71 protein-coding genes (1 of these 71 cut by a window edge) are annotated in these 55,168 nt (G+C 39.4%); 4 read left to right on the forward strand and 67 right to left on the reverse strand.

All coding sequences use genetic code 11. The annotated features are described in order from the left end of the window. Positions 1–365: 365 nt before the first annotated feature. The 9 genes from A3G9_RS0104925 to A3G9_RS0104965 form a co-directional block, all read right to left on the reverse strand. Positions 366–2,600, reverse strand: a complete 2,235-nt coding sequence (locus tag A3G9_RS0104925; protein ID WP_002821402.1) for an LTA synthase family protein — start codon at positions 2,598–2,600, stop codon at positions 366–368. Further along, positions 2,600–2,857, reverse strand: coding sequence for a YkuJ family protein (locus tag A3G9_RS0104930; protein ID WP_002818513.1), 258 nt, complete (start codon positions 2,855–2,857; stop codon positions 2,600–2,602). The genes A3G9_RS0104925 and A3G9_RS0104930 overlap by 1 nt, the downstream gene beginning before the upstream one ends. Next, positions 2,844–3,872 (reverse strand): lysylphosphatidylglycerol synthase transmembrane domain-containing protein, encoded by a 1,029-nt coding sequence (locus A3G9_RS0104935; RefSeq protein ID WP_002818512.1) that lies wholly within the window; start codon positions 3,870–3,872, stop codon positions 2,844–2,846. The genes A3G9_RS0104930 and A3G9_RS0104935 overlap by 14 nt, the downstream gene beginning before the upstream one ends. Further along, positions 3,869–4,900: an LTA glycolipid anchor biosynthesis glycosyltransferase, IagA/BgsA family gene (locus tag A3G9_RS0104940; RefSeq protein WP_002816498.1), complete on the reverse strand. Its 1,032-nt coding sequence runs from the start codon at positions 4,898–4,900 to the stop codon at positions 3,869–3,871. The genes A3G9_RS0104935 and A3G9_RS0104940 overlap by 4 nt, the downstream gene beginning before the upstream one ends. A 13-nt stretch (positions 4,901–4,913) precedes the next feature. Further along, positions 4,914–6,209, reverse strand: a complete 1,296-nt coding sequence (locus A3G9_RS0104945; RefSeq protein WP_002818511.1) for a glycosyltransferase family 4 protein — start codon at positions 6,207–6,209, stop codon at positions 4,914–4,916. A 43-nt stretch (positions 6,210–6,252) separates the two neighbouring features. Then, positions 6,253–7,980 carry a phosphoenolpyruvate--protein phosphotransferase gene (gene ptsP, locus A3G9_RS0104950; protein WP_002818510.1) on the reverse strand — a complete coding sequence of 576 codons (1,728 nt, stop codon included), beginning with the start codon at positions 7,978–7,980 and terminating at the stop codon, positions 6,253–6,255. A gap of 257 nt (positions 7,981–8,237) precedes the next feature. Continuing rightward, a complete protein-coding gene (locus A3G9_RS0104955; RefSeq protein WP_002821403.1) occupies positions 8,238–9,041 on the reverse strand; it encodes a Cof-type HAD-IIB family hydrolase in 804 nt (267 codons plus the stop codon). Between the two features lie 66 nt (positions 9,042–9,107). Continuing rightward, on the reverse strand, positions 9,108–9,254 hold the full coding sequence (locus A3G9_RS1000000109845) for a hypothetical protein (protein WP_189311648.1): 147 nt from the start codon (positions 9,252–9,254) through the stop codon (positions 9,108–9,110). Further along, positions 9,224–9,427: a PTS sugar transporter subunit IIB gene (locus A3G9_RS0104965; protein ID WP_002818507.1), complete on the reverse strand. Its 204-nt coding sequence runs from the start codon at positions 9,425–9,427 to the stop codon at positions 9,224–9,226. Before A3G9_RS0104965 ends, A3G9_RS1000000109845 begins: the two co-directional genes overlap by 31 nt. A gap of 235 nt (positions 9,428–9,662) precedes the next feature. Here A3G9_RS0104965 and nagB point away from each other — a divergent pair, with 235 nt between their 5' ends. Beyond that, positions 9,663–10,373: a glucosamine-6-phosphate deaminase gene (gene nagB, locus A3G9_RS0104970; RefSeq protein WP_002818506.1), complete on the forward strand. Its 711-nt coding sequence runs from the start codon at positions 9,663–9,665 to the stop codon at positions 10,371–10,373. 168 nt (positions 10,374–10,541) lie between these two features. On the opposite strand, the gene A3G9_RS0104975 is transcribed toward nagB, so the two are convergent. The 3 genes from A3G9_RS0104975 to A3G9_RS0104985 form a co-directional block, all read right to left on the reverse strand. Next, complete coding sequence (locus A3G9_RS0104975; RefSeq protein WP_002816503.1) at positions 10,542–10,805, reverse strand: phosphocarrier protein HPr; 264 nt, start codon at positions 10,803–10,805, stop codon at positions 10,542–10,544. Between the two features lie 112 nt (positions 10,806–10,917). Continuing rightward, entirely contained in the window at positions 10,918–11,106 is a 189-nt protein-coding gene (locus A3G9_RS0104980; protein ID WP_002818505.1) for a hypothetical protein, read from the reverse strand. Then, positions 11,106–11,798, reverse strand: coding sequence for a hypothetical protein (locus tag A3G9_RS0104985; RefSeq protein WP_002818504.1), 693 nt, complete (start codon positions 11,796–11,798; stop codon positions 11,106–11,108). The genes A3G9_RS0104980 and A3G9_RS0104985 overlap by 1 nt, the downstream gene beginning before the upstream one ends. Before the next feature lie 132 nt (positions 11,799–11,930). On the opposite strand from A3G9_RS0104985, the gene A3G9_RS0104990 reads away from it, so the two are divergent. Together A3G9_RS0104990 and A3G9_RS0104995 are read left to right on the forward strand one after the other, a co-directional pair. Beyond that, the gene (locus A3G9_RS0104990; protein ID WP_002821404.1) at positions 11,931–14,111 is read left to right on the forward strand and encodes an ATP-dependent Clp protease ATP-binding subunit; all 2,181 of its coding nucleotides are present in this window, start codon (positions 11,931–11,933) and stop codon (positions 14,109–14,111) included. A gap of 79 nt (positions 14,112–14,190) precedes the next feature. Further along, a complete protein-coding gene (locus tag A3G9_RS0104995) occupies positions 14,191–14,544 on the forward strand; it encodes a DUF1516 family protein (protein ID WP_002818500.1) in 354 nt (117 codons plus the stop codon). Between the two features lie 58 nt (positions 14,545–14,602). Here the strand turns inward: A3G9_RS0104995 and A3G9_RS0105000 are convergent, their stop codons facing one another. From A3G9_RS0105000 to hisS, 50 genes are all read right to left on the reverse strand, one after another. After that, positions 14,603–15,817, reverse strand: coding sequence for a phosphoglycerate kinase (locus A3G9_RS0105000; protein ID WP_002818499.1), 1,215 nt, complete (start codon positions 15,815–15,817; stop codon positions 14,603–14,605). 51 nt (positions 15,818–15,868) lie between these two features. Next, the gene (locus A3G9_RS0105005) at positions 15,869–16,186 is read right to left on the reverse strand and encodes a heavy metal-binding domain-containing protein (protein ID WP_002816510.1); all 318 of its coding nucleotides are present in this window, start codon (positions 16,184–16,186) and stop codon (positions 15,869–15,871) included. A gap of 42 nt (positions 16,187–16,228) precedes the next feature. Next, positions 16,229–17,545 carry a glucose-6-phosphate isomerase gene (locus A3G9_RS0105010; protein WP_002821405.1) on the reverse strand — a complete coding sequence of 439 codons (1,317 nt, stop codon included), beginning with the start codon at positions 17,543–17,545 and terminating at the stop codon, positions 16,229–16,231. A 13-nt stretch (positions 17,546–17,558) separates the two neighbouring features. Further along, on the reverse strand, positions 17,559–19,364 hold the full coding sequence (glmS, locus tag A3G9_RS0105015; RefSeq protein ID WP_002818495.1) for a glutamine--fructose-6-phosphate transaminase (isomerizing): 1,806 nt from the start codon (positions 19,362–19,364) through the stop codon (positions 17,559–17,561). Between the two features lie 109 nt (positions 19,365–19,473). Then, positions 19,474–19,731, reverse strand: a complete 258-nt coding sequence (locus A3G9_RS1000000110415; RefSeq protein ID WP_002818494.1) for an EamA family transporter — start codon at positions 19,729–19,731, stop codon at positions 19,474–19,476. Further along, positions 19,718–20,374 carry a DMT family transporter gene (locus A3G9_RS01000000109505; RefSeq protein WP_018025254.1) on the reverse strand — a complete coding sequence of 219 codons (657 nt, stop codon included), beginning with the start codon at positions 20,372–20,374 and terminating at the stop codon, positions 19,718–19,720. Before A3G9_RS01000000109505 ends, A3G9_RS1000000110415 begins: the two co-directional genes overlap by 14 nt. Beyond that, positions 20,374–21,465: an ABC transporter substrate-binding protein gene (locus tag A3G9_RS0105025; RefSeq protein ID WP_002816514.1), complete on the reverse strand. Its 1,092-nt coding sequence runs from the start codon at positions 21,463–21,465 to the stop codon at positions 20,374–20,376. Before A3G9_RS0105025 ends, A3G9_RS01000000109505 begins: the two co-directional genes overlap by 1 nt. Then, positions 21,462–22,268, reverse strand: coding sequence for an ABC transporter permease (locus A3G9_RS0105030; protein WP_002818492.1), 807 nt, complete (start codon positions 22,266–22,268; stop codon positions 21,462–21,464). The genes A3G9_RS0105025 and A3G9_RS0105030 overlap by 4 nt, the downstream gene beginning before the upstream one ends. Next, positions 22,268–23,086 (reverse strand): ABC transporter permease, encoded by an 819-nt coding sequence (locus A3G9_RS0105035; RefSeq protein WP_002818491.1) that lies wholly within the window; start codon positions 23,084–23,086, stop codon positions 22,268–22,270. Before A3G9_RS0105035 ends, A3G9_RS0105030 begins: the two co-directional genes overlap by 1 nt. Continuing rightward, positions 23,086–24,189: an ABC transporter ATP-binding protein gene (locus tag A3G9_RS0105040; RefSeq protein WP_032804491.1), complete on the reverse strand. Its 1,104-nt coding sequence runs from the start codon at positions 24,187–24,189 to the stop codon at positions 23,086–23,088. The genes A3G9_RS0105035 and A3G9_RS0105040 overlap by 1 nt, the downstream gene beginning before the upstream one ends. A gap of 114 nt (positions 24,190–24,303) precedes the next feature. After that, positions 24,304–24,696 carry a 30S ribosomal protein S9 gene (gene rpsI, locus A3G9_RS0105045; RefSeq protein ID WP_002818490.1) on the reverse strand — a complete coding sequence of 131 codons (393 nt, stop codon included), beginning with the start codon at positions 24,694–24,696 and terminating at the stop codon, positions 24,304–24,306. An 18-nt stretch (positions 24,697–24,714) separates the two neighbouring features. Then, complete coding sequence (gene rplM / locus A3G9_RS0105050; RefSeq protein ID WP_002818489.1) at positions 24,715–25,161, reverse strand: 50S ribosomal protein L13; 447 nt, start codon at positions 25,159–25,161, stop codon at positions 24,715–24,717. Positions 25,162–25,255: 94 nt separating this feature from the next. Further along, positions 25,256–26,104, reverse strand: a complete 849-nt coding sequence (locus A3G9_RS0105055) for an SseB family protein (RefSeq protein WP_002818488.1) — start codon at positions 26,102–26,104, stop codon at positions 25,256–25,258. Further along, positions 26,088–26,846, reverse strand: coding sequence for a tRNA pseudouridine(38-40) synthase TruA (gene truA / locus A3G9_RS0105060; protein ID WP_002818487.1), 759 nt, complete (start codon positions 26,844–26,846; stop codon positions 26,088–26,090). Before truA ends, A3G9_RS0105055 begins: the two co-directional genes overlap by 17 nt. Continuing rightward, complete coding sequence (locus A3G9_RS0105065; RefSeq protein WP_002818486.1) at positions 26,833–27,642, reverse strand: energy-coupling factor transporter transmembrane component T family protein; 810 nt, start codon at positions 27,640–27,642, stop codon at positions 26,833–26,835. The genes truA and A3G9_RS0105065 overlap by 14 nt, the downstream gene beginning before the upstream one ends. Beyond that, entirely contained in the window at positions 27,635–28,459 is an 825-nt protein-coding gene (locus A3G9_RS0105070) for an ATP-binding cassette domain-containing protein (RefSeq protein WP_002818484.1), read from the reverse strand. Before A3G9_RS0105070 ends, A3G9_RS0105065 begins: the two co-directional genes overlap by 8 nt. Continuing rightward, complete coding sequence (locus A3G9_RS0105075; RefSeq protein ID WP_002818482.1) at positions 28,435–29,235, reverse strand: ATP-binding cassette domain-containing protein; 801 nt, start codon at positions 29,233–29,235, stop codon at positions 28,435–28,437. The genes A3G9_RS0105070 and A3G9_RS0105075 overlap by 25 nt, the downstream gene beginning before the upstream one ends. A 123-nt stretch (positions 29,236–29,358) precedes the next feature. Beyond that, positions 29,359–29,754 carry a 50S ribosomal protein L17 gene (gene rplQ, locus A3G9_RS0105085; protein WP_002818480.1) on the reverse strand — a complete coding sequence of 132 codons (396 nt, stop codon included), beginning with the start codon at positions 29,752–29,754 and terminating at the stop codon, positions 29,359–29,361. Between the two features lie 30 nt (positions 29,755–29,784). Next, positions 29,785–30,729: a DNA-directed RNA polymerase subunit alpha gene (locus A3G9_RS0105090; RefSeq protein WP_002821406.1), complete on the reverse strand. Its 945-nt coding sequence runs from the start codon at positions 30,727–30,729 to the stop codon at positions 29,785–29,787. 24 nt (positions 30,730–30,753) lie between these two features. Beyond that, positions 30,754–31,152, reverse strand: a complete 399-nt coding sequence (gene rpsK / locus A3G9_RS0105095) for a 30S ribosomal protein S11 (RefSeq protein ID WP_002820374.1) — start codon at positions 31,150–31,152, stop codon at positions 30,754–30,756. 21 nt (positions 31,153–31,173) lie between these two features. Beyond that, positions 31,174–31,545, reverse strand: a complete 372-nt coding sequence (rpsM, locus tag A3G9_RS0105100; protein ID WP_002816335.1) for a 30S ribosomal protein S13 — start codon at positions 31,543–31,545, stop codon at positions 31,174–31,176. A gap of 57 nt (positions 31,546–31,602) precedes the next feature. Continuing rightward, entirely contained in the window at positions 31,603–31,722 is a 120-nt protein-coding gene (gene rpmJ, locus A3G9_RS1000000109850; protein ID WP_011677525.1) for a 50S ribosomal protein L36, read from the reverse strand. Positions 31,723–31,763: 41 nt separating this feature from the next. Continuing rightward, the gene (gene infA / locus A3G9_RS0105105; protein ID WP_002818476.1) at positions 31,764–31,982 is read right to left on the reverse strand and encodes a translation initiation factor IF-1; all 219 of its coding nucleotides are present in this window, start codon (positions 31,980–31,982) and stop codon (positions 31,764–31,766) included. 67 nt (positions 31,983–32,049) lie between these two features. Further along, positions 32,050–32,616, reverse strand: coding sequence for an adenylate kinase (locus A3G9_RS0105110; protein ID WP_002818474.1), 567 nt, complete (start codon positions 32,614–32,616; stop codon positions 32,050–32,052). Position 32,617: 1 nt separating this feature from the next. Continuing rightward, complete coding sequence (gene secY / locus A3G9_RS0105115) at positions 32,618–33,964, reverse strand: preprotein translocase subunit SecY (protein ID WP_002818472.1); 1,347 nt, start codon at positions 33,962–33,964, stop codon at positions 32,618–32,620. A 5-nt stretch (positions 33,965–33,969) separates the two neighbouring features. Next, positions 33,970–34,434 carry a 50S ribosomal protein L15 gene (rplO, locus tag A3G9_RS0105120; protein WP_002818469.1) on the reverse strand — a complete coding sequence of 155 codons (465 nt, stop codon included), beginning with the start codon at positions 34,432–34,434 and terminating at the stop codon, positions 33,970–33,972. After that, on the reverse strand, positions 34,434–34,619 hold the full coding sequence (rpmD, locus tag A3G9_RS0105125; protein ID WP_002816353.1) for a 50S ribosomal protein L30: 186 nt from the start codon (positions 34,617–34,619) through the stop codon (positions 34,434–34,436). Before rpmD ends, rplO begins: the two co-directional genes overlap by 1 nt. Positions 34,620–34,628: 9 nt before the next feature. Continuing rightward, the gene (gene rpsE, locus A3G9_RS0105130; protein WP_002818468.1) at positions 34,629–35,126 is read right to left on the reverse strand and encodes a 30S ribosomal protein S5; all 498 of its coding nucleotides are present in this window, start codon (positions 35,124–35,126) and stop codon (positions 34,629–34,631) included. Positions 35,127–35,143: 17 nt separating this feature from the next. After that, positions 35,144–35,500, reverse strand: coding sequence for a 50S ribosomal protein L18 (gene rplR / locus A3G9_RS0105135; protein ID WP_002818467.1), 357 nt, complete (start codon positions 35,498–35,500; stop codon positions 35,144–35,146). Between the two features lie 31 nt (positions 35,501–35,531). Then, entirely contained in the window at positions 35,532–36,068 is a 537-nt protein-coding gene (gene rplF, locus A3G9_RS0105140) for a 50S ribosomal protein L6 (protein WP_002816351.1), read from the reverse strand. Between the two features lie 39 nt (positions 36,069–36,107). Next, positions 36,108–36,509 carry a 30S ribosomal protein S8 gene (gene rpsH / locus A3G9_RS0105145; RefSeq protein ID WP_002818466.1) on the reverse strand — a complete coding sequence of 134 codons (402 nt, stop codon included), beginning with the start codon at positions 36,507–36,509 and terminating at the stop codon, positions 36,108–36,110. 121 nt (positions 36,510–36,630) lie between these two features. After that, positions 36,631–37,173 carry a 50S ribosomal protein L5 gene (gene rplE, locus A3G9_RS0105150; protein ID WP_002816349.1) on the reverse strand — a complete coding sequence of 181 codons (543 nt, stop codon included), beginning with the start codon at positions 37,171–37,173 and terminating at the stop codon, positions 36,631–36,633. An 18-nt stretch (positions 37,174–37,191) separates the two neighbouring features. Continuing rightward, positions 37,192–37,461 carry a 50S ribosomal protein L24 gene (gene rplX / locus A3G9_RS0105155; RefSeq protein ID WP_002816348.1) on the reverse strand — a complete coding sequence of 90 codons (270 nt, stop codon included), beginning with the start codon at positions 37,459–37,461 and terminating at the stop codon, positions 37,192–37,194. Positions 37,462–37,471: 10 nt separating this feature from the next. Continuing rightward, positions 37,472–37,840 carry a 50S ribosomal protein L14 gene (gene rplN, locus A3G9_RS0105160; protein ID WP_002818465.1) on the reverse strand — a complete coding sequence of 123 codons (369 nt, stop codon included), beginning with the start codon at positions 37,838–37,840 and terminating at the stop codon, positions 37,472–37,474. A 21-nt stretch (positions 37,841–37,861) separates the two neighbouring features. Beyond that, positions 37,862–38,128 (reverse strand): 30S ribosomal protein S17, encoded by a 267-nt coding sequence (gene rpsQ / locus A3G9_RS0105165; RefSeq protein WP_002818464.1) that lies wholly within the window; start codon positions 38,126–38,128, stop codon positions 37,862–37,864. 10 nt (positions 38,129–38,138) lie between these two features. After that, positions 38,139–38,348, reverse strand: a complete 210-nt coding sequence (gene rpmC, locus A3G9_RS0105170) for a 50S ribosomal protein L29 (RefSeq protein ID WP_002818463.1) — start codon at positions 38,346–38,348, stop codon at positions 38,139–38,141. Further along, complete coding sequence (rplP, locus tag A3G9_RS0105175) at positions 38,348–38,779, reverse strand: 50S ribosomal protein L16 (RefSeq protein WP_002818461.1); 432 nt, start codon at positions 38,777–38,779, stop codon at positions 38,348–38,350. Before rplP ends, rpmC begins: the two co-directional genes overlap by 1 nt. Beyond that, positions 38,779–39,582 carry a 30S ribosomal protein S3 gene (rpsC, locus tag A3G9_RS0105180; RefSeq protein WP_002818460.1) on the reverse strand — a complete coding sequence of 268 codons (804 nt, stop codon included), beginning with the start codon at positions 39,580–39,582 and terminating at the stop codon, positions 38,779–38,781. Before rpsC ends, rplP begins: the two co-directional genes overlap by 1 nt. A 2-nt stretch (positions 39,583–39,584) precedes the next feature. Beyond that, entirely contained in the window at positions 39,585–39,947 is a 363-nt protein-coding gene (gene rplV, locus A3G9_RS0105185) for a 50S ribosomal protein L22 (RefSeq protein WP_002818459.1), read from the reverse strand. Between the two features lie 10 nt (positions 39,948–39,957). Further along, a complete protein-coding gene (gene rpsS / locus A3G9_RS0105190) occupies positions 39,958–40,239 on the reverse strand; it encodes a 30S ribosomal protein S19 (RefSeq protein ID WP_002818458.1) in 282 nt (93 codons plus the stop codon). Positions 40,240–40,251: 12 nt separating this feature from the next. After that, the gene (gene rplB / locus A3G9_RS0105195; protein WP_002818457.1) at positions 40,252–41,091 is read right to left on the reverse strand and encodes a 50S ribosomal protein L2; all 840 of its coding nucleotides are present in this window, start codon (positions 41,089–41,091) and stop codon (positions 40,252–40,254) included. Between the two features lie 21 nt (positions 41,092–41,112). Then, positions 41,113–41,412: a 50S ribosomal protein L23 gene (gene rplW, locus A3G9_RS0105200; protein ID WP_002817273.1), complete on the reverse strand. Its 300-nt coding sequence runs from the start codon at positions 41,410–41,412 to the stop codon at positions 41,113–41,115. Beyond that, the gene (gene rplD, locus A3G9_RS0105205) at positions 41,412–42,035 is read right to left on the reverse strand and encodes a 50S ribosomal protein L4 (protein WP_002818456.1); all 624 of its coding nucleotides are present in this window, start codon (positions 42,033–42,035) and stop codon (positions 41,412–41,414) included. The genes rplW and rplD overlap by 1 nt, the downstream gene beginning before the upstream one ends. A 14-nt stretch (positions 42,036–42,049) precedes the next feature. Next, positions 42,050–42,793, reverse strand: a complete 744-nt coding sequence (rplC, locus tag A3G9_RS0105210) for a 50S ribosomal protein L3 (RefSeq protein ID WP_002818455.1) — start codon at positions 42,791–42,793, stop codon at positions 42,050–42,052. A gap of 25 nt (positions 42,794–42,818) precedes the next feature. Further along, entirely contained in the window at positions 42,819–43,127 is a 309-nt protein-coding gene (gene rpsJ / locus A3G9_RS0105215; protein ID WP_002817271.1) for a 30S ribosomal protein S10, read from the reverse strand. 226 nt (positions 43,128–43,353) lie between these two features. Further along, positions 43,354–44,025: an aggregation-promoting factor C-terminal-like domain-containing protein gene (locus tag A3G9_RS0105220; RefSeq protein ID WP_002820377.1), complete on the reverse strand. Its 672-nt coding sequence runs from the start codon at positions 44,023–44,025 to the stop codon at positions 43,354–43,356. A gap of 306 nt (positions 44,026–44,331) precedes the next feature. Then, a complete protein-coding gene (locus A3G9_RS1000000110420) occupies positions 44,332–45,465 on the reverse strand; it encodes an acyltransferase family protein (RefSeq protein WP_002818451.1) in 1,134 nt (377 codons plus the stop codon). Positions 45,466–45,476: 11 nt separating this feature from the next. Then, positions 45,477–46,217, reverse strand: coding sequence for an acyltransferase family protein (locus tag A3G9_RS1000000110425; RefSeq protein ID WP_002818449.1), 741 nt, complete (start codon positions 46,215–46,217; stop codon positions 45,477–45,479). Between the two features lie 67 nt (positions 46,218–46,284). Then, a complete protein-coding gene (gene aspS, locus A3G9_RS0105235; protein ID WP_002818448.1) occupies positions 46,285–48,060 on the reverse strand; it encodes an aspartate--tRNA ligase in 1,776 nt (591 codons plus the stop codon). Further along, positions 48,057–49,325: a histidine--tRNA ligase gene (gene hisS, locus A3G9_RS0105240; RefSeq protein WP_002818447.1), complete on the reverse strand. Its 1,269-nt coding sequence runs from the start codon at positions 49,323–49,325 to the stop codon at positions 48,057–48,059. Before hisS ends, aspS begins: the two co-directional genes overlap by 4 nt. A gap of 61 nt (positions 49,326–49,386) precedes the next feature. Here hisS and A3G9_RS0105245 point away from each other — a divergent pair, with 61 nt between their 5' ends. Further along, complete coding sequence (locus tag A3G9_RS0105245) at positions 49,387–50,316, forward strand: N-acetylmuramoyl-L-alanine amidase family protein (RefSeq protein ID WP_002820998.1); 930 nt, start codon at positions 49,387–49,389, stop codon at positions 50,314–50,316. Positions 50,317–50,364: 48 nt separating this feature from the next. Here A3G9_RS0105245 and A3G9_RS0105250 read toward each other — a convergent pair whose 3' ends face one another. The 5 genes in view from A3G9_RS0105250 to A3G9_RS0105270 are tightly spaced (at most 6 nt apart) and all read right to left on the reverse strand, a layout consistent with a single transcriptional unit that may run on beyond the window. Then, entirely contained in the window at positions 50,365–52,611 is a 2,247-nt protein-coding gene (locus A3G9_RS0105250) for a RelA/SpoT family protein (RefSeq protein WP_002818445.1), read from the reverse strand. Continuing rightward, positions 52,598–53,014 carry a hypothetical protein gene (locus A3G9_RS0105255; protein WP_002818444.1) on the reverse strand — a complete coding sequence of 139 codons (417 nt, stop codon included), beginning with the start codon at positions 53,012–53,014 and terminating at the stop codon, positions 52,598–52,600. Before A3G9_RS0105255 ends, A3G9_RS0105250 begins: the two co-directional genes overlap by 14 nt. A 6-nt stretch (positions 53,015–53,020) precedes the next feature. After that, positions 53,021–53,782 (reverse strand): RsmE family RNA methyltransferase, encoded by a 762-nt coding sequence (locus tag A3G9_RS0105260; RefSeq protein WP_002818443.1) that lies wholly within the window; start codon positions 53,780–53,782, stop codon positions 53,021–53,023. Next, complete coding sequence (locus A3G9_RS0105265; protein WP_002818442.1) at positions 53,779–54,858, reverse strand: zinc-binding alcohol dehydrogenase family protein; 1,080 nt, start codon at positions 54,856–54,858, stop codon at positions 53,779–53,781. The genes A3G9_RS0105260 and A3G9_RS0105265 overlap by 4 nt, the downstream gene beginning before the upstream one ends. Beyond that, positions 54,848–55,168: the 3' portion of a hypothetical protein gene (locus A3G9_RS0105270; protein WP_002818441.1), read on the reverse strand. 120 nt of this gene lie beyond the right edge of the window; the window shows 321 of its 441 coding nt (coding positions 121–441); its start codon lies off the right edge, out of view; its stop codon occupies positions 54,848–54,850. The genes A3G9_RS0105265 and A3G9_RS0105270 overlap by 11 nt, the downstream gene beginning before the upstream one ends.

Consider the following 55,168-nt stretch of genomic DNA (forward strand, 5'->3'; position numbering starts at 1 on the left):
CTGACTGTTTGTTTTACCAAACGTTGTTACGTAATTTATTGTTTTTGTATTACGAATTGACTTCGCAAATTAATTAATTTGTTCATATCTATTTGCATAAATATGAATCCCTACACAATTTGTTTGTCTTTGTTCTGTTCAGTTTTCAAAGTGCTGCGTCACTTCAAAAGCAACCTTTATATCGTGCCAGAGAAGCAAGCGAATGTCAAGACTTTTTCAACAATTTCTTGAGAAAAGAAATCTTTTAAGTCCGCCGCGCTCCCTGAGCTGACTTAAATATATTACAGCCATTTAAACCGAAGGTCAATAGGAAAATGAAAAAAAATATAAAAAACCCGCTGAAGATTCAGCGGGTAGGGAAAAAGTTATTTAGAAGAAGATGCACTAGATGATGAAGAACTGCTGGAAGCCGGTTCAACCGAAGCAGAAGAACTATCAGAAGACGACTTCTCCTTAGCTTTCTCTTCTTTAACTTTTTCATAGTATTTTTTTATTTTAGATTGGGACTTCAGCATAAGTTCACTGGTTTTATAGAGCGATGTCAAAGACTTGCCCTTATTTTTGGCATCCAAAGAACTTGGATTCGAAGTTAAGGCCTTCTTTAAACGAGCAAGTGTGCTGCTCGTTGTATAACTATAGTTTTTCTTAATTACGGTCTTAAAATTCGTTCGATGGTAAAAACGCAGTAAATCTCCGGTAACAACTTCATCGGAATACTTAAGCTGATCGTCGACATATTCTTGAGTCTTATCGATAAATTTTTTCATTGATTTGGAGGCGGTTTTATATTTTATCGATTTTCCAGTCTGTGTGTTCCAATACGTACCATTCATTTTGATTACGGTCGGCGTAACAAAATCTCCATTCCTGAAACTGACAATCTGGCGACGCTTAGTTGAAAGAAGGTCGCTCCCGAATTGAACAGAGTTGGTGTTCTGGACTCCCAACAGATCAAGCAAAGTTGGCAGAACATCGATTTCTCCGCCATAAGTGTGGTCTATTCCCCCTTTTAAATTACTGGCGTGAATCATAAAAGGAACTTTTTGAAATTGAGCTAGATCATAATTGGTGATTTTTTTCTTTTTTAATAATTGAGCAATCGCTGCTTCGTGATTTTCCGAAATTCCATAATGATCCCCATAAACATAAATTACACTGTTGTCATAAAGGCCACTGGCCTTAAGCCAAGCGATAAATTCGCCAAAAGCTGAATCCAAATAATGAGCAGTCTGGACATAATGGTCAACGGTCTTATCGCCTGTCGTTGTAGCCGGAAATTGGCTAGATATCTCCTTATTAGTCTCGTAGGGGTAATGGTTGGTAACAGTTATAACTTTTGCGTAGAAAGGTTGCGGCAATTCAGCGATATATTTCGATGCATCTTTCAAGAAAATTTTATCCAGCATTCCGTAACCGACATTGTAAGTCGACTTAGAAGCATTCGAATAAAAATTCTTACTGAAAAAATAATCATAACCCCATGATTTATATGTATTATCACGATTCCAAAAAGACGGTACATCCCCGTGGAATGCTGCTGTCGTATATCCTAATTGATTTAAGATCGCTGGAGCCGACTGGAAAGTATTGCTTGTCCCATATTCAACCATCGCCGAACCAGAGGACAAACCAAATAGAGAGTTATCCAACATCATCTCGGCATCAGAAGTTTTCCCTTGGCCTACTTGATTATAAAAATTATCGAAAGACAAGGTATGCGAATCGTGATAGAACTTATTAAGATTCGGCGTGACTTCTTTTCCATCGACTTTATAATCTATTAAAAACTGCTGAAAAGATTCCAAATGGAAAACAAAGACATTTTTCCCTTTATCGACGCCATAATATTTCACATTTACCGGCGCACGATTAGAATTGATCCACTTTAGAATCGGCTTCAATTCAGCTGCACTGGCTTTTTTTCGGCTAACAGCCTGGTTACGGGTCTGTACAGCATTAAAAGCCGCATATTCATTCAATCCTAAATATTTAACAATATAGTTAGTATCAAAAGAACGAGTCAACAAACCTGAACGATTGGAATTTGCCAGACCAAAAACAACAAAAATAAGTACAAAACCGAGTGTTGAAGTCAAAACAGCATATCTTCTTTGCAAGCCTTTTTTATCAGAGGTAATTTGCCGGAAAAGAAGAAGAAGGATTAGAACAATAATATCCAAAAAAACAAGAAAATCGCTCAAACGAATGATACCGGCAATCGATTTTCCTAGATTTTCGCTAACTGAAGAACCGGAAGACATAATTGAAAAAGACAAAAAATCACTGAATTCGCGGTAATAAAGCATATTGGCAAATAACCACAAAGTCTGAATGAGATTCATCAAAATCATCAGCCAATAGGCCAAATAACCGCGAAAATATAAAGCAATACTCAAAAATAAAATCGCCGTTGGCAAAGGATTAAGAACGGAAATCAAAACCTGCATCATTCCTTTAATGCCAAGATTAAAATTAATGTAATATTCTATAACCGTTTTCAATTCAATAAAAAACAGGTTGATCAAAAAAAACGCGACGATTGGTCGAACCTGGTGGTTACTTAAAAAATTCTTTATTTGTTCAAATTTATGTCTAATCATTAAAAAGTCAACTTCAAATCACGGAGAATTTCGTAGATATCAATAGCAACTAAATCGATATTATCAAATTTAAAAACATGATTATCTCGAAACTCCTTAATAGTAAAAATATTCGTTCGACGATCAAAACTCACTCTAGCTAGATTTAACCCATAAAGATCAAAATTTCGAACTTGCACTTCTTGTCCGCTCTGATCCTTAACCATTGCTTCAAGACGGTTAATAATTGGAGTAATTTCCGATTCAGTTTTCGACATGATCTTTTTCATCAAGCTGATTCGGTATTACATTATACGCTATCAAACCAGTGAAGATGCCAAAATAATAAGTTATTATTCGCCAAACCAGCATTGCAAAAATGGTGACTGTATGGTTTGGCAGGAAACTGGAAAAAAGTAGCGAGAAGCCTATTTCCGCGCCACCAGTGCCACCAGGAACGGGAAAAATAGAAATTGCCAAAGTCAGGATAACGTTTAAAACAACAATGAACATCGGATCGGCATTATCGGCTCCAACGGCTAGGAGAATAAAGTAGGGAATCAAATAATAGACGAAGAGCTGTATTAAAGTAACAAGCGAAACCTTAATCAATTTTTTCGGATCGTTCGCCAACTTTTTGGAAACATCATGAAACTCGATAATTTTTTGGTTAAGTTTCCTATCAATTCCATCAACTTGCTGATCGGTCAGAAACCAGTGAAATGGTATCAAAACAATATTTGCAATTTTCTCCGTAATTGGCGGAAAAAACATAATAAATATGAGAACCAGCAAAACAAGTGCGTGAATAACGATGCCAAAGACAACCAGACTTGTCATTGCCAACATATGATTAGCAACATACTGGTATCCAAACAACAAGCAGATAAAAAATGCTATCACAATCATCGATTGATAAATAACGAATTTCATCAAGGAGACTGAGCTGCCCTCCCCAAGAGAAACACCAGCCTGGCGCAGACCAAGAATTTGCATCGGCTGCCCGCCAACCGAAAAAGGAGTAATTCCATTGCCAAACTGTTCCATAAAAGGAGTTCGTAAAATTCCCCAAAAACTGACTTTAGTTGGTTCCAAAAGAATTTTTAAGATCCAAGCCATTGAAAGATAATAAAAAATAATCAATACAAAAGCGACCAGAAGCCAACCGTAATTAGTTTGAGAAATTTGTTCTCTAAACTCCCTAATATTCACTTTATGGAAACTATAAATAAAAGCCAAAGCGCCGATAAAAAGCGTAAAAAACATCCAAAAAACCCGTTGTTTAGTATTCATCTACTCTCCTGACTTGGCAAAGACAAAGCTTCTTCATAAGCTTTTTTTAATTGCGGCCCAATCAACGAAACATCCCGCTTTAAAGCAACTTCGTGCCCTGCTTTTGATACATTCTTAACTTTCCCAGCCAAAATTTCGTTTAAGCGTTTATCAAATTCATCCAGATTAGACGCTTTATAACAATCAAATCCATCATGAAGCCAGTCGTTATAAACAGGAATATCGCGAACGAGGACCTTTTGTGAGCTGGCCAAAGCCTCAAGAACAACAATCCCTTCGGTTTCTTCATAGCTGGGATATAAAAACAGGTCGGCGCCGGAATAAGCTCCCTGCAAAACATCTCCAGTAATATATCCAGCAAAAACACAATTATCAGGATGGTCTTTTTTTACGGTTTCCCTGATTTTTTTTGGAATAATCCGTAAATCGGTATAACCAAACCATACAAAAAGATGCTCGGGATTTCTCCTTGCCAATTCAACAAAATCCATAATCCCTTTTCTTTGAAAATAAAGGCCAACAGAAATAATTATTTTTCTTTTATCATTTTCCTTTAAATTCAAAAACTGACGGAACTTAATAATTTTAGACTTGTTTCGACGATAAGAGGAAACCCGTACGCCATTCGATATTGGAACAATCGGCTGTTTTAATCCATAAGACCGTAATAGAGATTTAGCATAAGGCGTTGGCGTAATAATTAAATCAGCCTGCCGATAAGCTTTAATCAGATGCTTTTTAAAGGGTTTGGAAAGAAAATTCGATCCAATAAAAGAATTGCGAAAATCTTCATAAGTCGAATGAGCGTGATAAACAACCTTTCGATTCTGTAAACGAGCCTTGGCCACCATTGCCAAGGATTTAGGCCCATAAGTGTTAACGTCAATCAGGTCGTAATCTTTAGAAAAAGGGCTAGTGTCAAGAACTATATCCGTATAAGAGAGTTCCTCCTGCTGCAAACGTTGAGCGTGTCCAATCCCGGAACGACTGATTAAACCCGGGTTTTCAAAATACTGCAATACTTTCATTCAATTTATTCTACTATTTATTATCACGTGCTTCCTTTTTAACTTTCAAAATCTTTCGTTTTGCGACTTTCGGCAGAGGCAAACGACCTAATAATTGACGGGCATAGCCAATTTCCTCATCAGTTGGTTCGTCAGAAGACTTGGAGCCATTCGGATCAAAGCTATTAATAATTTGTTGATAGAATTTTAAAACGTCGGCTCCAAATTTTTCAGCACTAATCTCTTTTAAAACCCTATCACGTTCAGGATTTTCCTTTTTAAAACTTGGATCAGAAAGATAGTTTTCAATCGCTTCAGTCATCTCTGCATTGTCATGGACAATTGTGCCAATAAATTTGGATTTCGTAATTTGGGTTAAATAAGGATTCGACATTGCGACAAAAGGACGATTGGCATTAACTGCCTCGATAAAGGTTAAGCCTTGTGATTCGGAAGTCGAAGGACTGGCAAAAACATCGGCCATCCGGTAATAGGAATAGACATCGGCATGGTCGACCATGCCGACAAACTTGACGTGTTTGTTCAGGCCAAGAGCCTTAGCATGGTCTTCCAACTCTTCTCTTGCCGGACCATCCCCGGCAATAACGAGAATTGCATTGTGAAAATCGTTAATAATATAAGACATCACATTAATAAGCTCTTCGATATTCTTTTCAAAAGCGACTCTGCCCAGTGACAAAATAACCGGTTGTCTTGGCCTTATTTTTAAGGTTTTTCTTAATTCAGCTGAATTATCAGGCATATTTTTTGAAAAACTGACACCGGTCGGAATTATCGGCATCGGGGCATCCACTCCATAACCGCGTAAAGTATCATAAACTCTTTGGCTCGGGGCAATCACTCCATTAACCGACTTCAAATAAGCGCGGACAATTACTTCAACACCACCTGCTTTGATTAATCTCCCGTTCATTACATAATGCGTATAATCTTGGTACATCGTGTGATATGTGTGCACAATCGGAATCTTCAGCTGGCGGGCAATTATTTTCCCCATCAATCCAAGACTGAATTCTGTCTGAGTATGAATAATATCGAGACGTAAGGTTCGTGCAATTTCGATCGCCTCAAAAAAACCACGAAAAGTAATCCGGCGGTCCTTAAACCCTGTATATGGAATCGAAGAAAAACGATAAATATTTTTTTCTGATCCATGCCCATAATGCGAACGTTTTACTTTTGGATCGGTTGTCGTAAAAATATAAACGTTGTGACCCAAGTTTTCCAATTGTTGGGCCAAAATTTGCGTGCTTGTGCTGACACCGGATATTTGTGGAAAATAGGTGTCGGTAAAAAGTCCAATATTCATGCTTTTATTATACTTTTAAGTAAAAAAAAAGACCCGTAGGCCCTCATTTAATTGAATTTTTGACTAAATCGATTACTTCTTGATTCGTGTCTTTATCCAAACTCTCTATTGCTAATTTTTTCATGTCCGAGAATTTTAAGTGTTTTATCAGCGAACGAGTCGGCAAAACCGATGAAGCCGACATCGAAAACTCGTCAAGGCCCAATCCCACCAGGACAGGTACGGCAACTGGATCTCCTGCCATTTCTCCACACATCGCGACAACTTTATTTTCTTTATGTGCAGCATCGATAACATTATGAACCAATCGCAAAATTGCCGGATTATATGGCTGATATAAATAAGAAACACTATCGTTCCCTCGATCAGCTGCCATCGTATATTGAATCAAATCATTAGTACCGATTGAAAAGAAATCAACCTCTTTGGCGAATTTATCAGCTAAAACAGCCGAGGCAGGAATTTCAACCATGATTCCAAGCTTTATATCGTCAGCAATCTTAGTGCCCTTAGAAAGCAATTTATCTTTTTCTTCTTCATAGATTTTCTTCGCTTGACGGAACTCAGGCAAAGTAGCGATCATAGGAAACATAATCCATAAATTCCCGTAAACCGAGGCGCGTAAAAGTGCCCTAAGTTGTGTACGGAAGATATCATCCTGTTTTAGAGAAATACGAATCGCACGATAGCCCAAAAACGGGTTATCTTCCTTCGGCAATTTCCAATAACTCAACTGTTTATCACCGCCAATATCCATCGTACGGATCGTAACTGGTTTTCCATCTACTGCCTGCAATGCGGCCTTATAAGCAGAAAATTGCTCATCTTCAGTTGGAAGATGATCTGAATCAATAAACAAAAATTCTGTCCGGAATAAACCAATTCCCTCTGCCCCACTTTCAATCACTGAATCCAAGTCTTTCGGAGAACCAATATTCGCGTTGATATCAAAGTGCTTACCATCGGCCGATTCAGTCGTTTGATTTTTAAGCTTGGCTTGTTCGCGTTTCCGAGCAAAGTATTCACCAACTTTACGAGCATATACGACTTCTTCTTCTTCGTTCGGATCGATTAAGACCTGGCCGGCTCCGCCGTCAACGATTATGTTTACGTGATTCTTGATTTCACTGATTGCATTCCCAATACCAACAACTGCCGGAATTTCCAAAGAACGAGCCATGATCGAAGCATGAGCTGTTCGTCCACCGATATCAGTAACAATTCCCTTAACAAAAGTCGGATCGAGCTGTGCGGTATCGGACGGGGTCAAATCATGAGCAACGATAATTACCTCTTCATCGATTAAAGCCGGATTTGGCAAATCAATTCCCAACAAATGGCTGGTAACTCGTTTTGCAATATCACGAATATCGGCTGCACGTTCCTGCATATAAGCGTTATCAGTCATCGTTTCGAAAGTCGCTATATAATTATCGGTCACATTTTTAAGTGCTGATTCGGCATTAATTTGTTTGTGCTCAATCTGTGCTTTAATTCCTGAAACCAATTCCGGATCGGAAAGAATCGTAATATGTGCCTGAAAAACTTCTGCTTCTTCTTTGCCAAGATTTTTTTCGGCTTTGGCTTCGATTTTCTTCAAATCGTCTTTAGAAGCGGAAAGTGCTTTGTCTAAACGACTCTCCTCTGCAGCAACATCTTTGATTTTTTCGTTATAAGGAAAAGCTAAACTTGGGTCAACCAATAAATAACTTTTAGCGATCCCAACACCATCCGATGCCGCAATTCCAGTTAATTTCTTCGTTTCAGCCATTGTATACCCCACTTGAATTTATTGATAATGAAAATTTCGACCCTTGTTTATAAAAACAAGTAACCAAAAAAATCGTTTTCAATAATCTTCGGCTTTTTAAGTCAATTAAGATTCAAATACCTAAATGCCGTCGTATCTATCATAGACTTTGAAACTGTTTTCAACAATTCCTTAGGATATTTTATCCAAAATTCAGATCAAAAGTGAACAAAGTACAAAAGAATTCCATCAGCAACAATTAACTCCGACCCACGATTCTATAGATCGAAATATTTCACCAGGTAAGCAGCCACGCCATCTTCGGTATTAAGTTTTGTCACAGCTTGGGCTGCCTCCTTAACCTCTTTGATCGCATTTCCCATTGCAACACCAATACCCGCCGATTTAATCATTGGCAAATCATTTTCCTCGTCGCCAAAAGCCATGACGTTATCAAATGTCCAACCAAAATGTTTGATTAATTGGCCAAGACCGAAACTTTTATTGACCCCCTTAGGCAAAAATTCCAACAGATTGGGCCGACTTTTAACGATTGTAAAAGTTGGGTAATCAGCGGCTTTTTCTTGAATTTTGGCAACTTGCTCAGGATCTGTTTGACTAATAAATTTGTAATAATGCTCATCGGCAGGTAAATCATGAAAACTAAGATCGGTAAAATCCATTAATTTACCTATAAAAGATTGATAACCGGATTTTCTTATATCGATAATTGAATAAGCACGGTCAATTGCGACACCATCCAATGGGAAACGCATCTGGTTGGCCAAATCGTTAATTGGTGCAATATCTTCTTTCGTTAAAAATTTGCTGAAAATAATTTTCTTACTCAAATTATTTTGAATGACGCCGCCATTAAAGTTAATTGAATAATCTTCCGGCTGCTTTAATTCCAATTGATCTATAAAAGGTAGAATCCCTTTAATGGGACGGCCGGTTGTTAAAACAACTTTTAGTCCTTTATTATGTAAAAGCTTCAATACTTCCCGATTGCGACTGCTTATTTCACTATTAGCATTCAACAAAGTGTTGTCTAAATCCAATGCGATTAATTTTATTTCCAATTCCTACCTCCATTTTTTTGATAAAACAAAAGACCGTTCGCCAACCAAAACGGTCTAATTTTATATTCACTTATCCAATGCTTCGACTTGCTTTAAAACTCTTCCGGCATCCATCATTCCATAGGCAACCATATCGATTAAACCGACGGGAATTTTATTGTCGTAGGCTTTTTGGTACTTGTTTACCAAATAACGTACCTGTGGTGCAACCAAAATAACCCTTGGCTCGCTTTTAGAAGCTTTATCAAGTCCAACTGAATCAGCAGCGCACCTTCGACCGAATATGGAAGCTTGTTCATTTCAGCGTAGTCATCCATTTTTTTGGCCAGCAACGAAATAGACATTCCAGCTGCATCAACAAGTAGAACATTTTTCTTTTCTACCATGATTATCTCCCCATTTAAATTATATAACGATTAAAAGGACAAAAATAACCATAAATATTTTTTGGTCTACCCTGTTGTTTCAAAGATTGGCAGCCAAAATTGCCGATATTTTTAGTTTTACAAAATTTATTCCAATATGGTTAAAAAACCACAAAAAAACTATACCAATTTATATACCAATTTAATATTGTTCTTGACTTTTTAAAAAGATATACTTTTATTGAGGACATAAAATATGAAACTTGAAATTATTAATTCGCAAATCGAAGCTGGCCAAAAGGGCCTCCAGATTTTTAAACAAGCAATTCAACAAGGAGCACAAGTATTTGGTTTGGCAACCGGTTCTACGCCGATATCGATTTATGATGCAATCACACAATCGGATTTGGACTTCACAAAATTCATATCAATTAATCTTGACGAGTACAAAGGTCTTGCTAATAACCATCCGGAAAGTTACCACTACTTCATGAACAAATACTTTTTCTCAAAAAAGCCCTTCGCTCATTCTTACATGCCTAATGGCTTAGCTGATGATTTAAAAAGCGAAACCAAACATTATGATCAAATAATCGAAGAAAATCCGATCGACCTGCAAATTCTTGGTATTGGTCGCAACGGCCATATTGGATTCAACGAGCCGGGAACATCTTTTAATTCCCAAACACACATCGTCAATTTAACAGATAATACGATTCAAGCGAATTCGCGTTTCTTCGACTCGATTGATCAAGTACCAAAACAAGCAGTTTCAATGGGAATTGCCTCAATTATGAAAAGCAAAGAAATTTTAATTGCCGCTTACGGGAAAGAAAAGGCACAAGCAGTTAAAGAATTTATCGAAGGACCAGTCACCGAAGATGTGCCAGCTTCTATTTTGCAAAAACATCCAAAAGTCACGGTTATTCTCGATCAGGCTGCTGCTGCTCTTTTAAGCAAAAAATAAATAAAGTAAAAATAAATAAAGTCATTTTTCGCCTCGTAATTGAAAAGACCAATTATGAGGTGTTTTTAATTCAACTACCAAAAATCAACAATTTTTTAAAAAATATTTTAAAACAAGCAAATTTTTGTATAAAAAAACAACGCTGAACGTTGCTAAAATATTACAAGATTAAACTAGAGACTCGCTCTTAAGCGTACCTTCAACACCGTCAAGGGCTGCTTGTGCGTCGCCACCGTCGGCAACGATCTCGATCTTAGCACCTTTACCCGCGCCAAGACTCATTACACCCATAATCGACTTTAGATTGACTTCTTTGCCATCATACTTCAAAGTCAACTTTGAATCGAACTCTGAGGCTTTTTGAACAAGCATCGTCGCAGGACGAGCGTGTAAGCCAGAGTCAGCAGTAATCGTAAATTCTTTAGAAACCATAATTCCTCCATAACCTCTAATCTAATTTTATCAATAAACTTATATTACACAAGCGCTTACACGAAAAGCTTTCTAAACAAATTTTAGATTAAAGCTTCAAAACGCTCACTAATTATTCTACCTTTTCTTTTCGACGATAAATGATTTTTCCGCCTTTTTGTGCAAAACCTTTGATACTGGATTGAAAACTAAAATCGCTCCATGCCTTGTAGAAATCAGGAAAAGTTTCGCTCGTCACTTCGAATTGGTCAATTTCTCCGTTTCTTAATGCTTCTAGTTGTTCTTTAAAATCTTTATCCATTAGTTGCTATATCCATTCTCCTTTGCATAGGTAACTATATTTTCCTGCAATTTTCCAGCAGCAACAATCATCTCTCTAATTTTCAGATCAGAAATGGCGTCCGTATTAACACCCGCATCTTGAAGATTTTTACGACCCTGATCAACAACCTCTTGAGGAATGCTGGATGTTGTCTGATAAATTTTAGTCCATTCGCTGGCAATCGAACTGCTGGATTTGGCTGCCTCGCTGGAAGATGCCGATGCCGAATCAGCTTGTCCGGCAGTTTCAGTCTCTTCAGAGCTTTCCTTGGCAGCTTGATTCTTCTGCTCTTCGATTGCTTGACGTGCCTTTTCAATCGAGTCATTAGCACGTGACAATAGTATGTTGTAGCCATTTTTATATGATTGAATTTTTTTAAATGCGGTAATTGCGTCAGAATAATTTTTGACTTTCAAAAACTTCGACGCTTCCTGAAAACTGGAAATTTGGTTAATTTTACTTTCGATTGCTCCTTGGTTTATAACAAAGTCCAATGAATTTGTTAACGTTTTTTTTGCCTGCTTATATTTGTTTTCTTCAACCTGTTTTTTTGCAAGCGTTTTCAATTGTTGATATTTATCCGAACTATCTCTTTCTATATGCCAGGCATAAAATCCTACCCCAATAAGAAGCAAGAGGAAAATCCCAAGAAATAGTAAAAACTTTTTCATCTTATAAGAATTATAACTGAATCTTCCAGAGAAGGCCCAACAGGACGATTTGAGAATCTCTGACCATTATTGACTATTAATAAGAATGGTGTATAATTTTCTGCAAAGGTCAATAAAGGTCAAACATTGCTAATGACTCCAATGTTTGAAATTTTTCTTTATTTGACGGAGGAAAAAATGGCTGATTATAATGACGATCCCTTCGTTTTTGGTAATTTTAATGTTGATGATATTTTTCGTCAATTGAACGGCCAAATGGCAAATATGCAACAAGCAAATAACGGTTCAGCTCAGGCTCGTCCGGGAAACACCGGCGGAAATAATAATAAAAAGAAAAATGGTTTGCTCGAGCAGTTCGGCATAAACATCACGGAACAAGCACGTAAAGGCAAATTAGACCCGGTTATTGGACGCGGAAAAGAAGTTGAGCGTGTAATTGAGATTCTCAACAGACGGACAAAAAATAATCCTGTCTTGATTGGCGAACCCGGTGTTGGAAAAACGGCTGTTGTCGAAGGGCTGGCACAAGCAATCGTCGCAAAGAAAGTTCCCGATAAATTAATGAATAAGGAAGTTATCCGTTTGGATATGGTTTCCTTAGTTCAAGGGACCAGTATGCGAGGACAATTTGAAGCTAGAATGCAGCAACTAATGAAAGAAGTTGAATCACGCGACGAAGTTATCCTGTTTATTGATGAAATTCACGAAATCATGGGAGCAGGAAATGCCGAAGGCGGAATGGATGCCGGAAATATTTTAAAACCGGCCCTCGCCCGTGGCGAATTTCAGTTGATTGGCGCGACTACTTTAAAAGAATATCGAAATATTGAAAAAGACGGAGCCGTTTCTCGACGTTTTCAAGAAGTAATGGTTGAAGAACCGTCGAGAATCGAAGCAGTCGAGATTCTCAAAGGTCTCCGTCCGAAATATGAAGACTTCCACCATGTAAAGTACCCCGATGATGTATTGGAAACAGCGGTCGATCTATCAGATCGCTACATTCCAGAGCGCTTTTTGCCCGACAAAGCAATTGATTTGATCGATGAAGCGGGTTCAAGGAAAAATCTTCATCTGGAATTCGTAAGTTCTGAAGAAATTCAGCAAAAAATCAATAATGCTGAAGCAATGAAACAACAAGCAATTGAAAAAGAAGACTATGAAAAAGCCAGTTACTGGCGCGATCAGGTAGATAATCTTCAGAAGCAAAAAAAAATTGCCGAAGAAAATCCAGAAAATGTGGCTAATGCAGCAACGGTCACTGTTTCGGATATTGCCAAAATTATTGAAGAAAAGACGAAAATTCCTGTCGGCGATTTGAAGAAAAACGAGGCCTCTCAGTTAAAAGATTTGGATACTCACTTACGTGCACACGTAATTGGCCAAAACGAAGCTGTTGAACGTGTTTCCCGTGCTGTTCGTCGCAATCGGATCGGATTAACAAAGTCCGGTCGTCCAATCGGTTCTTTCCTGTTTGTCGGACCAACCGGGGTCGGAAAAACCGAAACAGCCAAACAACTTTCTAAAGAAATGTTTGGTTCTGAAGAATCCATGATTCGCTTTGATATGTCTGAATATATGGAACCACAAAGCATTTCAAAATTGATCGGTGCTCCTGCTGGATACGTCGGCTATGAAGAAGCTGGTCAATTAACCGAGCAGGTTCGTCGCCACCCATATTCACTGATTTTGCTTGATGAAATCGAGAAGGCACATCGTGATGTTATGAATATGTTCCTGCAAATTCTCGATGATGGCCGTTTAACTGATTCACAGGGCCATGTAGTTAGTTTCAAAGATACAATTGTAATCGCGACCTCCAATGCTGGAAGTGGAGATGTTGGAAATAATCCGGTTGGTTTTGCGGCTGAAACAGCCGAAGATTCGGCTGAACATCGCTTGGTTGAAAAGTTGAAGAACTACTTCAAACCAGAATTTTTGAACCGTTTTGATGCAATTGTCGAGTTTAAAGAACTTGGTAAGAGTGAATTGAGCAAAATCACCGATCTGATGCTTAATCAAATGAACTCAATGCTGGCTGATAATAATTTGCATGTCGATGTTGATAAAGCAGCCAAAGATAAACTGGTTGAATTAGGATTTAATCCGGAAATGGGCGCTCGACCACTGCGTCGTGTCGTTCAGGAACAAATTGAAGACAAGGTTGCTGATTTCTATCTTGACAATCCAAATGCTCATCAACTCAGAGCGACTCTTAATAGAGATGGCAAGATAGTATTAGTTCCGAAAAAGATAAACGCACCTGCCAAGACAGTCCCGTCTGACGTTCCTGCCACGAATCAAAAAGATAACTAAATGTTTTAAAAACACTGGCTTTAGATTAAAAAGTCAGTGTTTTTTATTTAGCTGTCCGGTGCGTTAAAATAAAGGCATCATGCAGATTATTATTGCTATCCACGTAATGTCGGTTATCGCAATTGCAGTCTCAGCAACAGCTGCTTTGATTTTGCAACCCGAAAAAGATAAAAATCTTGTTTTAACTACAAGAATTATTTATCTTCCACTTTTTGTCAGCGGACTATTGTTGGCTCTTAAAACAGCTCACAGCCAACCAATCTTAACAATTCTCAAAATAGCGGTCGCTTTAGCCTTCGTTGCTCTTCTAGAAATAAGTTTTGCCCATAAAATTAAAAAGACACCCACGAAAATCGTCTTGGCAATCTTAGCAATTCTTTTCTTTCTTGCTGCTCTACTGGGCATTATGTTAATTACTAACGAAAATTCCTAATCAAATTGAAAATGTGCATAAAAAAAGCTCGGTAAATTCCGGGCTTTTTTTATTTACTTCACTTATCAGAAATAGCAGCAATGCCAGGAAGAGTTTTACCTTCCAGATATTCAAGACTAGCTCCACCACCTGTAGAAATGTGAGTAAATTGATCAGCAATTCCAAGTTGAGAAACTGCGGCAGTTGAATCACCACCACCAACAATTGTTGCCGCTCCTTCAGAAGTTAGGGATCCAATAAACTTTCCTAATTCCAAAGTTCCGTTAGCGAAATTACTCATTTCAAAGACACCCATCGGACCGTTCCAAACAACTGTCTTGGCCCCTTTTAGGGTATTTTTGAATTTCTCGATCGTTTTTGGTCCAATATCAAGACCCATCCAACCATCAGGAATACCGTTTTCAAAAACCTTTGTTGGAACATCGTTTGCAAAGCTTTCAGCTGCAACCGAATCCTCAGGCAAAACGAGCTTGTCACCTGCTTCTTTCATAATTTCTTTGGCCAAAGAGACTTTATCGGCTTCAAACAAAGAATTACCAATCTTCACGCCCTTGGCGTTGGAAAAAGTGTAACTCATCCCACCACCAACAATAACTTTGTCGGCTTTTGACAACAAATTTTTGATAACTTCGATTTTATCAGAAACTTTGGCGCCTCCTAAGACAGCCACGAATGGACGCTTTGGATTATTAACAGCCTCATCCAAATACTTGATTTCTTTTTCCATTAGAAATCCAGCAGCAGTTTTCGAAACATTCGAGGCAATGCCAACATTCGACGCATGGGAACGATGTGCTGTTCCAAAAGCATCGTTGACAAACAAATCATCCCCCAAATCAGCCCAATATTTACCTAATTCAGGGTCGTTGCCGGATTCGCGTTTAACGTACTCGCCATTGGCGTCGACGTCCTCATAGCGTGTATTTTCAACCATTAATACCTGGCCGTCTTTTAATTTGTCGATAGCATCTTCGAGCTCTTTCCCCTCGGTTTTTCCAGGGAAAACAACTTCTTGATTAAGCAAATCGCTCAGATGCTTGGCCACCGGGGCCAAACTCAAGCCTGGCTTGTCCTCAGCCTTCTTAATACGACCGAGATGGCTAAAAAGAATAGCCTTTCCACCCTGTTCAAGAACATATTTAATCGTTGGCAAAGCAGCAACAACACGGTTGTCATTGCCAATAACGCCATCCTTAATCGGTACGTTGAAATCAACCCGCATCAAAACTTTTTTGCCTTTTAAGTCAAGGTCTTTTACAGTTAATTTTGTCATTTAGCCTCCTAACAAATTTCCAATATACTTCTACTATTATAGTGTAAAAACTCACAATTCAGAAACTTTTACAGCTGTTCCATAAGCGACAACACTCATTATTCCATTAGCTTCGTTAGAATCAAAACGCATCATAGTAACTGCGTTGGCGCCAATTTTATCAGCATTGTTTTTCAAACGTTCAATCGCTTCTAAACGAGCCTGGTCTTGCAATTGAGTCCATGTAACGACTTCTCCGCCAACAAGCGTTTTTAATCCGGCACCAAAGGTTCGGACAAGATTTCGGCTTCGTGTCGTCAAACCGAAAACTTCCCCAAAAGTTTTATCGATCCTATATCCAGCGATATTTTCAGTTGTACAAACAATCATAAATCCCCCTAATTTAAAAACCGGTTTTAACCGGTTTTTAAATTAATCTGTATAACCTGGTTTGCCAAGAATTTTAAACATATTTGTTTTATAAATTTCAACACCGGGCTGATCAAATGGATTAATACCATCCAAGTAACCGGAAACCGCAACAGCAGCCTCAAAGAAATAAATTAGGTTACCCAAATTAAATTCATCGAGATCATCCAACTGCAAAAGAATGTTTGGAACGCCAGCCGAAGTGTGGGCTTGTGCAGTAGCTGTAAGTGCGGCTTCATTGACCTCTTTCATCGGCTTATTTAAAATATAGTCAAGATTATCAGTATTATCATCAGCTGATGGAACAACGCGATCGCTAATCGGCTTGGTAATATCCAAAATCGTTTCGAATAGAATTTTCTTACCATCTTGAATGTACTGGCCGATAGAATGCAAATCAGTCGAGAAAATCGCTGAGGTTGGATAAATGCCCTTATTGTCTTTTCCTTCAGACTCAGCCATCAATTGTTTCCACCATTCAAATAAGAACCTGAACTGTGGTTCATAACCAACAATCGTCTCGACATCAAAACCTTTTCGGTACAAAATGTTTCGATAGATTGCATAAAGAATCGATGGTTTGTTTAGAATATCTTCGTCTTTGGCAAATTCTTCCTGGGCTGCCTTGGCGCCATCCATCAACTTCTGAATGTTGATTCCAGCAACGGCAATTGGTAAAAGACCAACAGCGCTTAATACTGAGTATCTTCCACCTATACCATCAGGAACAACGAAACGCTCATAGCCATTTTCTTTTGCAACGTTCAAAAGGGCACCTTTATGAGCATCAGTTGTCGCGAAAATTCGTTTGCTGGCTTCTTCCTTGCCATACTTTTTTTCAATTAAGCTCTTAAAAGTACGGAAAGCAATCGCAGGCTCGGTTGTGGTTCCCGATTTGGAAATAATATTAATCGAAAAATCACGGTTGCCAATCAAATCGATTACATCATCAACATAGCGACCAGAAGCGGAAGTACCAACGAAATATACTTCAGGAAGACCTTCTTTATTTGCCTTTTCGTTATGGAATTCGGACTTTAAGAACTCAATTACTGCTCGAGCGCCGAGATAAGAACCGCCAATTCCAATCACGACCAAGACTTTAGAATCAGACTTAATTTCATCAGCGACCTTTAAAATCCGAGCAAACTCTTCTTTATCGTAGTCGCTTGGCAAAGTCAGCCAATCCTCCATCTCATTACCAACGCCAGTACGGGCAAGCAATGTGTCACGGACAAAACCGGCCGTTGGTTTTAGCAATTCAACCTCGGAATCGGCAACAAAATCTTTTAAGTAATCTTTTTTGAAAGTAACCTTCATGTTTTCAATATCCTCACTGTACAGTTACGGATTTTGCTAAGTTACGCGGATGATCAACATCCAAGTTCCGACCCAAAGAAGTATAATAAGCCAAAAGTTGAATTGGAATAGCTTCCAAGATCGGACCAAACATCTCCATTTCGCCTGTTAACGCAGGCAAAATAATATCATCATCCTTAGTGGCGAGATTCTTCGTAACAATCGTGACTGCTTTGGCTCCACGAGCCATTGTCTCTTCGAGATTGGAACGAGTCAATCCGGCCATTTTAGATTGCGATATTAAACCAATTACAGGAGTCGCTTGTTCAATCAGAGAAATTGTTCCGTGTTTTAATTCTCCGGCCGCAAAACCCTCAACTAAAGTATAGGATATTTCTTTAAGTTTTAGTGCAGCTTCTAAAGTAGAATCAGCATCGGCGCCTCGACCGATATAAAAAGTACGATTGGCATTGACCAAATATTTATCGGCAATCTGCTTAATTTTTTCTTTACCATCGATTTCCGCTTGAAGATCAATCGCAAGCCGGCTTAGTTCTTCTTGCAATTCCGAGTGTCCACCGGCAATGGCGGCGGCCAAAATGACTTGTGTCATAATCTGCGCTGTATATGCTTTAGTTGAAGCAACAGCGATTTCCGGACCAGCCAATATTGGTAAAGCAAAATCCGATTCGCGCGTTAATGTTGAATTCATTACATTGGAAATCGTCAAACTTGGATATGATTCTTTTTGAACAAAATCAAGTACCTGAATACTATCAGCTGTTTCACCAGACTGACTAATAAAAATAAAAAAGGGTTTTTTTGAAATAATTGGCCGATCGTAGGCAAATTCGGAAGCGATATGAGTTTCGGTCGGAATCCCAGCCCACTTTTCAAAGAAACGTCGACCGATTAAACCGGCATGATAGCTGGTACCGGCAGCAACAATATAAAGGCGGTCGGATTGCTTAATTGCTTGAATAATTTTTTCATTGATATGAGGAAGGCCGTTAACAAAATAATGTTCAATCAGTGTTCGAGTGACAATCGCCTGCTCATCAATCTCTTTTAACATAAAGAAGGGATATGCTCCCTTATCGGCAGCGGTTGGATCAATGTCCAAATGAAAAGGCTGACGAGTATAGTTATTACCTTCTGCATCATATAACTGCACATCATTTTTAGACACAACGGCGATCTCGCCATCACGTAATTCTATAAAATCTTTTGTCAGGTCCAAAGCAGCCGGAGCATCGGATGCAACAACATTACCAGTTTCAGAAATCCCAATTAATAGAGGACTTTTAGTCTTAGCAGTATAAAGTAAATCGGGTTGTTTTGTATCCATCAACAAAAAGGCATATGAAGAATTATCATCAAGGAGATTAATCATTTTCCGAAAAGCTGCAAGTGTATCCAAGCCTTGACTGGCAAATTTACCAACTAACTGAACGGCAACCTCGGTGTCTGTTTGGGATTTAAACTCAACATCAGATAGGTAATCAGCTTTTAGCTGCTTATAATTTTCAATCACGCCATTATGAACTAAATAATAACGTCCATCGGCACTAACATGGGGATGAGCGTTTTCAATACTTGGCTGCCCATGGGTCGCCCAACGTGTATGCGCAATTCCTGATTTACCCTGCATATCATATTCTTTGACCTTTTTTTCAAGATCCTTAACCCGACCTTTTTCTTTTACAAGTACATCACGATTGTCATCTGTATGTACATAAACGCCAGCCGAATCATAACCACGATATTCCAATTTTTCTAGGCCATTCAACAGAAATGGCAGGGCGTTATTAACACCAGTATATCCAACGATTCCACACATATATATCTACTCCTAAATATAAATTGGTCTAAATACCGACTTCTAGGATAACTAAAAAAAACGCTGAAAACAGCATTGTTGTCGCTTAAAGGAACATTGGTATAGGCCATTAACCAATTTTTCTTGTTTTCAGGGATTGAAGAACAATCATCAATATGACCAATCCAGCTCCTAGATAATCAATCAATTCCATCGGAACCGATAAAAGCAAAACACTTAAAATCATCGCAGTCATCGGTTCGACAGCCGATAGTAAACTCATTGTCGTTGGCCCTATCAAGTGAAGACTTAAAAACCACATTGCAGTTCCAAAAGCGGTGCTGATAATCGTAAAGAAGATCAGTAAAAACCAATTACTTAGTGACATCGTTGGCAACGCGATAAAAAGGACGATAAAAATTGAAAGCAATTCCCGATACAAAAAGGGAAATAGCCGTGACTGGAAGAGGACCGTATTCGCCTATCAGTCCAATCGGATAAATTGTGCCAAAAGCATAAACTGCAGCGGCAAGCAGACCCCAAAAAAGTCCGGCCGGAGAAATTTCCAAATGATTAAAAGATCCGTGAGTAACAAGAAGAAAAGTTCCTAAAAGTGCCACAAAAACCGAAATAACATCAATTCGTTGTGGGACTCTCTTTTGCAGAAAAACATAAAAAATAATTACAAAAACAGGATTTAAAGAAGTCAAAATCGTTGCCAATGCAGCGTTGGATTTAGCAATCGCGATAATGTAAGTATATTGGGATAGAAAGTCACCAAAAATAATGAAAATAATCATTTGAAAATAGACCTGTTTATTGGCCAATAATCGAAAAAGATTTTTCCTATCAGTTAAAAATACGTACAAAATAAGTGCCGTCCCGGCAAAGAGCAAACGCACCGAAAGCAGCCAATTAACATTTATATCAACAACTTTGAGCAAGTATTGAGTAACAACACCGTTGGTTCCCCACAGAAAAGGACCCAAAACACCATAAAATAGACCAAGTTTTTTATTTTTTTCCATCATTAACGGCTTGTCATCTTAAATTCAAGGAACAGATCGTTATAAATCTGAGTCCATTTTTGGCCGAGATCAGAATAGACGTGAAGATTTTTTAGTGTTTTATTGCTTGGATAGAATTGTTGATCACCAGTAACCGATTTTGGCAGGATTTTGATTGCGCCTTTATTTGGAGTGGAATATTCAACATATTCAGCATTTTGAGCCGCATTTTTAGGTTCGGACATAAAGTTCAAAAATTTATAGATCGCTTTAAAATGTTTGGCGGTCTTTGGAATCGCCAAATTGTCAAACCAAATATTGGAACCTTCTTTTGGAATTACGTAATGAAGATGCTTATTCTCCGCAATCATCTCGGAAGCCTCACCAGACCAGGTTATCCCAATTGGCGCCTCCTCCTGGACCATGTACATGACAATCTCATCGTCTAAAATTGCTTTGACATTTGGCATCAAAGCATCTAGCTTTGCTTTAGCCGCCTGCACATCTGCCGGTCTTTTATCATTAACCGACTTTCCCATCGAAATTAAAGAGAAGGCAAAATCATCACGAGCCGAATCAACCAAAAGAATCTTGTCGCGAAATTTACTTGACCAGAGTTGATCCCAGCTTTCAACTTCCGACCTTTTAACAAATTTGTCATTATAAACAATTCCAAGCGTCCCCCAAAAATACGGAATCGAATATTTATTCCCCGGATCAAAAGACTTGTTTAAAAAACGCTTGTCGTAATATTTAAAGCCTTTGAACTTCTTACGATTAATTGGTAAAAGCATTTTTTCTCGACGCATTTTTTCAACCATGTAGTCCGATGGAACGACAATGTCGTAAGAAGTTCCGCCCTGCTTTACTTTGGCATACATATCTTCGTTGGAATCAAAAGTTTCATAATTAATCCGATAACCGGTTTCTTTTGTGAATTTAGTTAATAAACTGGGATCAATATAATCTCCCCAATTATAAATGTTAAGCACTTTGGAGCCACTTCCAGATGTGCCGGCGGCTGCATTTTCTTTTGCAACCAAATAGCGTTGAATAGCGAATAAACCGACAATAACCAGACTGATGGCAAATAGAGCCGATAAAAGTTTTTTCATTTTGTCGCCTCCAGACCGGGTGTCCGTTTTCTATTACCGTTACGGGAAATAAAATAGTAAATAAAGACAAGAATCAAACTAACAATAAACATAATGGCTGAAAGTGCATTAATTTCCAGGCTAATGCCTTGGCGGGCCCTGGAATATATTTCAACCGATAAGGTAGAAAACCCATTGCCGGTAACAAAGAAAGTAACCGCAAAATCATCCAGTGAATAGGTTAGAGCCATAAAAAAACCAGCCATAATTCCTGAAGAAATATAAGGCAGAGTAACCTTATTTAAAACCTGCCAAAAATTCGCTCCAAGATCTTCAGCAGCCTCTGTAAGGGTAACTGGCATTTCCTGCAGTCTTGGCAAAACCATTAAAACAACAATTGGAATACTAAAAGCGATATGGCTTAATAGGACAGACAAAAAACCCAAAGAAAGGCCTATAGCAGTGAAAAAAATCAGAAAACTGGCCCCGATAATAACATCCGGACTGACTAAAAGAATCGAATTAAAATTAAGTAAAATATTTTTTGTTAATTGGCTTTTGGCAAAATTAATCCAAAGTGCGCCAAAGGTTCCAATAATCGTTGCTAAAACTGACGATAAAAAAGCAATAATCAACGTATCGACAACGATCTCGATCATTCTTGTATCTGCCCAAAGCTGGCAATAATGAATCAAGGAAAATCCCTTCCAGCCATGCATGTATTTACCCGAATTAAAGGAATAAGTAATTAAATAGAAAATAGGAACGTAAAGTACGATAAAGACAAGCCATAAATAGAGGTTACCGATTTTGTTTTTCTTCATTATTTGCCTCCCCTACGTAAAACCGATTTCTTCCGTTCGCGGGTGATAACCATTGTTGCAACCATCGCAATAATCAAAATGACTCCAATCGTAGAACCCATGTGCCAATTTTGAGTAGTCAGGAAAAGTTCCTCAATTGCCGTCCCCAAGGTGATAACCCGATTTCCACCGATTAAACGCGTGATCATGAAGAGGCTCAAAGAAGGAATAAAAACGGATTGAACTCCAGACTTGACCCCGGGCATCGATAAAGGAATAATCAAACGCCAAAGTGTTTGCCAGGAATTTGCGCCAAGGTCCCGGCTTGCTTGAACTAAATCTCGATCAATTTCGTTTAAAGCATTAAAAATCGGCAATATCATAAAGGGAATTTCAATGTAGCTGGAAACGAGTACGAAACTTGAATCTGTGAAAAGCAACTGCTGAGGACTAATGCCGAATAAGCCAATAAAAGAATTCGCCGTACCATCACGAGACAATAAACCGATAAAGGCATATGTTTTCAGTAACAAATTGATCCAGGTTGGCAATATTACCAAAAGCAACCAAAACTGGCGATTCTTCAACTGGGACAGAAGATAGGCCGTTGGATAAGAAATGACAAGTGTAATCAAAGTAATCAAAAAAGCGTAAAAGATCGAGTTAAAAGTCATTCGAAGATATGTTCCGGAAGAAAAATAAGAAACAAAATTATTCAAGGTCAACTGTCCACTTTCACTGGTTAAAGATTGAAAAAGCAGCAAGGCAATTGGAACTACAACAAATAAAGCCAGCCAAAGAACATAAAGGACTGCGAAAAACAGTTTCCCCTTCTTCATCAGTCTTCACCCTCGTAAGATTCCAGACGAGCATCAAAATCCTCTTCAGACTCGTTTAATCTCATAATATGTATATCCTCCGGGTCAAATTTCAAGCCCCTACGCTGACCGATTTTGGCTGGATTAGTTGCCTGGACAGCCCATTCATTACCAGCATCGTCAATTGCTGTAATTTCATAAGAATCACCCCGAAATGACTGATCCTCAATCGTAACCTGTAATTTACCCCGACTCGGCACAACGATATCCAAATCTTCCGGACGAATAACTACCTCGACACGTTCATTAGTACGCATTCCTGCATCGACGTTTTTAAAATCCTTACCAGCGAAGCTGACGAGATAATCTTCTTTCATTACACCAGGCACAATATTTGCCTCGCCGATAAAATTGGCAACAAAATGGTTGATCGGCTCATCGTAAATATCGACCGGAGAACCGGACTGTTCAACCTTTCCATCATTAATTACAAAAATCCAGTCGGACATTGCCAAGGCTTCTTCTTGATCATGAGTAACAAAAATAAAGGTGATTCCCAGACGTTGCTGCAATTCACGCAACTCAGACTGCATTTCCTTGCGTAATTTATAATCAAGAGCCGAGAGCGGCTCATCCAACAATAAAACCTTCGGCTGATTGGCCAAAGCGCGGGCAATCGCTACACGTTGTTGTTGGCCTCCGGAAATTTCAGAAATTTCCCGATCGGAAAAATCGTCAAGTTTCACAAGTTTCAGCATCGATTTGACTAATTGATCGATCTTTTTTTTTGAAAATCCCTTAATAGAAGGACCAAAAGCCACATTATCGTAAACATTCATATTGGGAAACAAAGCGTAATTTTGAAAAACAGTATTGACCTTCCGTTGATTTGAAGGCAAACTGTTAACATTTTTACCTTCAATTAAAATATCACCTCCGGTAGGCTGTAATCTCCCAGAAATCAAGCTTAAAATAGTCGATTTTCCAGATCCAGAAGGGCCAAGCAAAGTGTAAAACTTCCCCTCTTCAATCTCCAAATCAACTTTTTTAAGCACTTTAGTCTCACCGTAATCCAAACTTACGTTTTTAAATTCAATCAATGGTTGTACTGTTTCTTCAGTCATTAATCCAATCCCCATTCAAATAAATCGCATGATTACAAGTATAAAGAATTATCCAACAGTTGTCATTTTTAGGCACAAAAAAACTCGGTAACAACCGAGCTCTTATTCCTAAGATTAACGCTTACTGAATTGAGAAGCACGACGAGCTTTTTTCAAACCCGGCTTCTTACGTTCAACCATACGAGAATCACGAGTCAACAGGCCTGCCGATTTTAAGGCTGGGCGAAAATCAGGATCAACTTGGAGCAAAGCCCGAGCGATACCATGACGAGTTGCGCCAGCTTGACCAGCAAAGCCGCCACCAACAACATTTACATTTACATCATAAGTTCCGTCTGTCGATGTAACTGCAAAAGGTTGAATAACGACGGCCCGAAGATTGGCTGCCGGAATATATTCTTCAAAAGAACGATTGTTAATTGTAATTTTTCCGCTTCCGGGTGTTAAACGAACACGAGCGACTGAAACCTTACGACGACCCGTTCCTGCATATTGAGTATTTGCCATTATTTATCAGTTCCTTTCTTAGAGTAAATCCTTGATATTTAATACCTGTGGTTTTTGAGCACTTTGCCCAACTTCCTCGCCACTAGCATAAACATGTAATTTTAATCCTTGAGCACGACCCAAAGTATTTTTTGGAAGCATACCTTGAACTGATAACTCAATCAACTTCTTAGGGTTCTTCTCACGAAGGGTTCCGGCTTTACGAGCCTTCAAGCCACCTGGATAACCAGAATGGTGATAATAGGTTTTGTCAGTCGCCTTTTTGCCAGTCAATTGAACTTTATCGGCGTTTATAACGATAACAAAGTCGCCAGTATCAACAGACGGTGTAAAAGTTGGTTTATTCTTTCCGCGCAAAACGGTAGCGACAACGCTACTTAAACGACCTAAAGGCACGTCGGTAGCATCAACGATATACCAATTGCGTTGAATTTCATGTGGTTTTGCTAAAAATGTACTACGCATAATTTTTTATCCTCTTCACTACATCCGTACCAGGGCATGGAGTAAATAAGACCGTTAAATATGATACTAGTTTTTATGCATCAAAGTCAAGTCATTATTCAGAATCGTTATCACTATTTGCCGATAATTCCAAAATAAAATCATTGGTTATCGGATTGACAACAATATGAGAAATCGCACTCCCAAGATTACCGCGGATCTCGACCAAGCCCTGTACCGGAACAGCAATAATTTGGGCTAGATCGTCAGTGTTATAACCATTTGCACTTGGCGAAAAATACCACTGGCTCAAATGATCCCAATCGGTAAAAATCGGTAAATAAGTAACATCCGCTTCGCCATCCTGTGATAATAAGAAAAAATCGATCGAATCCTGTCGAACCTTATGCTTTTTAATTCGTGTCGGTATCAGGAAAACTGCCCCATTGATCAAGTCGTTGATGTTATTCTGATTGACTTCGTTTGTATCAAGGGAAGTCTGTAAAGCTGGGTTTTCAATTTTTTCAGTTTCCTTTGTCTGCAGTTTATAAAAACGATTGAGAGCGTCATGACTAGGTTTTGAAAGAGTATTAGTATTATCTCTTTCAAGATTCATATTCCGATCAACGAATTGAGCTAATTGTTTAGTTGCTACCGGTAAGAATCCTTTAATTTCTGAATCAAAAAAAATAATTGATTCGTAAAAAGGATCTGAACTAAGACGAGTAAAAACTTCCAATCCCAATTGAAAAAAAGAATCTTCGGATAGTGTCATCATTGAAAAATTATCATATTTTTTTGTTTCTTCATTAAAATTAGAAAATGGTTCGGACCCATTCAAGAGTTTCACCAGTTCACTGCCATTATCTGTTTTCTTCGGATGATTAATTTCAATCACCGCAATATTTGGCGTTTGGTCATCCTGACCAACAAAATATTCGATTGTCTTAATCCATTGACTCATAGTAAACCTCGTCTAAGTATAGTCCAGATGCTGGAGCTGTGAAACGTGCCTGTTGACGATCTTTAATTTTAATCAAACGAATAATATCATGGACCGGTCTTGTTCCATTGCCAATTTCCAAAAGTACGCCGACCATAATCCGAATTTGATTATAAAGAAAGGCGTTTCCTTCAAAAGTAAATAATAATTCATTATTTTTAGGAAAAATCTTCAACTCCGCTTTTGTAACCGTTCTGATCGTAGTGGCTGTTTGATTACCGGAAGCCGCGAAACTGGAAAAATCGTGTTCGCCAATTAAATCAGGTAAGGCTTCTTGAATTTTATTAGTATCCAAATTCCAAAAATAATGTCCGGTATAAAAACGTTTGAAAGGATCGATAAATTTACTTGTCGAAACTCGATATAAATAACGTTTCCGATGGCTGCTGTGTCGAGCATTAAAGTTAATTGGCACTTTCTCAACTTTTTTAACAAGAATATCGGTCGGTAATTGACTATTCATCCCCATTAAAATTGCTTTTTCATTTAAATCAAAAGGAAAAATGAAATTGATTACCTGACCGTTAGCATGAACGCCGGCATCCGTTCGGCTAGCTCCGATAACCTTGATTTTCGTTTTAGCCATTTTTGAAACAACCTTAATTAATTCATCCTGAACAGTTCTGCTACCCGGCCTATTTTGCGTTTGAAAACCTTCAAAATAATGACCATCATATGAAATTGTAACCTTATAATTTTGCATAACTAAAATAAACAATCGAAAAGGAAATAACGGTAAAAATTATCAGGACAATTAAATCTATTTTTTGAAATTTCAATTGATGAAAACTGGTCCTGCTCTTCGCATCAATAAAACCTCTGATTTCCATCGTATCAGCCAAGGTCAAAGCCTTTTTAAACGCGACGCTGATTAAAGGAATTATCATCGGAATCAGTGTTTTTGTTCGTTTAACAATGCTGCCAGTTTTCAAACTGAGTCCGCGTGATCTTTGAGCATCGACAATTGTCGAAAATTCGTCGGACAAAATCGGAACAAAACGCAGCGTCATCGAAATTAATAAAGCGAAAGTTTTAGTGTCCAAACCAATCTTGCTCAAAGGCTTTAGAAGACTGGAAATTCCGTCGGCGATCGAAGTCGAAGGCGTCGTTACCGTCAACACAGTTGTCATAAAAATCATTAAGAAAAAGCGTAAAGCAATTATAATCGAATTTATAAGGCCAGTAGAAGAAATTCTCAGCCAACCGAAACTGATAAGAATGTCCGACTGATCGCTTGGTGCGGTTAAAAGCAATTGGATTAGCATCATTAAAATAACAAGTGAGAGAATCGAGCGTAAGCCCAACCAAAAAACCTTGATTGGAATTTTTGAACAGTAGATCGCAAAAGCCACAAAAAAAATCAAAATTCCATATGTTAACCAAGAATTAGCAAAAAGTAGAATGATTACGAAAAAAAAATCAATTACAATTTTAGTACGTGGATCCAATTTTCCAAGCAAAGAATCAGTTGGTAAAAAACGGCCGAAAATATTATTCATTGATTGCCTCGATTTCATCGGCAAGCTCGTCAATCGACAAAGGAGTTGATTTCAATCCTATGGAACGAGCAAAAGAGACTGTTGAGGGTGGTTGGATATCAGCATTCATCGGTTTGCTAAATATTTTTGTCGGGTTATTGTCAGATATTATTTTTCCTCTTCTAAAAATAATCGCTCGATCAACCAGAGGAGCCAAAGTATTAATATCATGGCTTACAGCAATGATAGTTGCTCCCTGTTCGTGAAAATAATTCAGAATTTTCAAAAGATCATTTTTAGCATATTCATCCATCCCTGAGGTTGGTTCGTCCAACAGTAAATATTTTGGTTGGTTAACTAGAGCTCCGGCAATTGCGACTTTACGCATTTGGCCAACCGATAAATTAAAAACAGAGTGTTCCCAAAGATCCTCTTCAATTCCAATTTGTTTAAGAACCTCTTTGGCTTTTTTTGAAGCCTCTGCTTTATTATTACCAAAATTCAGTGCAGCAAACTCAACATCATCTAACACTGTCGGAGAAAATAATTGTCTTTGGGGGAACTGAAAAACAAATCCAAAATTCCGTCTAACTTTCATAAGAATTTTTTCAGGAGAACTGTTGTTAATGATTTGCCCATCAAAATTTATTTCACCATTAGAGGGTAAAATCAGGGTATCAAGCAATCTTAAAAAAGTAGTTTTGCCAGAACCGGTTTGGCCGGCAACTAAAATAAATTCTCCAGAATTAATTGATAGAGAAAGATTATTTAAAGAAAAAGAATTTTCGTGTAAAAAAGATTTATATAAATAATTTACTTGTTTGAATTCAATAGCCATGAGAGCAGCTCTTTTTGAGAAATAATCGAAGAAGGTATTTTTCGATTCAACGAACGTTTTTGATTGATCTTTGAAACCAATTTAGAGACAAAAGTCTCACCCAATTGATGGTGGTGAAGAAAATCAATATCCGACATTAAAACTTTTGCGGGTTCATCAGCGATTATTTTACCTTTTTCTAAAACAACAGCTCGTTGCCCCCATAATATTTCATCTGGATCATGGGTAATATTAATAATCGTTAAATTCGGGTTTTGCTTATGAAGCTTACCAATTAAATTTATTATTGATTCTCTGGCCAATGGATCCAACATACTAGTCGCTTCATCGAAAAATAAGACATCGGCATTCAAAATCAAAGCCGAGCCAATCGCCACACGCTGCTTTTGACCACCGGACAACTGATCTGGAGAGCTTTTGGCATAATCAGACATGCCAATCTCCTGCAAAGTCTCCTTGATCTTGTTAGGCATCAATTCGGGCTTAATTTGTTGATTCTCCAATCCAAAAGCCAACTCATCTTCAACGGTTGCTCCAATAAATTGATCCTCTGGATTCTGAAAAACGGCTCCAAGCCGCGCCGCAACTTTTATTGTACCCGACGAAGGCGTTTCAAGACCAAGTATCAATCTCATCAAAGTCGACTTCCCAGATCCATTTCTGCCAACCAAAGAAAGCCACTCCCCACGATTAACCTGCAGAGAAAGTTGTCGAAACAATTCCTGACCATCATCAAAAGAAAACGACAAATTGTTAATTACAATAGCTGAAACCATCATTAAAATTTTAACAAAGGAAAACTGTTAAAAATAAAAAAGCCCTCAAATTTAATCTTTAGTCCATAAAGCATCGAAACTTTTAAAACTTTAGATAAATTTGGGGCTTTTAAAATAATTAATTTAATCAACAAATTCCAGTAATGCCATTGGAGCAGCATCACCGCGACGTTGACCTAATTTATAAATGCGTGTATAACCACCATTTCGACTTTTAAAGCGAGGAGCTACATCACTAAACAAAGTCTTAACAGCCTTTTGCTCAACAATATCCTCAGCATTGGTTGCGTTTTTAATCTTATTTTCATCTTCAACATCGCGAAGATAGGTAGCCGCTAAACGACGAGCAGCAAGATCACCACGCTTTCCAAGCGTAATCATTTTCTCAGCCTGGCGGCGAACCTCTTTGGCACGTGCTTCGGTTGTTTGAATTTTGCCGTTAAGAATTAAATTAGTTGTCAAATCACGCAAAAGTGCTTTGCGCTGGGACTTGGTCCTTTGCAACTTACGGTATCCCATGATTACTCCTTTCTGGATTTCTCCGATTATTTAGTTTTCAGTTTCCTGCTTAAATGACTGACCACGTTCAGCTAATTTTTGAATAATCTCTTCAAGTGATTTGCGTCCAAGATTTCTAACTTCGCCCATATCATGCAGGGTTTTATCTGTTAGATCCTCAATTGTATTAATTCCCGCACGTTTCAGACAGTTAAACGAACGAACCGAAAGTTCAAGCTCTTCGATTGGTTCCTTGTTTTCCATAACTGTCTCAACAGCATCAGGATCAAGCATCATTTCTTTCTTCCCAGCATTACTCAAATCAATGAACAAAGCTAGATGTTCAGATAATATCTTGGATCCAAGACTCAAAGACTCGCTTGGACTAACAGAACCATCAGTCCACACTTCTAACGTTAATTTGTCATAATCATCACGATGACCAACACGAGTCTTTTCGACTGTATAATTAACCTTAGAAATAGGTGTATAAATTGAATCAATCGCTAAAACACCAATGCCAAGTTCCATCTTGGCTTTATTCTCTTCAGCTGAATCATATCCGCGACCACGTATAGCAGTGAGAGCCATATGTAGGCTCTTACCAGCCGAGACTGTCGCAATGTGCAAATCAGGATTCAAAATCTCAACATCGCCATCGCTTTTGATATCTCCGGCAGTCAATTCACCAGCACCACTAAAGTCAACTTCAAGCGTCTTCTGTTCATCGGAATCAATCCGCATAGCAACCTTTTTTAAATTCAAAATTATTTGAGTAACATCTTCTGTTACACCATCAATAGTCGTGAATTCATGAAGGACACCATCAATCTGGACAGAATTAATTGCTGCACCGGGCAGGCTGGATAACAAAACTCTTCTTAATGAATTTCCAAGAGTAGTTCCATAACCGCGCTCGAGAGGCTCGGCAACAAACTTTCCATAATTTTCTGATTCTTCGACGGTCGAAATTGTTGGCTTTTGAAATTCGATCATATATTTGCCTCTCCTATATATTTTTTATGCCCGACGCTGCTTCGGTGGACGAGAACCGTTATGAGGAACGGGAGTGACGTCGCTAATTGCAGTAATTTCTAAACCAGCAGCGGCAACAGCACGAATTGCAGATTCGCGTCCAGGACCTGGTCCTTTAACACTGATTGCAACACTATGCATATTTTGTTCCATTGCTGCTTTGGCAGCAGCTTCACCAGCAAGTTGAGCAGCAAAAGGAGTAGACTTACGAGAACCCTTAAAACCTAATGAACCAGCTGATGACCAAGAAACTGCGTTTCCTGCTTCATCAGTGATCAAAACAATCGTGTTATTAAAAGTTGAATGAATATGGGCAACGCCTTTTTCAATATTCTTTTTAGCGCGACGCTTATGACCACTTGTGCGACTTGTACGACTTGCCATACTGAAAATCTCCTTTCTTAATTATTTCTTCTTGCCAGCAATCGCTCTAGCTGGGCCTTTACGAGTACGTGCATTATTCTTCGTGTGTTGTCCACGAACTGGTAATCCACGACGGTGACGAATACCACGGTAAGAGGCGATTTCCTGAAGTCCCTTAATATTTAAGCTAACTTCACGACGCAAATCACCTTCAAGTGTTAAGTTTAATTTGTCAACTGCTGCACGAACTTTATCCTCATCTTCAGGACTAAGGTCACGTACACGGACATCTTCGCTCACACCAGCTTCTGCCAAAACCTTCTCAGCAGTAGTATTACCGATTCCATATATATAAGTAAGACCAATCACGATCCTTTTGTCACGTGGTAAGTCAATACCTGCAATACGAGCCATAACAATTCCTCCTTTCTATATGTATGCCGGTTCTTTATGCCACCGACCTGCCTAATGTTACTTGCCCTGGCGTTGCTTGTGTTTGGGATTTGCCGAGCAAATTACCATAACGCGACCATTCCGCTTAATAACACGGCATTGATCACACATTGGTTTTACAGATGGACGTACTTTCACAATCTATTCCTCCTATTCGGTTAACTGATTGTTGTCTCGCCTTATTTATGACGATAAGTGATTCGACCCTTAGTCAAATCATATGGCGACATTTCAACCGTCACACGGTCTCCAACGAGAATACGGATATAATTTTTACGAATCTTGCCAGAAACTCCGGCTTGAATCCTTGCACCGTTTTCCAACTCAACAATAAAGTTAGCGTTTGGTTTTGTTTCTTTAATTACTCCTTCAATCTCAATAACGTCGTTTCCTGCCACTCTTACCTCCAAATTCATACGGTCAACCTGCAAATTATATCAGCATTACTAAAGAAAATCAAGCTATTTATAAATTTGAAACAAGTTTTTTAATCTTTGGATAAACAACTGAAACTTCTCCATTTGCATCAATCGTGTAAAGACTTCCTTTATTACGATAATATTCAACCAAGGGCATGGTTTCTTTTTTTGCAACATCAATTCTGTGAGCGACAACTTCCGGTGTATCGTCTTCCCTACCACGTCCAAGCATTCTATTAGTTACGGTTTTTTCCGAAGCATCTAAATAGATAACCGCATTAAGCTTCTGTTGAATACTTCTCAAAAAAGATTCCAGTGAATCTGCTTGAGAAGTATTTCTCGGATAGCCATCGAGAATAAAACCACCGGCATCCTTAACATCAGCCTCATTCAAACGTTCGTTCACAATTCCATTTGTGATTTCATCAGGAACAAGATTCCCGGCATCCATGAAAGATTTAGCCTTATCACCTAATTCAGTATGATTGGCCATCGCCGAACGAAAAATATCTCCAGTAGATATGTGAGGCAGTTTAAAATCCTCAACCATAATATCAGCGTTTGTACCTTTGCCAACTCCAGGAAGACCCAACATAACAATATTTTTAGACATTTTAAATTTTCCCTTCAGATAATTCTTTATCGTAATAAGGATGTGAGCGAATCAAACCAATATAGTTTTTCTTTTCTGTCAATCCTTCAATTTGGTGCATCAAATCAACCGCGACACCAATCACAATCAATAGACTAGTACCACCCAAACCAATCTTTGAATTGGCATCTAGAATTCCAAAATTCTGTGCTAAAAGTGGTACAACTGCAACAACGGCTAAAAAGATCGACCCTGGACCGGATAAACGATTAAGTAGGCGACTAAGGAACTTCTTCGTCTCTTCGCCAGGCCTTACACCGATTATATAGGAACCCTGCTTTTGCAGATTTTCGGATACCTTTTCCGGATTAACCTGGACAAAGGCGTAAAAGAAAGTAAATAAGACAATCATCAAGCCATATGCTAATGTCCCTTCCCATGTCTGAAGGCTGAAGATGTTGCTAGCGATCTTATACCATGGCTTATCTCCCCAAGAACCAACAAAAGCCTGCAAAATAGTTTGAGGAGTTGTGATAAGAGATGAAGCGAAGATAACCGGAATAACGCCGGAGACATTAACTCTTAATGGCAAATAACTTTCGTCACCATAATTACGATCCGAACGCGTATATTGCATAGGGAGACGGCGAACAGCGCCATAAAACCATGTAACGAAAGTAACAACAATCAGTAGGGCCAAGAAAAGAACACCAAAGCTAATCCATCCGTTTACTGCTGGACCTTCAAGAACATCCTCCTGAAAAAGCTGCCATATCCCTGGTATCAGTTGGGCAACAATACCGGCGAAAATAATCATCGAAACGCCATTGCCAATGCCTTTGTCCTGAATCTGTTCACCAAGCCAAACAGAAAACATCGATCCAACCGTCATAACGGCCGCAATAACAAAATAAGAATTGAGAGAAGTATTTTTCAGTAAAGTTACCCCTATTGGTTCGCCCAAAGCATTTAGACCAGCCGTAATACCAATCGATTGAATGAAAGCCAAAACAATTGTCAAGTAACGAGTTACCTGAGTAGTTTTACGACGACCAGTCTCACCCTGTTTGGACCATTCAACCAATTTCGGAACGATATCCATTTGCAACAACTGAATGATAATTTGAGCTGTAACATAAGGACTAACGCCAAGAGCAAAAAGAGAATATGCCGAAAGACCGCCACCAGAGAACAAGTTTAAAATCGAAAGTAATGAAGTCTGGTCCATTAGCTTTGTCAAAGCACTTGCATTGACACCCGGGACGGTTATGTAGGCGCCAAACCTATAGACAAGCAAAATAAGCAAAGTCCAATAGATACGAACGCGAATTTCCTTTTGTTTTAGAGCTTTTATTAATAAACTAAACATGGAAATTAATTTTCTGAATCAGCAGTTTCGGTAGTTAAAATAATCTTGCTACCGGCTTCTTTGATTGAATCCTGTGCAGCTTGTGAAGCTTTTGCTGCATGAATAGTAATTTTTTTATTAAGTTTACCAGAAGCCAAAACTTTGACGCCTGATAATTCCTTTTTAATGATACCAGCTTCTTTCAATGAAGAGGCCGAAACAGTTGTTCCATCGTCAAACTTATTAAGTTGGTCAAGATTAACGATTGCATACTCTTTACGAGAAATATTGTTAAATCCACGTTTAGGCATACGACGCATCAATGGCATTTGGCCACCTTCGAAACTTAGACGCAATTTTTTTCCTTCACGAGCCTTCTGGCCTTTTTGTCCACGACCAGCTGTCTTTCCTTTGCCGGCAGAGAAACCGCGAGCTTTTCGAGTAGAAGATTTACGAGAACCAGCGACTGGTTTTAAAGTTGATAAATCCATTATTTGTTAACCTCCTCAACCGAAACAAGATGAGCAATCTTAAAAATGATACCACGAGTCGCAGCATTATCTGGGCGAACAACAGAAGAGTGAACACGACCCAAGCCAAGAGACTTTGCAATCTCTCGTTGACGAGGCTCACGATGAACTATGCTTTTAATTAAAGTAATTTTTAAATCTGCCATGTCTCCTCCTTATTCTCCAAGGCTAACGCCACGCAATGCAGCAACCACCTTAGCTTCCTTTAAGTTCTTTAAACCATCAAACGTTGCACGAACAACATTGACAGCAGTTGATGATCCAAGTGATTTCGCAGTAACATCAGGGATACCTGCTAACTCCATAATTGGACGAGTAGAGCCTCCTGCAGCAACCCCGGAACCTTCAGAAGCAGGCTTTAAGAGAACTTTTCCGCCTCCGTCAACGCCAAGAACCTGATGAGGAATCGTAGTTCCAACGGTCGGGACCTTGATCAAATGACGTTTAGCATCTTCAACAGCTTTACGAATAGCCTCAGGAACTTCTTGGGCCTTTCCAGTACCAAAGCCAACATGCCCATTTCTATCACCAACAATTACCAAAGCGGAAAAACGAAGCCGACGGCCACCTTTCACAACTTTTGTAACACGATTGATAGAAACAACATTTTCTTCAAGATCGCCAAGTGCATTTGGATTAATATATTCTGCCATATTTTTTCCTCCTTCCCTTAGAATTTCAAACCTGCTTCACGAGCGCCGTCGGCCAGAGACCGAACACGTCCGTGATAGAGATACCCACTCCGGTCAAAAACAACCTCAGTGATTTTTTTTGCAATAGCTAGTTTGGCAACCGACTGGCCAACCTTACTTGCTTGTTCAGATTTAGTTCCACCTTGGTTTTCTTTTTCCAAAGTAGAGGCACTTGCTAGCGTGACACCTGCTACGTCATCAATTACTTGTGCGTAGATGTTTGAATTAGAACGAAAAACACTCAAACGGGGGCGCTGTGCAGTACCAGAAATCTTACCACGCACACGCGCGTGACGCTTTTGACGCGTCTTATTTTTATCTGGTTTTGTAATCATAGCAATGCTTCCTTTTAATAATTTAGACTAGTTATTTACCAGTCTTTCCTTCCTTACGACGTACGATTTCGCCTTGATAACGAATTCCCTTGCCTTTATAAGGTTCAGGCGGACGAACTCCGCGAATCTCAGCTGCAAAATCACCGACACGTTGTTTGGAAATACCCTCAATAGAAATATGGGTAGCATCAGGTACAGCAACTTTCAGACCTTCACGCGCTTCAAACTCAACCGGGTGGGAAAAACCAACAGTCAACACAAGTTTATCTCCTTGCATCGAAGCACGATATCCAACACCAACAAGTTCAAGATTCTTTTTAAAACCTTTAGAAACGCCCTCAATCATATTAGCAACATTAGCACGAGTAGTTCCATGCAATGCTTTATTCCGATTAGAATCATCGGGACGACTGAACTTAGCTTCAGATCCCTCGATATTCATTGAAATCACCGACGCGATCGAACGGGTAATTTCACCTTTAGGACCCTTAACAGTTACCTGATCGCCCTCCTGCTTTATTTCAACACCAGTAGGAATGGTGATTGCTTTATTTCCGATACGACTCATGGTTTTCTCCTTTCCTAGATAAATTAACCATGGATTAAATTACCATACGTACGCGATTACTTCTCCGCCAATCATCTTAGCACGAGCAGCTTTATCTGTCATAACGCCTTCAGATGTTGACAAAATCGCAATTCCCAAACCATTTAGTACTTTAGGAACAGAATCAGCCTGGACATAAGAACGCAAACCGGGTTTTGAAATCCGTTTTAAACCAGTAATAATACGCTCACGATTTGGGCCATACTTTAAACTCAAAGAAATCAAACCTTGCTTATTAGGAGTATCAACAACTTGATAATCGGTAATAAAACCCTCATCCTTTAAAATTTGGGCAATATTAATTTTGATCTTTGAAGCAGGGGTCTCAACGGTTTCGTGACGAACCATGTTCGCATTCCGGATCCGGGTCAAAAAGTCTGCAATTGGATCAGACATTGTCATAATGAATTTCCTTTCTAACAGTTGTCGCGTAACAATGCACTTTTTAGACAAAACATCATTGATAATTTATCTAAAAAGCACGTTTGTCCAATAGCGATACTTTGTTTGTGCTTTTTAATAATTACTTAGCAAAGGGCATGCCAAGTTGACTAAGTAATTCAAGACCTTCTTCATCAGTCTTGGCAGTCGTAACAATAACAATATCAAGTCCGCGGACCCGATTAACGTCATCGTAATTGATTTCAGGGAAAATTAATTGTTCTTTGATACCAAGAGTATAATTTCCACGACCATCGAAAGATTTGGTGGACGTACCGTGGAAATCACGAACACGAGGTAATGCAACATTAATCAATTTATCAAGAAAGTCATACATACGTGTTCCACGAAGTGTAACTTTACTTCCAATACTCATTCCCTCACGTAAACGGAAACCAGCAATTGACTTTTTAGCCTTGGTGACAACTGGTTGTTGGCCAGCAATTAAACGCAGTTCAGAGACAGCTTCATCAAGATTATTAGAGTTAGTAACAGCATCGCCGACACCCATGTTCAAGACAATTTTCTCAAGCTTAGGGGCCTGCATTAATGATGTATAGTCAAACTTTGAAATCAGAGCTGGTCGAACTTCATTAACATATTTTTCTTTTAACGCATTTACCATGAAAATGATTTCTCCCGCTTATTTTTTATTGCTTTCGCGCTTGCTAGCGCGAATTGTTTTCTTTTTAGAGGCATCCAGCAGCATCACATTGGATACATGGATAGCTGCCTCTTTTTCGATAATTCCACCCTTAGGCTCTGCCTGGGTTGGCTTTTGATGTTTTTTGACTTTGTTCACGCCTTCGACAATTACACGATCAGTTTTCAAAAATACCTTGGTAACTGATCCTTCTTTACCCTTGTCCTTACCGGCGATCACGCGGACTTTATCTCCAGTCTTAATATTCATGTGATCCTCCTTATAGAACTTCCGGCGCAAGACTTACAATACGCATATAGTTGTTATCGCGTAATTCACGTGCGACAGGTCCAAAAATACGTGTACCAACCGGCGACTTATCATCTCTAACGATGACAGCGGCATTTTCATCAAATTTAATATATGAACCATCAATTCGATGAACACCACTAACCGTACGAACGATAACCGCTTTAACAACATCACCTTTCTTAACGGTGCCGCCAGGAATAGCTTGTTTAACAGTGGCGACAATCATATCGCCGATATTAGCAAATTTCCTTCCGGAACCGCCAAGAACTTTGATTGTCAAAATTTCACGAGCGCCAGAGTTATCAGCAACTTTAAGGCGACTTTCTTGTTGAATCATAGTTCTGCTCCTTTCAAAATATTACAAGACGACAGCTTTTTCGACCACACGAACAAGACGAAAACGCTTAGTAGCAGACAATGGACGAGTCTCCATAATCTCAACAACGTCATTCAATTTGGCATCATTATTCTCATCATGTGCCTTAAACTTTTTAGCATAGTTAACTCGCTTACCATAGACAGGGTGGTTTTTATAAGTTTCAACTGCTACAGTAATGGTCTTGTCCATCTTGTCAGAAACAACACGGCCACGATAAACTTTACGTGTATTACGTTCTTCACTCATAGTAACCTCCTTATGCCTTTGCCTTTTCGGCAGCGATTTCCTGAGCCCACAGCTCAGTTTTAATTCTTGCAATGTCTTTTTTGACCGTTGAAAGACGGGCGGTATTCTCTAATTGACCTGCAGCTTGTTGGAAACGTAAATTAAAAAGTTCTTCTTTGGCATCTTTTTCACGCTTTAACAAATCATCGCGGGATAGACCTTTAATTTCTGAAGCTTTCATTATGCGTTTACCTCCTTACTTGCTTCGGCTTTGCTAACAATTTTTGCCTTAACTGGCAATTTATGCATAGCTAATCGCAAAGCTTCTTTAGCCACGGCTTCGGAAACTCCGCCAACTTCGAACATAATTGTTCCACGCTTGGTCGGGGCTACCCAGCCTTCCGGAGCACCTTTTCCATTACCCATACGGACACCAACACCCTTGGATGTATAGGACTTTTGTGGAAAAATCTTAATCCAGACTTTACCACCACGTTTCATATAACGGGTAATGGCGATACGAGCTGCCTCGATTTGGCGGTTCGTAATCCAATTATTTTCAAGTGATTGCAAACCGTAATCACCAAAAGCAACTGTCCGGCCACCTTTAGCTTCACCGCGCATGTGTCCACGATGAACACGACGGTACTTAACACGTTTAGGAACTAACATTAGTTATTACCTCCTCGTCCTTGAGTAGAAGCTTGACCTTGACGAGGGCGACGAGAACGACCACCATTCTGACGACTGTTTCCACGGCCACGATTATTGCCACGGCCACGATTATTCGCTGCAGCAGCAACATCCTCATCTTTAATGAATTGGCCATTCTCGGCATCGCCACGATAAATCCATGTTTTAATACCAAGATTACCGTAAGAAGTCATCGCTTCGTCCCAAGAATAATCAATATCAGCACGTAAAGTATGAAGAGGAACGGTGCCCTCCGTATATTGCTCTTTACGAGCAATATCAGCTCCATTCAAACGTCCTGATACCATTGTGCGAACACCCTTAGCGCCAGCACGTTGAACACGTTGAATAGCTCCACGCATTGCGCGACGGAAAGCAACACGCCTCTCTAAATCGGCAGCAATTTGTTGGCCAACAAGGTGAGCATTTAAATCTGGTTTACGAATCTCGACAATATTGATATTGACGCGCTTGTGTTGACCCTTATAAGTATCAACTATCTTTGACAATTCACTACGCAAACGCTCAACATCAGCACCGCCACGACCAATAACAATACCAGGCTTAGCAGTATGAATAGTTAAATTAATGCGAGTAGGTTCAGTACGTTCGATTGTGATACGATCAACAGCTGCATCTTTTAAATTCGTTTCAAGATATTTGCGAATCCGCAAGTCTTCTTGTAAAGCAGGAACGTATTCCTTTTTGTCGGCATACCATTTAGCATCCCAGTCACGAATGACTCCAACACGGAATCCAATTGGATTAATCTTTTGGCCCATACTCAAGCTCCTTTCTTGTCGTTTTCGGAAACGACGATTGTAATATGACTTGTGCGTTTGTTGATTTTAGATGCCGTACCTTTAGCACGAGGACGAAAACGTTTCATAGTTGGTCCTTCGTTGGCATAAGCTTCCTTGATCACCAAATCTGCTCTGTCAAGAGCAAAATTATTTTCAGCATTCGCAACCGCTGAATTGAGCACCTTATATACCGGCTCAGTACCTGTATTAGGCAAGAATTTCAGGATTGCGTAAGCTTCATTAACACTTTTGCCACGAACAGTATCAAGGACCAATCGAGCTTTACGAGGCGCGATTCGAACTTGAAAAGCTGTGGCTTTTGCAGATGTAACATTTTCAGCCATGACTTACTCCTTACTTTCCTGTCTTCTTATCATCACTACCAGCATGTCCACGGAAAGTACGAGTTGGAACAAACTCTCCGAGTTTGTGACCAACCATATCATCTTGGATATATACCGGAACGTGCTTGCGACCATCGTAAACAGCAATCGTAAAACCAATAAAACTTGGAAAGATTGTTGAACGACGTGACCAAGTACGGATGACTGGTTTTTTACTTTGGCCTTTTAATTGCTCGATCTTCTTTAACAACGATGGATCAGCAAAAGGTCCTTTTTTCAAACTACGACTCATCTAAACCTCCGATTACTTACCCTTCCGTCCACGAACAATGAACTTAGTTGATGGCTTCTTCTTATCACGAGTCTTCTTACCATAAGACTTCTTGCCCCATGGGCTCATAGGACTCGGATGACCGACAGGAGCTTTTCCTTCACCACCACCATGTGGGTGATCATTCGGGTTCATAACAGAACCACGAACATGTGGAGTCTTGCCGCGCCAGCGGGAACGACCTGCCTTACCCCAACTGATAAGTGAATGTTCAGCGTTGCCAACTTCACCAATCGTTGCACGAGAAGTAGCAGGGATCATACGAACTTCGCCAGATGATAAACGAATAATCACATATTTGCCAGCATCATCCTTACCTAAAATTTGTGCCGAAGTACCAGCCGAACGAGCCAGCTGACCGCCCTTACCAGGTTTTAATTCTATATTGTGAATTAATGTACCTTCGGGAATGTTGCCTAACGGCAACGCATTACCGACCTTAATATCGGCATCGGGACCAGACTGAACTTTAGTTCCAGCTTCTAATCCCTTAGGCGCCAAGATATAACTCTTCACACCATCTTCATAAACGAGCAAAGCAATATTAGCAGTCCGATTAGGATCATACTCGATTGCTTTAACCGTGGCAGTCTTGTCGTCCTTGATTCGTTTGAAATCAATAATACGATATTGCTGCTTATGACCACCACCATGATGGCGAACAGTCATACGACCTTCAGCGTTACGAGCGCCGGTCTTAGATTTTTTTGCCAACAAACTTTTCTCTGGTGTCGTTTTTGTAATAACGGAAAAATCAAATCCACTCATATTACGACGTCCATTAGTTGTCGGTTTATAAGTCTTGATAGCCATGCGTTACTCCTTTCTAAAAAATTATTTATTTTCTTCTTGGTTTTTGAAAACTTCGATGTCTTTTGAATCAGCAGTTAAACTAACGGTGGCCTTTTTGCGATTGCGTGTAAGCCCTTGGTAACGGCCCATTCGCTTATTTTTCCCACGAACATTAGCAATATTAACCTTCTTGACTGTAACGCCAAAAACATCAGCAACCGCCACCTTAACATCGGTCTTGGTAGCCTTCCGATTAACTTCAAACTGATAAACCTTGCGATCAGCGCCAGCCATCGATGATTCAGTGATTATTGGTCGTAAAATTACGTCGCGTGCCTGCATTAGCCTAATACCTCCTCAACTTGTTTTACAGCTGACTGTACGATAACAACTTTCTGAGCCTTCACTAGGTCGTAAACATTAACGCCACTAGCCGTGGTTACTTGAACATTTGGCAAATTACGAGCCGAAAGTTTTGCATTTTCGTTTGCATCGTCAACCACCAACAAAGTCTTCTTGGTAGCCTCTAATTTGTTCAAACTATCAGCAATAGCTTTCGTTGAAGGCTTCTCAAAATTAAGCTCGTCGATAATAACGAAGTTCTTTGCTGAAACTTTATCTGATAGAACACTCTTCAAAGCCAAACGATAAGCCTTGCGGTTTATTTTATAAGCATAAGGGCGAGGAATCGGGCCCATCGAAATTGCACCGCCACGCCATTGTGGAGCACGGATCGAACCTTGACGAGCGTTACCAGTTCCTTTTTGACGCCATGGCTTTCTCCCGCCACCAGAAACAGTAGAACGATTCTTGACCGAATGAGTACCTTGACGCAAAGATGCACGTTGCATCAAAACCGCATCAGTAACTACAGCTTCGTTAGGTTCAATTGCAAAAATCGAATCTGCTAACTCGACTTCACCAGCTTGAGTACCATCTTGTTTATATAAAGCAACTTTAGTCATAATGTTCTCCTTTCTTATTCTGCGGAAGCAGAGTCATTTTTTGTTTCTGCTTGTTTTTTTTCTGTAGAAGCCGTGTCTTTGGCTTCTGCTTTAACTTCTTGTCCAACTGTGCCACCCAACTTGATTTTGCTTGCTTTAAATGGTTTAACAGTAGACTTGATAGTCACAAAGCTTTTATTTGCTCCGGGAACATTACCTTTGATTAAAATCAAATTATTCGCCGGATCAACGCCTGCAACCAAAAGTTTTTGTGCGGTTCTGAGGTCGCCACCCATTTGTCCAGGAAGAAGTTTTCCTTTAAAGACTTTGTTGATGATAGATCCCATTGAACCAGGACGACGATGGTAACGAGATCCGTGGGCCATTGGTCCACGTGACTGTCCCAAACGTTTTATAGATCCTTGGAAACCATGTCCCTTTGTAATTCCTTGGACATCAACATATTCACCAGCGGCAAAAACATCGACTTTAACTTTATCGCCTTGTTTATAATCGCCTTGCGCGTCACGAATTTCGCGAACGTAGCGCTTAGGGGCCGCGCTAGCTTTTTTTGCGTGACCTTGTTCAGGTTTATTAGCGGCAATCTTGCGCTTGTCAAAGACGCCGAGCTGCAAAGCTGAATAGCCATCAGTCTCGGGAGTCTTTACTTGCAGCACCACATTTGGCAATGCTTCAATGACAGTCACAGGAATAAGCTCGCCTTTATCAGTAAAAACCTGAGTCATACCGACTTTTCGGCCTAAGATACCTTTTGTCATGACTTTCTCCTTAATTATTAAATGATCAAAGCTTGATTTCGATTGCTACACCAGCTGGTAGGTCTAACTTGCGAAGCGAGTCAACAGTTTTATCAGTTGGATTAACCAAATCAATCAAGCGCTTATGTGTACGCATTTCAAATTGCTCTCGTGAATCCTTGTGCTTATGAGGCGAACGCAAAATAGTATATATAGTGCGCTCAGTCGGCAAAGGAATTGGACCAACTACCTGCGCACCAGTGCGTTTTGCAGTTTCAACAATTTTTGCCGCTGAAGCATCGATCGTACGATACTCATAAGCCTTCAAGCGAATCCGAATTTTTCTTTCTGCCATAATTTATCCTTTCGTTGATTTTCAAAATCAGCTTGCTCCATTCAAAAACCGGCATCTCAACGCCATGGCAACGGTGCCGAGCGTGTCGCAACCTTGAATATCATTGCTAATCATTGATATACCGGCGTTTTCGGCCGTATTAAAGCGTAAAACGTAAAAGGCATACTTGTATATGTTACAGCAAAAGCCCTTGTGGGGCAAGGACTTCCGCCATAAAAATTAGAAATTAGTACCAGCCATTCTGTTGCCAAAAACTAATCGCAGCAGAAACGGAAGCATAACGGGCAGAAATATATGCCTGCATCGCTTTTAATTGCAGTTGATAGTTCCCTTTAACCTGATCCCAAGTCATACCAAGATATGTCTCGTAAGCAGCCTCGCTAAGTTGGCCGATTCCTTTATAAGAACCATTAACAGCGTTCGGATTACCGGACGATTCGCGAGAAATAAGCCAGTTAATATCATCACTGCCGGATGAAATCGAACTGCTGGAGCTCGAAGAAGAAACAGACGTTTGTGGAATAGAGGATGACGAGCTGATTTTTGCAGCGTAACTATAGCTGCTTGAAACACTGGACCTTTGTACAGTATTTTGCGATTCACTGTACATACTCGTGCCGGTCGCAGTTGAGCTTGAGTAGCTACTTTCGCTTATAGAACTGCTGGAACTTTGGGAAGAAGTTTGAACGCTGCTTAGAGTTTGTTGGCTACTGCTGGTCGCAGCATAAGAAACATTGTTCTCCAAAGGAGTTGTATTTTGAACTGTCGACTTGACGTAATCCAGTTGTTGAAGCGTATTTCCTGTAGAAGTCTTGTCCTTTTTGCTTTTAGCTGTCGACGCTGGTGGGTTAAAAGTTGCTGCGGTTTGCCCAACCGACCTAGCAAGTCCTCTAGCCACAGAAAAAGAACTATTCGCTGAAGCATCTCAATGGTCGGCTTTACCCACCGTTGAGGGAATAAGAAAAGAAAAAGCAGCAAAACAAGCTAAAACAATTAATGCCTTAACTAGTCTCCTGACTTTCTTAGTGTAAAAATACCCACTCCCCATTGGAAAGTATTGTCCTATTTTTATTTTTCCTCAATATTTCAGATAAAGACATTTTTGGAGGATCAAACGAATAATGTAAAATTGCAGGTTACAATATGTGAGTAAATTAACTTTTTATATTGCAAAAAATAATATTTTTGTCACGAAAATGTAAAGTTACTTGGTATTCGAAGCAATTGAATTAATAATCATCGTCGTCATGATACGGTTTCCCGTTCGCTGAGGGTGAATGCCATCCGGAGAAAACCATTCCGGATGAGAGCGGGCAGAATCATACCAGTCAACAATATGCAGTCGTCGATCCTTTTTAGCTGCTGCGTTTAACAGCTGATTATTAGGGCCTTCCCAAGGCTTGCCCCCAGAGAATGAGTTAACCCAATATACTTGTCGAGAACCGGCAATGGAACGCACTTCTTGAATATTTTGTGCAGAAATTTCTCCATTTGTTCCAATAACCATCAAAATAATCGGATCCAGTTTTCCCTCTTTTTTTAAGTGACGCAAAATATCGATTGCGTTAAGAGTATGTCGGCCGACCTTTGCATTAACAATCGTCTTGGGCATAACCCATTGAATATCCGGCCCAACGTCCAATAAAAGTGAATCACCGACTGCAGTAATATTCAAGGATTCAACCTTGTGAATATTTTCACTGCTTGTGCCAAAGATAGAAGCCAATTGTTGTTCATGAGAATCGGAACTGCTGGAAGCAGATGAAGTTGAAGAAGATGAACTTTTTCGAGCCTGAACAGCCTTGTTGTTTCGCTTTTCAATTACTTTTGAACTCTTATTCAATTTTTGTTGAAGTTGGTCGGCATCTTTTGAACGAACCGCACTTTTGGAAATAAGGCCGAAGGCCGTGCCTCCAATGGCGAAAACAGCTACAGTGATCGACAAAATTGTTTTCCAATTAAATGCCAGTTTCGTTAAACGAAGAACGAATCCATGTCGAAAAGGCATTTCGATTAGTCGATAGGAAAGTTCGGAAACAAACAGAATAATCAGGACAGAAGTAATTGATCTCAATATATCATCAAGCAGAGAAACGACAGGGAAAATTCGTTCGATAATCATCATAATCGGCAATTGATAGAGATAAATCGAATAAGAACGCGAACCAATGTATCTAAAATAGCGATTGCCCATTAATAAACCAAATTCGCTTTGTGGATTACTTGATAAATAAAAGATTAAAATCGCCGTAAAAATACTCAGCAGCAACATTCCAAAGTAATAAACCCAGGCCTGGACTCCATTAGCAAGAATAAACAGTGCAATTAAGCCAAGCAAACTTAAGGAAATTAAATAGCCTGAAGTTTTTTTAAAAAAATGAGTATCCGGGTAATTTGTTTCGGACAGTAAGGAGAAGCGGCCAAAGACATAAAAATGGCAACAATCCCGCCAATAATGAATGAAAAAACTCTTGTATCCGTTCCATAATAGGCACGATTGGTTGAAATCGGCGAATATAAAATTGCAAACAAAGTCGCGGAAATCAAAGCAAAAATAGTTGGAACAATCAAGGCAAGTTGCCAACGCTTATCACCGAAATAAAGAATTAAGGATAAAAGAAGCGGCCAAAATAAATAAAACTGCGCTTCGACAGAAAGCGACCAAAGATGGGTAAAGACCGACCAATGAGCACTAGCAGCAAAATAAGAAAGCGAATTGGCAATTTGATACCAATTATTAACATAAAATATATTGCTTAATAGCGAACCCCTGATACCAAATAGTCCCTCAGGAAAAGCAACTGCTAAAACTGCGGTCGTTAAAAATATCATTACGATAAAAGCCGGGTACAGACGCCAGAAACGCCGTGAATAAAAACGTTTGATTCGAAAACGGCCCCGTTCGTAAAATTCATTAAGGATGATTCTTATCATTAAAAAACCTGAAATAACAAAAAAGACCGTCACTCCGGCAAATCCACCGGCAAAGATTTTCGGCCACAAGTGAAAAAGAATCACCCCAATAACCGAAAAGGCCCGCAAGCCCTCAATACCTGGAATAAAACTACTTTTTCTACTATCCCTCTTCATAATTCCAATATTACATTAAATTTACAAAATAACTTCAATCATTAAAAAAGCGTTACGTTAGTAATAATCATTCCGGAACTCTCAATCCCAACTCCGCCAACTGCTTTTCAGAAACTCTCGAAGGAGCTTTGGTCATTGGTTCAGTTGCATTAGAATTCTTTGGAAAAGCGATTACCTCTCGAATGTTTTCTTTGCCGGACAAAAGCATAGCCAAACGGTCCAGGCCCAGAGCAATTCCACCCATTGGTGGAAAACCATATTCCATTGCCTCAAGCAAAAATCCAAAGGCCTTTTCTGCCTGATCAGAAGTGAAACCCAAAGCCTTAAGCATTTTTTTCTGAATATCCATTGTGTGAATACGAATCGAACCGGAACCGAGCTCGTATCCATTAAGAACCAGGTCGTACGATTGAGCGTGTGCCAAATGAGGATCTTCACCATCGTCCAGATAATGCAGATCTTCCTCGTTAGGCATTGTAAAAGGATGGTGGGCTGCAATCCAGCGACCAAAATCCTCCGAATATTCGAAGAGAGGCCAGTCGACAATCCAGGCAAAATCCCATTTGCTTTCATCAATCAAATCAAGTTCTTTAGCAACGTATTTGCGTAAATACCCAAGAGTATCGGAAACAACCGAGAACGTGTCCGCAGCAAAGAATACCAAATCGCCATCGGACAGTGACAAAAAGGAAACCAACTGACCCTTTACATCAGACACAAACTTGGCAATTGGTCCAGAAAATTCTCCATTCTCAAATTTAATCCAGGCCAGTCCTTTAGCACCAAAACGTTTAATATAATCAGTCTGTCCATCAATCATTTTTCTTGTAAATTTCGTTGCTCCCTTTGGAGCGACGATTGCTTTAACGAAACCGCCCTTTTTAATAGCTCCGGTAAAGACAGTGAAATTTGTTTGTTTCATTATTTCGGAAACATCGTGAAGCTCGATGCCAAAACGTAAATCAGGTTTGTCGGAACCAAAACGGTCCATTGCTTCTTGCCAATGCAAAACCGGAAAACTGTTCGAGTCAATATTTGCCTTGACAACATCGGACATAATCTGGGTAATCCAGCGATTAACAAGTTCCATGATTTCGCCTTGATTCATGAAGGACGTTTCCATATCAAGCTGGGTAAATTCTGGTTGACGATCGCCACGCAGATCTTCGTCACGAAAACAACGGGCAATTTGGAAATAACGATCAAAGCCAGCACCCATTAACAATTGCTTGAATAACTGCGGTGACTGAGGTAAAGCATAAAAACTTCCTGGGTAAATGCGCGAAGGAACCAAATAATCGCGCGCGCCTTCCGGAGTACTCTTGGCAAGATACGGCGTTTCAATATCCAAGAAACCATTTTCTTCCATAAAACGCATCGAAGAAGACATAATTTTCGAGCGCAAAATCAAGCCTTTTTGCATCTCTGGACGGCGAAGATCAAGGTAACGATACTTTAATTTTAATTCTTCGTTAACGTCGACTCCGTCTTCGATATCAAAAGGAGGCGTTTTTGATTCGGCTAAAATTTCTGCTTGGTGAACAAGCACTTCGACTTTTCCTGTCTTCATTTTCGGATTAATCGCTGATTCTGCCCTGAGAGAAACAACTCCGGTAATTGAAATAACATACTCGCTACGAATTCTTTCAGCCGTCTTTAGAGCGTCTTTAGAAAATTCATCAGAAAAAGTCAACTGAACAATTCCTTCGCGATCACGTAAATCAACAAAAATCAATCCGCCGAGATCCCGACGTTTCTGAACCCAACCCTTTAAAGTAATTGCCTGACCAGCCATTTTTTCATTTACTAAACCTGCATAAACTGTTCTTTGTTTTCCACTCATGAAAAATCCCCAATTGTTAACTTATCCAATAATATTTTTTTCTGGCTGCCATCGGCCATTTTCTTAATTGTTACTTTTTTGTTTTTAACTTCTTCTTCACCAATCACAATAGAATATCGCGACTTGGTTCGATCGGCAGATTTTAATTGCGATTTCATTGATCGATCAGTGTAATCAAGCAAAACTCCGAAATGAAATTTTTCACGTAATCGCTTTGCCAGCAAATTTGCAAACTCATTAACCGATTTATCGGTTTGAACGATATAAACATCGTTATGATCCTGATCTTCAATTTGGCCAACTAAAGTGATCAGTCGTTCCAAACCAATCCCAAAACCAATTGCCGGCGTCTCCGGACCGCCGAATTCCTCAACCATCCCCGAATAGCGTCCACCACCACAAACGGTTGCAGATGATTTAAGTTTTGGATCCCGTGTTTCGATTTCAAAAATCGTGTTATTGTAATAATCCAAACCGCGAACCAATTTATTATCAATTTCGTAACTGATATCGAAATCATCTAAAGCTTTGGTAACTTTTTTAAAGCGATCTTTCGATTCCTGATTTAAATAATCCAAAATTTTTGGTGCATCAATAAGCAGTTCCTGGTCTTTTGGATCTTTTGAATCTAAAATCCGCAAGGGATTTGATTTCAAACGATTTTTCGAATCATTACTTAACCGATCTTCAAATTGCTTTAAATAATCCACCAGAGCGCTCCGATAATTAGTTCGGGATTCCTCGTCGCCAAGCGAATTTATTTTGACAATAAAATTATCTAAATTGAATTCTTGAAAAAAATCAATCGCCATTTGAATAATTTGTGCATCCAAAAAAGGAGAATCGGAACCAAAACTTTCAACGCCCAACTGATGAAATTCGCGTGTCCGCCCAGCTTGTGGCCTTTCATAACGGAACATAGATTCCAAGTAGTAAAGATTAACCGGCTTTTCATATTCGGGTCCATACAGCTTATTCTCTACATAGGCGCGAACTACTCCGGCAGTGCCTTCCGGACGTAAAGCCAGGTGCCGATTGCCTTTATCGTAGAAATCATACATTTCTTTGCTAACAACATCCGATGAATCCCCGGAAGTACGTGCAAAAATTTCGTAGTTTTCAAATAAAGGTGTATCGATCCTGCCAAAACGATAACGGCGACCGAAAATTTCCTGAGCTGCTCGATTAATTTTATCCCAAATTGCTTGAACGGCCGGCAACAAATCAGCCGTTCCTTTTGGTTTTTGAAAAAGTTTATCAGACATACATAGGAAATTTTAACACTGGATAAATGTTGTCAGAATAATTTTGATATATGATCTGCCTGTGCTTAGAAGGATTTTAAAAAAACAGGTTCCTTTAATCGTTTCGGCTGTTTTAATTATTGCTGGTTTATTGTTAGTGGCCTCGATTTATGTTCCTGATCAAATCAAGAAAAGCAGCAATTTAAAATCAATTACTACCAAAGCCAAGAAAACGGTTTTGCGTGACGGCCCGGGACCGATGTACAAACAATTGGCAACTTTTTCAAATTCAGAAAAATTAACGATTCTTAAAGAGAAACACGGGTGGCTGAAAGTTCGTTCAAGTATCGACAAAAAAACCGGCTGGGTTGCCAGTTGGGTTGCAGAAGGAAAAGCAAATAATGTCAGTAAAGTCACCCGAATGACAGAAGCAACGATTGTTTTGGATCCTGGGCATGGTGGATCAGATCCAGGATCATTGGCGATTGATGGGGCGACAGATCCTAAGTATTTCGAAAAAACCTATACTTTAAGGACAGCACGAAAAATTAAAAAAGCTCTGGAATCAACCGGTGCCCGTGTAATTATGACTCGCGACAGTGATAAACTTTTGTGGCCGCTTTCCAAAATAAGCAATATCTCAAAAAAATATCATGCCGATGCTTTTATCAGTATTCATTTCGATAACTATACGGTTGCAAATGCAGCGACTGGCTTTACTGAATATTATTATCATAAAAAAACGACTAATTCATACAGCCTTGCAGAAACCCTGAAAAAGCATTTTAATAATTTACCCTTATCAAACCGCGGTGTGAGATCCGGAAACTTTTACGTAATCCACTATACTTATCTCCCCTCTGTATTGTTGGAAATGGGTTACTTAAATAATTCAAACGATTTTCAGTACATAAAATCAGCTTCCTACCAAGAAGCCATTGCTCAAGACGTCAAAAAAGGATTGCAGGACTGGTTTGACAATGTCCAGCCATCTTTATCAAAGACAAAATAAAAACAAGTTTTATGATAAAACTTGTTTTTAATAACGGCATGAAAAAGTTTAATGAAAGCTGCGGGTTACCTCATAAACGTCATGAACGCCGGCAATCGAATCAATTATATGCTGCAGTTGTTCAACATTTTTTACCCCGACAGTCAAACTGATAATACCAACACCGTCTTTTTCATTATGAGCCGATACGGCATTCAGATAATGAGTATTAGAGTTAACCGAACGAATAACATCGTTTAAAATACCCGGACGATCGGAACTGCTGACAGTCAAATCAGCATCATAATTCGGCCTATTGCCATCCGGATTATTCCATTCAACTTCAATAATACGCTCGCCTTTTTCAATCGATTTTTTAATATTAGGACAGTTGGCACGATGAACAGTTACCCCACGTCCTTTTGTGATATAGCCAATAATTTTATCCCCGGGAATCGGCGTACAACATTTAGAAAGGTGAATTAAAAGCGAATCGATACCAGCGATCGTGATGTCTTCTTCAGGACGATTTTTAACAATCGGAGCGCTGCCTTTTCTGATTAAGTCCTTTGCCGCATCCTCTTTACCAGAAAGCAAAGCTTTTTGAACTTCTTCGGCTTTCCTTTCGGCAATTTTTTTTCGGATGTCTTCCGTCAAACGATTACCGGCTTGTTGCAAGGAAACTTCCCCATAACCGATCATTGCCAACAAATCATCGCCCGAGAACAAATGCATCTTCGTAGCCGTAACGGTTAGGTTTTCTTCCGTCATCGCCTTATCAACTGGCAGCTGTTTCTCCTGCAAATATTCCTCAAGCATTTGCCGACCGCCTTCGATATTGGAAGAACGTGCCTGCTGGCGAAAATAAGCGCGAATCTTATTTCGAGCCCGTCGGCTCGCAACCAGCCCAAGCCAATCACGAGAAACTTTCGGCGTCGGTGAAGTCACAATTTCAACAATATCACCCGTTTGAATCTCATAATCTAAAGGCACAATTTTGCCATTTACTTTAGCGCCGACCGTGTGCAGCCCAATATCAGAGTGAATAGCAAAAGCCATATCAATTGGCTTAGAACCAACAGGTAGTTCAAAAACGTCACCTTTAGGCGTAAAAGCATATACTCGGTCAGAGAAAAGATCGCCTTTAACGGTATCGACAAACTGCTCTGCATCAGTTGCACCCTCTTGCAATTCAAGGATCCCTTGGATTGCATTCAAATGCTGCTGATCCGAATCGCTGACGCGAGCCTGTTTTTCAGAACCTTTATTTTCTTTATAAGCCCAGTGAGCAGCAACACCAAACTCTGCAACCTGGTGCATCTCAAAAGTGCGGATTTGAACTTCCAACGGATGACCATTCGGACCGATAATCGTCGTATGTAGTGACTGATAGCCATTGGGTTTTGGCAACGCAATGTAATCTTTAAAACGCCCTGGCAGGGGCTTCCAATTAGCGTGAATCGTACCCAAAGCCGCGTAACAATCGGCAACACTGTCAACCAACACACGAATTGCGAGCAAATCATAAATTTCCGAAAACTGTTTATGCTTATCGGTCATTTTCCGATAAATTGAATAAATATGCTTTGGTCTGCCGGTAACTTCAAAATGACCAATTTTCAAATCACTAATTACTTTTTCTATTTGTTTTGTCGCCGAAGCAATATCGGCATCACGCTCTTCACGACGAGAATGCATCATTTTGGCAATTCGATGATATTCATCCGGATCAAGATAACGAAGACTCAAATCTTCAAGTTCCCATTTAATATTGGCAAGCCCAAGTCGATGAGCCAGAGGAGCATAAATATCAAGTGTTTCGCTGGCAATCCGATGCTGCTTTTCCGGTCGATGGACCTGAAGAGTTCGCATATTATGCAAACGATCGGCAAGTTTAACGATAATAACCCGGACATCCTTAGCCATTGCCAACAGCAATTTACGGTGATTTTCAGCCATGTTTTCTTCGGTCGATTCATAATGAATCCTACCAAGTTTGGTCACACCGTCAACAATATCGGCAACATCATCGCCGTAATTCTGACGAATTTCATCATTTGTTTCTGGCGTATCTTCGACAACATCATGCAAGAAACCAGCAGCAATCGTGTCTGGATCCATTTTCAAATCCGCTAAGATTCCAGCAACCTGAATCGGGTGATAAATATAGTCTTCTCCAGACTTGCGTTTTTGGCCTGCATGCATCTTTTTTGCAAGTTGATAAGCGGAATCAACTCGTTTGACCTGATCAGGAGCTAAATACTTTACATAAATATCGTGGACATCTTCAAAAGAGCGATTCTCAATTTTTGCCATCATGAAGCTCCTTAAAACCGTCGTCAACCGGTATTTGCTTATCCAAATCAGAATCATGATTATCGTCGCCGACAAAAGTAAAAAGCGCAAGAACAACATAAAAGGCGGCGAAGAAATAAGCATAACTGTAAGTAATCAGCGAAGAACCAAAAACAAGCTTGGAAAAATAATTAATCAGGCTAAAAGTTAAAGGAAAAATGAAGATACCCCAAAAACGTAATCCAAAACGGCGGAAATAATAACCACTATACAACGAGAAACCACCAAAAATAACTCCTAGTAACCAAATTATTCTCCTGGATCCATCCAAAAAATGTGCTCGAAAAATTAACGGTCCTAAGGCACTCAGAAGAATCGAAATCATAAACCAAAATAAATATCGCTTTTTAATTATCTTAACCATAATAAGTTAGCTCAATTCTATCAAAAGACTGACGGATGAGAGCAAATAAAGTGGAGCTGTTTCCGCACGCAGAATTCTCGGACCCAATCCGGCTGTGATGAAACCGCTTGATTCAAGTTTTTTAATCTCTTTTTTGCTGATTCCCCCCTCAGGACCAAAAACAGCAACGATCTCATTGAACTTGGAATCAAGTTTTGCCAAACGAATCATTTTAAACAAATTCGATTTTTCTCCGGCCTTAGCACTCTCTTCCCAAGCAACAATACCAATTTGATGATCACTTAATCCAGCTTGTTCAATAAATTTTTTTTCATAAATAATTTCTGGAACAAGCAGGCGATGGGATTGTTCAGCTGCTCCCTTAACAATTTTTTCATAACGTTGAAGTTTCTTTTCGATTTTTATATCTTTAACAACACTATAGGAAAAATTAGTGAGAATGATCTTAAAAACGCCTAGTTCAGTTGCTTTTTGAATAAGCCAATCCAGATGATCAGATTTTAAAAGCGGAACAACAATTGTCGTCTTGACCGGTATTTCCGGATCTTTCGAAAGTTTATCCAGCCGATTAAAAAAGACTTCCATTGCAGAGATCTCATTAACCCGAACTAAATAAGCCGATTGACCGGCAACCAATTCAACCAAATCTTTATCCTTGACACGCAGAACATCTTTTAAATGATGAAAAACATCGGGATTATTTTTTTTGGAAATCTTATTTCCCGATAAAAATTCCTGGCTATTCTCTAAAAAAAAGCGCGAAGTCACTTTAAAGCCTTGTCGAACGGTCCATTCAAAACAACTTTGCCCTGCATTCTTCCGCTTTCAACCAGTTTATAGGCCTGCCGTAAATTTTCGGCATTAATTAGATCAAAAGTTTTATTAAGTGTCGTTTTTAAGATTCCGGCGTCCAACAAAATAGCAATTTTATCAAGCGCCTGGCCCTGACTCAAAATATTATGATTGAAATCCGATTTGGCAAACATATATTCCCATTTGAATTGCACTGCAATGTTTTTCAAAGGCCCCATATTTAAAGGCTTATTGGTGCCTACAATTGACACCAGCTGTCCGTACGGTTTAATATGCTTAATCGCAATATCCCAGTAGAGAGCCGGATCGTAGAGAAAAACAATATAGTCGAATTTTTGATCGGCCAGTGTTTCGTCAATATTTTCATAATCGTAGATTTTATCGACTGAATACTTTTTTAGCCATTCGATCGATTCCGATGAATGAGCAGTTACCGAAAGATTAATGCCAAGATAAGCTGCCATTTGCAGCAGCACAGAGCCAACACCACCAGCCCCATTAATTACCAACATATTTTTGCCATCGGCTGCGTGATTTTGAAATCTTAAGCCAAGTTGATCAACAAGAATCTCATAAGCCGTGATACTGGTTAACGGCATTGCTGCAATTTCACTTTTATTTAATTTTTCCGGTGCACGACCAACCAGTCTTTCATCGACCGCCTGAAATTTTTCATTACTACCGGGTCGCTGGGTCGTGCCGGCATAATAAACCCGATCCCCCGCATGAAAACGAGTGACATCTTTCCCGGTATTTTTGACAATTCCAAAAGCATCGTAACCAAGAATTTTAATCTTGGATGCCACTCCTGTTTGACGCAGCTTAGTATCAACCGGATTGACAGAAACTGCCTGAACTTCTACTAAAAGATCGTGAGGATCAAGTACCGGCACATCGGTTTGACCATCAAGCAAGGAATTATTCTCTTCAATAGTCGAAACATTCTTATCAAAGAAAACAGCTGGTTGCTTTTCTGAATTAAAAATTTGGGAGAGCTTTTTTGTTGTTTGGGATATCTTATTATTCGCCATTTTTTATCTCACTTGTCTGAATAGATTGTAACGTTTTTTTGCTGATTAAGTAGTGCTGCTTTTTGGGATCGAAAATCATTTGGAAACTACTTTTTGACCAAGATGCAGCATTATACTCTGAAAAATACTTATCCCAATGAATAGAGATAAGAATGTATTGCAAAAAGGCAATCTGTGATTGATTGAGATCACTGATACTGGTTTGTTTTTCAGCTGCAGCCAGGTCTTTTTCAGAGGAAGCGCTGAGTTTGTCGAGCACCTTTGATAAGATAATCTGCCTTACTTTATAGTCCACCGTAACCGTATGAAA

Source organism: Oenococcus oeni DSM 20252 = AWRIB129, from assembly GCF_000372485.1.
In the GTDB taxonomy this organism is placed as follows: Bacteria; Bacillota; Bacilli; order Lactobacillales; family Lactobacillaceae; genus Oenococcus; species Oenococcus oeni.

Excerpts from the sequence above, each read along its gene's own strand:
- A3G9_RS0105030 (WP_002818492.1), bottom strand. The coding sequence starts at position 22,268 with ATGAAGAAAAACAAAATCGGTAACCTCTATTTATGGCTTGTCTTTATC.
- rplE (WP_002816349.1), bottom strand. The coding sequence starts at position 37,173 with ATGGTAAATGCGTTAAAAGAAAAATATGTTAATGAAGTTCGACCAGCT.
- rplQ (WP_002818480.1), bottom strand. The coding sequence starts at position 29,754 with ATGGGATACCGTAAGTTGCAAAGGACCAAGTCCCAGCGCAAAGCACTT.
- A3G9_RS0105065 (WP_002818486.1), bottom strand. The coding sequence starts at position 27,642 with ATGAATAATATTTTCGGCCGTTTTTTACCAACTGATTCTTTGCTTGGA.
- rpsJ (WP_002817271.1), bottom strand. The coding sequence starts at position 43,127 with ATGGCAGAAAGAAAAATTCGGATTCGCTTGAAGGCTTATGAGTATCGT.
- truA (WP_002818487.1), bottom strand. The coding sequence starts at position 26,846 with ATGCAAAATTATAAGGTTACAATTTCATATGATGGTCATTATTTTGAA.
- A3G9_RS1000000110415 (WP_002818494.1), bottom strand. The coding sequence starts at position 19,731 with ATGTCACTAAGTAATTGGTTTTTACTGATCTTCTTTACGATTATCAGC.
- rplO (WP_002818469.1), bottom strand. The coding sequence starts at position 34,434 with ATGGATTTATCAACTTTAAAACCAGTCGCTGGTTCTCGTAAATCTTCT.
- rplB (WP_002818457.1), bottom strand. The coding sequence starts at position 41,091 with ATGGCTATCAAGACTTATAAACCGACAACTAATGGACGTCGTAATATG.
- glmS (WP_002818495.1), bottom strand. The coding sequence starts at position 19,364 with ATGTGTGGAATCGTTGGATATACTGGTGTTAATAACGCCCTGCCATTT.
- A3G9_RS0105075 (WP_002818482.1), bottom strand. The coding sequence starts at position 29,235 with ATGGTTTCAGCTATTGTAATTAACAATTTGTCGTTTTCTTTTGATGAT.
- A3G9_RS0105255 (WP_002818444.1), bottom strand. The coding sequence starts at position 53,014 with ATGGTTAAGATAATTAAAAAGCGATATTTATTTTGGTTTATGATTTCG.
- A3G9_RS0104930 (WP_002818513.1), bottom strand. The coding sequence starts at position 2,857 with ATGTCGAAAACTGAATCGGAAATTACTCCAATTATTAACCGTCTTGAA.
- A3G9_RS0105250 (WP_002818445.1), bottom strand. The coding sequence starts at position 52,611 with ATGGCAAAAATTGAGAATCGCTCTTTTGAAGATGTCCACGATATTTAT.
- A3G9_RS0104995 (WP_002818500.1), top strand. The coding sequence starts at position 14,191 with ATGCAGATTATTATTGCTATCCACGTAATGTCGGTTATCGCAATTGCA.
- rpsS (WP_002818458.1), bottom strand. The coding sequence starts at position 40,239 with ATGAGTCGTAGTTTGAAAAAAGGACCTTTTGCTGATCCATCGTTGTTA.
- rplP (WP_002818461.1), bottom strand. The coding sequence starts at position 38,779 with ATGTTAGTTCCTAAACGTGTTAAGTACCGTCGTGTTCATCGTGGACAC.
- A3G9_RS0105005 (WP_002816510.1), bottom strand. The coding sequence starts at position 16,186 with ATGATTGTTTGTACAACTGAAAATATCGCTGGATATAGGATCGATAAA.
- A3G9_RS0105040 (WP_032804491.1), bottom strand. The coding sequence starts at position 24,189 with ATGACTGAAGAAACAGTACAACCATTGATTGAATTTAAAAACGTAAGT.
- A3G9_RS0105110 (WP_002818474.1), bottom strand. The coding sequence starts at position 32,616 with ATGTCTAAAAATATTGTTATGTTGGGTCTTCCTGGAGTTGGCAAAGGT.
- rplR (WP_002818467.1), bottom strand. The coding sequence starts at position 35,500 with ATGATTACAAAACCAGATAAAAATAAGACGCGTCAAAAGCGTCACGCG.
- aspS (WP_002818448.1), bottom strand. The coding sequence starts at position 48,060 with ATGAGTGGAAAACAAAGAACAGTTTATGCAGGTTTAGTAAATGAAAAA.
- A3G9_RS0104985 (WP_002818504.1), bottom strand. The coding sequence starts at position 11,798 with ATGAAAAAGTTTTTACTATTTCTTGGGATTTTCCTCTTGCTTCTTATT.
- rpsI (WP_002818490.1), bottom strand. The coding sequence starts at position 24,696 with ATGGCAAATACTCAATATGCAGGAACGGGTCGTCGTAAGGTTTCAGTC.
- ptsP (WP_002818510.1), bottom strand. The coding sequence starts at position 7,980 with ATGGCTGAAACGAAGAAATTAACTGGAATTGCGGCATCGGATGGTGTT.
- A3G9_RS0104925 (WP_002821402.1), bottom strand. The coding sequence starts at position 2,600 with ATGATTAGACATAAATTTGAACAAATAAAGAATTTTTTAAGTAACCAC.
- A3G9_RS0104940 (WP_002816498.1), bottom strand. The coding sequence starts at position 4,900 with ATGAAAGTATTGCAGTATTTTGAAAACCCGGGTTTAATCAGTCGTTCC.
- hisS (WP_002818447.1), bottom strand. The coding sequence starts at position 49,325 with ATGTCTGATAAACTTTTTCAAAAACCAAAAGGAACGGCTGATTTGTTG.
- A3G9_RS0105265 (WP_002818442.1), bottom strand. The coding sequence starts at position 54,858 with ATGGCGAATAATAAGATATCCCAAACAACAAAAAAGCTCTCCCAAATT.
- A3G9_RS0104935 (WP_002818512.1), bottom strand. The coding sequence starts at position 3,872 with ATGAATACTAAACAACGGGTTTTTTGGATGTTTTTTACGCTTTTTATC.
- A3G9_RS0105090 (WP_002821406.1), bottom strand. The coding sequence starts at position 30,729 with ATGATCGAATTTCAAAAGCCAACAATTTCGACCGTCGAAGAATCAGAA.
- A3G9_RS0105000 (WP_002818499.1), bottom strand. The coding sequence starts at position 15,817 with ATGACAAAATTAACTGTAAAAGACCTTGACTTAAAAGGCAAAAAAGTT.
- rpsH (WP_002818466.1), bottom strand. The coding sequence starts at position 36,509 with ATGACAATGTCTGATCCAATTGCAGACTTTTTGACCCGGATCCGGAAT.
- A3G9_RS0105070 (WP_002818484.1), bottom strand. The coding sequence starts at position 28,459 with ATGGCTATTGAATTCAAACAAGTAAATTATTTATATAAATCTTTTTTA.
- A3G9_RS0104975 (WP_002816503.1), bottom strand. The coding sequence starts at position 10,805 with ATGGTTTCTAAAGAATTTACGATTACTGCTGACTCTGGCTTACACGCT.
- rplV (WP_002818459.1), bottom strand. The coding sequence starts at position 39,947 with ATGGCTGAAAATGTTACATCTGCAAAAGCCACAGCTTTTCAAGTTCGA.
- rplX (WP_002816348.1), bottom strand. The coding sequence starts at position 37,461 with ATGAATATTAAGACTGGAGATAAAGTCCGCGTGATCGCCGGTAAGGAC.
- rpsK (WP_002820374.1), bottom strand. The coding sequence starts at position 31,152 with ATGGCAAGTCGTACAAGTCGCACAAGTGGTCATAAGCGTCGCGCTAAA.
- rplM (WP_002818489.1), bottom strand. The coding sequence starts at position 25,161 with ATGCGTAGTACATTTTTAGCAAAACCACATGAAATTCAACGCAATTGG.
- A3G9_RS0104945 (WP_002818511.1), bottom strand. The coding sequence starts at position 6,209 with ATGAATATTGGACTTTTTACCGACACCTATTTTCCACAAATATCCGGT.
- A3G9_RS0105010 (WP_002821405.1), bottom strand. The coding sequence starts at position 17,545 with ATGAAGGTTACTTTCAAAAAAGATTACTTAAAAGATTTTGTTGCCGAT.
- A3G9_RS01000000109505 (WP_018025254.1), bottom strand. The coding sequence starts at position 20,374 with ATGATGGAAAAAAATAAAAAACTTGGTCTATTTTATGGTGTTTTGGGT.
- rpsQ (WP_002818464.1), bottom strand. The coding sequence starts at position 38,128 with ATGAGTGAAGAACGTAATACACGTAAAGTTTATCGTGGCCGTGTTGTT.
- rpmD (WP_002816353.1), bottom strand. The coding sequence starts at position 34,619 with ATGGCAGATTTAAAAATTACTTTAATTAAAAGCATAGTTCATCGTGAG.
- rpsC (WP_002818460.1), bottom strand. The coding sequence starts at position 39,582 with ATGGGCCAAAAGATTAATCCAATTGGATTCCGTGTTGGAGTCATTCGT.
- rpsE (WP_002818468.1), bottom strand. The coding sequence starts at position 35,126 with ATGGCAGAATATATTAATCCAAATGCACTTGGCGATCTTGAAGAAAAT.
- rplN (WP_002818465.1), bottom strand. The coding sequence starts at position 37,840 with ATGATTCAACAAGAAAGTCGCCTTAAAGTTGCTGATAACTCTGGCGCT.
- A3G9_RS0104965 (WP_002818507.1), bottom strand. The coding sequence starts at position 9,427 with ATGGTAGAAAAGAAAAATGTTCTACTTGTTGATGCAGCTGGAATGTCT.
- rpsM (WP_002816335.1), bottom strand. The coding sequence starts at position 31,545 with ATGGCTCGTATTGCAGGTATTGACTTACCACGTGACAAAAGGATCGTG.
- rplC (WP_002818455.1), bottom strand. The coding sequence starts at position 42,793 with ATGACAAAAGGTATCTTAGGCCGAAAAGTCGGTATGACTCAGGTTTTT.
- rplF (WP_002816351.1), bottom strand. The coding sequence starts at position 36,068 with ATGAGTCGTATCGGAAATAAAGCAATCACCATTCCTACTGGTGTTGAA.
- rpmC (WP_002818463.1), bottom strand. The coding sequence starts at position 38,348 with ATGAAAGCTTCAGAAATTAAAGGTCTATCCCGCGATGATTTGTTAAAG.
- rplW (WP_002817273.1), bottom strand. The coding sequence starts at position 41,412 with ATGCAGGCACGCGACGTAATTTTACGACCAATAATCACTGAATCATCG.
- A3G9_RS0105025 (WP_002816514.1), bottom strand. The coding sequence starts at position 21,465 with ATGAAAAAACTTTTATCGGCTCTATTTGCCATCAGTCTGGTTATTGTC.
- A3G9_RS0105035 (WP_002818491.1), bottom strand. The coding sequence starts at position 23,086 with ATGAAGAAGGGGAAACTGTTTTTCGCAGTCCTTTATGTTCTTTGGCTG.
- nagB (WP_002818506.1), top strand. The coding sequence starts at position 9,663 with ATGAAACTTGAAATTATTAATTCGCAAATCGAAGCTGGCCAAAAGGGC.
- rplD (WP_002818456.1), bottom strand. The coding sequence starts at position 42,035 with ATGACTAAAGTTGCTTTATATAAACAAGATGGTACTCAAGCTGGTGAA.
- A3G9_RS0105055 (WP_002818488.1), bottom strand. The coding sequence starts at position 26,104 with ATGAGTCAATGGATTAAGACAATCGAATATTTTGTTGGTCAGGATGAC.
- A3G9_RS1000000110425 (WP_002818449.1), bottom strand. The coding sequence starts at position 46,217 with ATGAAGAGGGATAGTAGAAAAAGTAGTTTTATTCCAGGTATTGAGGGC.
- secY (WP_002818472.1), bottom strand. The coding sequence starts at position 33,964 with ATGTTTAGTTTATTAATAAAAGCTCTAAAACAAAAGGAAATTCGCGTT.
- A3G9_RS0104980 (WP_002818505.1), bottom strand. The coding sequence starts at position 11,106 with ATGGATAAAGATTTTAAAGAACAACTAGAAGCATTAAGAAACGGAGAA.
- A3G9_RS0104990 (WP_002821404.1), top strand. The coding sequence starts at position 11,931 with ATGACTCCAATGTTTGAAATTTTTCTTTATTTGACGGAGGAAAAAATG.